Source organism: Hymenobacter aranciens, from assembly GCF_030580865.1.
GTDB classification, from domain to species: Bacteria; Bacteroidota; Bacteroidia; order Cytophagales; family Hymenobacteraceae; genus Hymenobacter; species Hymenobacter aranciens.
This window is the reverse complement of record NZ_JAUQSY010000012.1, coordinates 55,838-111,707: the sequence shown is the minus strand read 5'-3', so window position 1 is coordinate 111,707 and position 55,870 is coordinate 55,838. Positions and strand designations below refer to the sequence as shown.

Annotated in this window: 55 protein-coding genes (2 of these 55 cut by a window edge); 22 read left to right on the top strand and 33 right to left on the bottom strand. The window is 61.4% G+C overall.

The genetic code is table 11. The features are described 5' to 3' along the window. On the bottom strand, nt 1-2,309 hold the 5' portion of the coding sequence (locus Q5H93_RS17760) for a cadherin-like domain-containing protein (RefSeq protein WP_305007972.1). Its footprint begins 6,478 nt before the window's first position; only the first 2,309 of its 8,787 coding nucleotides appear in the window; its start codon is at nt 2,307-2,309; its stop codon lies beyond the left edge, outside the window. 477 nt (nt 2,310-2,786) lie between these two features. Between Q5H93_RS17760 and Q5H93_RS17755 the strand changes: the two genes are divergently transcribed. The 3 genes from Q5H93_RS17755 (at nt 2,787) to Q5H93_RS17745 (ending at nt 6,016) form a co-directional block, all read left to right on the top strand. After that, nucleotides 2,787-3,983: a 1-deoxy-D-xylulose-5-phosphate reductoisomerase gene (locus Q5H93_RS17755; protein WP_305007971.1), complete on the top strand. Its 1,197-nt coding sequence runs from the start codon at nt 2,787-2,789 to the stop codon at nt 3,981-3,983. 98 nt (nt 3,984-4,081) lie between these two features. Next, the gene (gene rseP, locus Q5H93_RS17750) at nt 4,082-5,422 is read left to right on the top strand and encodes an RIP metalloprotease RseP (protein WP_305007970.1); all 1,341 of its coding nucleotides are present in this window, start codon (nt 4,082-4,084) and stop codon (nt 5,420-5,422) included. 99 nt (nt 5,423-5,521) lie between these two features. Then, complete coding sequence (locus Q5H93_RS17745; RefSeq protein WP_305007969.1) at nt 5,522-6,016, top strand: DUF6702 family protein; 495 nt, start codon at nt 5,522-5,524, stop codon at nt 6,014-6,016. Between the two features lie 52 nt (nt 6,017-6,068). Here the strand turns inward: Q5H93_RS17745 and Q5H93_RS17740 are convergent, their stop codons facing one another. Next, nucleotides 6,069-6,734 (bottom strand): DUF2461 domain-containing protein, encoded by a 666-nt coding sequence (locus Q5H93_RS17740; RefSeq protein ID WP_305007968.1) that lies wholly within the window; start codon nt 6,732-6,734, stop codon nt 6,069-6,071. 152 nt (nt 6,735-6,886) lie between these two features. Between Q5H93_RS17740 and Q5H93_RS17735 the strand changes: the two genes are divergently transcribed. Further along, nucleotides 6,887-7,642, top strand: coding sequence for a L,D-transpeptidase family protein (locus Q5H93_RS17735; RefSeq protein WP_305007967.1), 756 nt, complete (start codon nt 6,887-6,889; stop codon nt 7,640-7,642). Nucleotides 7,643-7,782: 140 nt separating this feature from the next. After that, nucleotides 7,783-8,883, top strand: a complete 1,101-nt coding sequence (locus tag Q5H93_RS17730; RefSeq protein ID WP_305007966.1) for a WD40 repeat domain-containing protein — start codon at nt 7,783-7,785, stop codon at nt 8,881-8,883. Between the two features lie 192 nt (nt 8,884-9,075). Here the strand turns inward: Q5H93_RS17730 and Q5H93_RS17725 are convergent, their stop codons facing one another. Continuing rightward, complete coding sequence (locus Q5H93_RS17725) at nt 9,076-10,470, bottom strand: DUF5723 family protein (RefSeq protein ID WP_305007965.1); 1,395 nt, start codon at nt 10,468-10,470, stop codon at nt 9,076-9,078. Between the two features lie 177 nt (nt 10,471-10,647). Between Q5H93_RS17725 and meaB the strand changes: the two genes are divergently transcribed. After that, the gene (gene meaB / locus Q5H93_RS17720) at nt 10,648-11,628 is read left to right on the top strand and encodes a methylmalonyl Co-A mutase-associated GTPase MeaB (protein ID WP_305007964.1); all 981 of its coding nucleotides are present in this window, start codon (nt 10,648-10,650) and stop codon (nt 11,626-11,628) included. 87 nt (nt 11,629-11,715) lie between these two features. On the opposite strand, the gene Q5H93_RS17715 is transcribed toward meaB, so the two are convergent. From Q5H93_RS17715 to Q5H93_RS17685, 7 genes are all read right to left on the bottom strand, one after another. Beyond that, nucleotides 11,716-13,230, bottom strand: coding sequence for a DUF389 domain-containing protein (locus tag Q5H93_RS17715; RefSeq protein ID WP_305007963.1), 1,515 nt, complete (start codon nt 13,228-13,230; stop codon nt 11,716-11,718). 14 nt (nt 13,231-13,244) lie between these two features. Then, nucleotides 13,245-15,818 carry a DUF5916 domain-containing protein gene (locus Q5H93_RS17710; RefSeq protein WP_305007962.1) on the bottom strand — a complete coding sequence of 858 codons (2,574 nt, stop codon included), beginning with the start codon at nt 15,816-15,818 and terminating at the stop codon, nt 13,245-13,247. 125 nt (nt 15,819-15,943) lie between these two features. Next, nucleotides 15,944-18,541, bottom strand: a complete 2,598-nt coding sequence (locus tag Q5H93_RS17705) for a M56 family metallopeptidase (RefSeq protein ID WP_305007961.1) — start codon at nt 18,539-18,541, stop codon at nt 15,944-15,946. Further along, nucleotides 18,525-18,956, bottom strand: a complete 432-nt coding sequence (locus Q5H93_RS17700; protein WP_305007960.1) for a BlaI/MecI/CopY family transcriptional regulator — start codon at nt 18,954-18,956, stop codon at nt 18,525-18,527. Before Q5H93_RS17700 ends, Q5H93_RS17705 begins: the two co-directional genes overlap by 17 nt. A gap of 205 nt (nt 18,957-19,161) precedes the next feature. After that, nucleotides 19,162-19,518: a dihydroneopterin aldolase gene (folB, locus tag Q5H93_RS17695; protein ID WP_305007959.1), complete on the bottom strand. Its 357-nt coding sequence runs from the start codon at nt 19,516-19,518 to the stop codon at nt 19,162-19,164. 180 nt (nt 19,519-19,698) lie between these two features. Then, the gene (locus Q5H93_RS17690; protein WP_305007958.1) at nt 19,699-20,802 is read right to left on the bottom strand and encodes a DivIVA domain-containing protein; all 1,104 of its coding nucleotides are present in this window, start codon (nt 20,800-20,802) and stop codon (nt 19,699-19,701) included. 91 nt (nt 20,803-20,893) lie between these two features. Continuing rightward, nucleotides 20,894-21,826, bottom strand: coding sequence for a WD40 repeat domain-containing protein (locus Q5H93_RS17685; protein ID WP_305007957.1), 933 nt, complete (start codon nt 21,824-21,826; stop codon nt 20,894-20,896). Between the two features lie 69 nt (nt 21,827-21,895). On the opposite strand from Q5H93_RS17685, the gene Q5H93_RS17680 reads away from it, so the two are divergent. Continuing rightward, on the top strand, nt 21,896-22,594 hold the full coding sequence (locus Q5H93_RS17680; protein WP_305007956.1) for a 4'-phosphopantetheinyl transferase superfamily protein: 699 nt from the start codon (nt 21,896-21,898) through the stop codon (nt 22,592-22,594). A 43-nt stretch (nt 22,595-22,637) separates the two neighbouring features. Continuing rightward, on the top strand, nt 22,638-23,210 hold the full coding sequence (locus tag Q5H93_RS17675; RefSeq protein ID WP_305007955.1) for a redoxin domain-containing protein: 573 nt from the start codon (nt 22,638-22,640) through the stop codon (nt 23,208-23,210). 160 nt (nt 23,211-23,370) lie between these two features. Here the strand turns inward: Q5H93_RS17675 and Q5H93_RS17670 are convergent, their stop codons facing one another. From Q5H93_RS17670 to Q5H93_RS17590, 17 genes are all read right to left on the bottom strand, one after another. Next, nucleotides 23,371-24,204, bottom strand: a complete 834-nt coding sequence (locus tag Q5H93_RS17670; protein ID WP_305007954.1) for a transglutaminase-like domain-containing protein — start codon at nt 24,202-24,204, stop codon at nt 23,371-23,373. A 211-nt stretch (nt 24,205-24,415) separates the two neighbouring features. After that, a complete protein-coding gene (poxB, locus tag Q5H93_RS17665) occupies nt 24,416-26,143 on the bottom strand; it encodes a ubiquinone-dependent pyruvate dehydrogenase (protein ID WP_305007953.1) in 1,728 nt (575 codons plus the stop codon). An 89-nt stretch (nt 26,144-26,232) separates the two neighbouring features. Further along, nucleotides 26,233-27,024 (bottom strand): DUF2490 domain-containing protein, encoded by a 792-nt coding sequence (locus Q5H93_RS17660; protein WP_305007952.1) that lies wholly within the window; start codon nt 27,022-27,024, stop codon nt 26,233-26,235. Between the two features lie 212 nt (nt 27,025-27,236). Then, entirely contained in the window at nt 27,237-27,551 is a 315-nt protein-coding gene (locus Q5H93_RS17655) for a DUF3817 domain-containing protein (protein WP_305007950.1), read from the bottom strand. 1 nt (nt 27,552) lies between these two features. After that, complete coding sequence (locus Q5H93_RS17650) at nt 27,553-28,017, bottom strand: hypothetical protein (RefSeq protein WP_305007949.1); 465 nt, start codon at nt 28,015-28,017, stop codon at nt 27,553-27,555. Between the two features lie 76 nt (nt 28,018-28,093). After that, entirely contained in the window at nt 28,094-28,996 is a 903-nt protein-coding gene (locus tag Q5H93_RS17645; protein ID WP_305007948.1) for an AraC family transcriptional regulator, read from the bottom strand. A 248-nt stretch (nt 28,997-29,244) separates the two neighbouring features. After that, on the bottom strand, nt 29,245-29,958 hold the full coding sequence (locus tag Q5H93_RS17640; RefSeq protein ID WP_305007946.1) for a hypothetical protein: 714 nt from the start codon (nt 29,956-29,958) through the stop codon (nt 29,245-29,247). A gap of 338 nt (nt 29,959-30,296) precedes the next feature. Then, entirely contained in the window at nt 30,297-31,160 is an 864-nt protein-coding gene (locus tag Q5H93_RS17635) for a hypothetical protein (protein WP_305007945.1), read from the bottom strand. Between the two features lie 216 nt (nt 31,161-31,376). Next, nucleotides 31,377-31,559 (bottom strand): hypothetical protein, encoded by a 183-nt coding sequence (locus tag Q5H93_RS17630; RefSeq protein WP_305007944.1) that lies wholly within the window; start codon nt 31,557-31,559, stop codon nt 31,377-31,379. A gap of 4 nt (nt 31,560-31,563) precedes the next feature. Then, nucleotides 31,564-32,058 (bottom strand): hypothetical protein, encoded by a 495-nt coding sequence (locus Q5H93_RS17625; protein ID WP_305007943.1) that lies wholly within the window; start codon nt 32,056-32,058, stop codon nt 31,564-31,566. Nucleotides 32,059-32,061: 3 nt separating this feature from the next. Beyond that, the gene (locus Q5H93_RS17620; protein ID WP_305007942.1) at nt 32,062-32,517 is read right to left on the bottom strand and encodes a PIN domain-containing protein; all 456 of its coding nucleotides are present in this window, start codon (nt 32,515-32,517) and stop codon (nt 32,062-32,064) included. Continuing rightward, nucleotides 32,495-32,737 carry a UPF0175 family protein gene (locus tag Q5H93_RS17615; protein WP_305007941.1) on the bottom strand — a complete coding sequence of 81 codons (243 nt, stop codon included), beginning with the start codon at nt 32,735-32,737 and terminating at the stop codon, nt 32,495-32,497. Before Q5H93_RS17615 ends, Q5H93_RS17620 begins: the two co-directional genes overlap by 23 nt. Nucleotides 32,738-32,758: 21 nt before the next feature. Continuing rightward, nucleotides 32,759-32,884 (bottom strand): hypothetical protein, encoded by a 126-nt coding sequence (locus tag Q5H93_RS17610; protein ID WP_305007940.1) that lies wholly within the window; start codon nt 32,882-32,884, stop codon nt 32,759-32,761. Beyond that, the gene (locus tag Q5H93_RS17605; RefSeq protein ID WP_305007939.1) at nt 32,881-33,147 is read right to left on the bottom strand and encodes a hypothetical protein; all 267 of its coding nucleotides are present in this window, start codon (nt 33,145-33,147) and stop codon (nt 32,881-32,883) included. Before Q5H93_RS17605 ends, Q5H93_RS17610 begins: the two co-directional genes overlap by 4 nt. Nucleotides 33,148-33,224: 77 nt before the next feature. Continuing rightward, the gene (locus Q5H93_RS17600) at nt 33,225-34,853 is read right to left on the bottom strand and encodes an acyl-CoA carboxylase subunit beta (protein ID WP_305007938.1); all 1,629 of its coding nucleotides are present in this window, start codon (nt 34,851-34,853) and stop codon (nt 33,225-33,227) included. Between the two features lie 244 nt (nt 34,854-35,097). Beyond that, nucleotides 35,098-36,093, bottom strand: a complete 996-nt coding sequence (locus Q5H93_RS17595; protein ID WP_305007937.1) for an MlaD family protein — start codon at nt 36,091-36,093, stop codon at nt 35,098-35,100. Between the two features lie 142 nt (nt 36,094-36,235). Further along, nucleotides 36,236-36,994: an N-acetylmuramoyl-L-alanine amidase family protein gene (locus tag Q5H93_RS17590; RefSeq protein WP_369811058.1), complete on the bottom strand. Its 759-nt coding sequence runs from the start codon at nt 36,992-36,994 to the stop codon at nt 36,236-36,238. Between the two features lie 352 nt (nt 36,995-37,346). Here Q5H93_RS17590 and Q5H93_RS17585 point away from each other — a divergent pair, with 352 nt between their 5' ends. Beyond that, nucleotides 37,347-40,256, top strand: a complete 2,910-nt coding sequence (locus Q5H93_RS17585; RefSeq protein WP_305008027.1) for a putative LPS assembly protein LptD — start codon at nt 37,347-37,349, stop codon at nt 40,254-40,256. A 26-nt stretch (nt 40,257-40,282) separates the two neighbouring features. Here Q5H93_RS17585 and Q5H93_RS17580 read toward each other — a convergent pair whose 3' ends face one another. Together Q5H93_RS17580 and Q5H93_RS17575 are read right to left on the bottom strand one after the other, a co-directional pair. Then, nucleotides 40,283-40,726, bottom strand: coding sequence for a hypothetical protein (locus Q5H93_RS17580; protein WP_305007935.1), 444 nt, complete (start codon nt 40,724-40,726; stop codon nt 40,283-40,285). A 201-nt stretch (nt 40,727-40,927) separates the two neighbouring features. Next, nucleotides 40,928-42,406 carry a TlpA family protein disulfide reductase gene (locus Q5H93_RS17575; RefSeq protein ID WP_305007934.1) on the bottom strand — a complete coding sequence of 493 codons (1,479 nt, stop codon included), beginning with the start codon at nt 42,404-42,406 and terminating at the stop codon, nt 40,928-40,930. Nucleotides 42,407-42,774: 368 nt separating this feature from the next. Between Q5H93_RS17575 and Q5H93_RS17570 the strand changes: the two genes are divergently transcribed. The 9 genes from Q5H93_RS17570 to rplS all read left to right on the top strand — a co-directional run bounded on the left by Q5H93_RS17570 (nt 42,775) and on the right by rplS (nt 49,499). Then, nucleotides 42,775-43,158: a response regulator gene (locus Q5H93_RS17570; protein ID WP_305007933.1), complete on the top strand. Its 384-nt coding sequence runs from the start codon at nt 42,775-42,777 to the stop codon at nt 43,156-43,158. A gap of 507 nt (nt 43,159-43,665) precedes the next feature. Continuing rightward, the gene (gene panB, locus Q5H93_RS17565; protein WP_305007932.1) at nt 43,666-44,481 is read left to right on the top strand and encodes a 3-methyl-2-oxobutanoate hydroxymethyltransferase; all 816 of its coding nucleotides are present in this window, start codon (nt 43,666-43,668) and stop codon (nt 44,479-44,481) included. Nucleotides 44,482-44,489: 8 nt separating this feature from the next. Beyond that, entirely contained in the window at nt 44,490-44,897 is a 408-nt protein-coding gene (locus Q5H93_RS17560; protein ID WP_305007931.1) for a DUF6188 family protein, read from the top strand. Between the two features lie 192 nt (nt 44,898-45,089). Then, nucleotides 45,090-45,800, top strand: coding sequence for an RluA family pseudouridine synthase (locus Q5H93_RS17555; protein ID WP_305007930.1), 711 nt, complete (start codon nt 45,090-45,092; stop codon nt 45,798-45,800). A gap of 249 nt (nt 45,801-46,049) precedes the next feature. Further along, complete coding sequence (locus Q5H93_RS17550; RefSeq protein WP_305007929.1) at nt 46,050-46,835, top strand: acyl-CoA desaturase; 786 nt, start codon at nt 46,050-46,052, stop codon at nt 46,833-46,835. 241 nt (nt 46,836-47,076) lie between these two features. Next, complete coding sequence (locus tag Q5H93_RS17545; protein WP_305007928.1) at nt 47,077-47,625, top strand: 30S ribosomal protein S16; 549 nt, start codon at nt 47,077-47,079, stop codon at nt 47,623-47,625. Nucleotides 47,626-47,707: 82 nt separating this feature from the next. After that, on the top strand, nt 47,708-48,289 hold the full coding sequence (rimM, locus tag Q5H93_RS17540) for a ribosome maturation factor RimM (RefSeq protein WP_305007927.1): 582 nt from the start codon (nt 47,708-47,710) through the stop codon (nt 48,287-48,289). Nucleotides 48,290-48,291: 2 nt separating this feature from the next. Beyond that, the gene (gene trmD, locus Q5H93_RS17535; protein WP_305007926.1) at nt 48,292-48,966 is read left to right on the top strand and encodes a tRNA (guanosine(37)-N1)-methyltransferase TrmD; all 675 of its coding nucleotides are present in this window, start codon (nt 48,292-48,294) and stop codon (nt 48,964-48,966) included. Between the two features lie 158 nt (nt 48,967-49,124). After that, entirely contained in the window at nt 49,125-49,499 is a 375-nt protein-coding gene (gene rplS / locus Q5H93_RS17530) for a 50S ribosomal protein L19 (protein WP_305007925.1), read from the top strand. Between the two features lie 84 nt (nt 49,500-49,583). On the opposite strand, the gene Q5H93_RS17525 is transcribed toward rplS, so the two are convergent. Both Q5H93_RS17525 and Q5H93_RS17520 read right to left on the bottom strand, forming a co-directional pair. Beyond that, entirely contained in the window at nt 49,584-49,985 is a 402-nt protein-coding gene (locus tag Q5H93_RS17525; protein WP_305007924.1) for a hypothetical protein, read from the bottom strand. A 126-nt stretch (nt 49,986-50,111) separates the two neighbouring features. Beyond that, complete coding sequence (locus Q5H93_RS17520; protein WP_305007923.1) at nt 50,112-50,819, bottom strand: hypothetical protein; 708 nt, start codon at nt 50,817-50,819, stop codon at nt 50,112-50,114. Between the two features lie 264 nt (nt 50,820-51,083). Between Q5H93_RS17520 and Q5H93_RS17515 the strand changes: the two genes are divergently transcribed. The 3 genes from Q5H93_RS17515 (at nt 51,084) to Q5H93_RS17505 (ending at nt 53,170) form a co-directional block, all read left to right on the top strand. Next, the gene (locus Q5H93_RS17515) at nt 51,084-51,491 is read left to right on the top strand and encodes a 6-pyruvoyl trahydropterin synthase family protein (protein ID WP_305007922.1); all 408 of its coding nucleotides are present in this window, start codon (nt 51,084-51,086) and stop codon (nt 51,489-51,491) included. After that, a complete protein-coding gene (gene folE / locus Q5H93_RS17510) occupies nt 51,484-52,140 on the top strand; it encodes a GTP cyclohydrolase I FolE (protein ID WP_305007921.1) in 657 nt (218 codons plus the stop codon). Before Q5H93_RS17515 ends, folE begins: the two co-directional genes overlap by 8 nt. Nucleotides 52,141-52,246: 106 nt before the next feature. Then, entirely contained in the window at nt 52,247-53,170 is a 924-nt protein-coding gene (locus Q5H93_RS17505; RefSeq protein WP_305007920.1) for a TIGR01777 family oxidoreductase, read from the top strand. A 752-nt stretch (nt 53,171-53,922) separates the two neighbouring features. Here Q5H93_RS17505 and Q5H93_RS17500 read toward each other — a convergent pair. Next, complete coding sequence (locus tag Q5H93_RS17500; RefSeq protein ID WP_305007919.1) at nt 53,923-54,093, bottom strand: hypothetical protein; 171 nt, start codon at nt 54,091-54,093, stop codon at nt 53,923-53,925. A 373-nt stretch (nt 54,094-54,466) separates the two neighbouring features. Between Q5H93_RS17500 and Q5H93_RS17495 the strand changes: the two genes are divergently transcribed. Beyond that, nucleotides 54,467-55,084, top strand: coding sequence for a DUF4304 domain-containing protein (locus Q5H93_RS17495; protein WP_305007918.1), 618 nt, complete (start codon nt 54,467-54,469; stop codon nt 55,082-55,084). 8 nt (nt 55,085-55,092) lie between these two features. Here Q5H93_RS17495 and Q5H93_RS17490 read toward each other — a convergent pair whose 3' ends face one another. After that, nucleotides 55,093-55,870, bottom strand: the 3' end of a protein-coding gene (locus Q5H93_RS17490) for a penicillin-binding protein 1A (RefSeq protein ID WP_305007917.1). Its footprint extends 1,616 nt past the window's final position; only the last 778 of its 2,394 coding nucleotides appear in the window; its start codon lies beyond the right edge, outside the window — the gene reads right to left on this strand; it ends in the stop codon at nt 55,093-55,095.

The window sequence follows — 55,870 nt, the reverse complement described above, 5'->3', positions numbered from 1 at the left end:
TTGGCCAGCACATCCACGGCCACGCTGGTGTTGGGCAGGGTGTTGGCGGCATCGGCCAGGGCCCGCGGGCCCACCCGCACCGTAATGCTGGCCGGGTTCGAACTCACGCCGCTGTTGTCGAGCACGAGGTAGCTGATGGTGGCCGTGCCGGTATAGGTGGCGCTGGCCGGCGCCCACTGCACGTTGCCGGTGGTGCCGCTGGTCGTGAAAGTCCCCAGCGTCACGCCGCCCACGATGTACGTGAACGTGGTCTGCCGGCCGCTGGTGGCCGGGTCCAGGTCCACCGAGTTCAGGTTCAGGGTACCATCGGCGTCGGTATCGTTGGCCGTCACCGAGAAGATTAGCGTCTGGTTGGGGATGACGTTCACCACGTCGGCATTGGCCACCGGGGCGGTGTTGGTGGTCGTCACGCTCAGGCTCACCACGTTCGAGGGCGCCCCGAAGTTGTCGCGCACCAGGTAGCTGATGGTGGCCGTCAGCCCCGCCGTGTAGGGCGTCGAGGGCGTGAAGGTGATGAGGCCGGTGGCCGGGTCGAGCGAAAACGTGCCCCGGTTAACGACCGTGACGGCCGATTGCTGCCCAGCCGTAGCGGGGTCAAGGTCAATGGAATTCACCGCTAATCCGTCCACGTCGCTGTCATTGGCCAGCACGCTGAATGTCGTAGGCGCGCTCGACGACACGTTGGCCGCGTCGAGCACCGCCAGCGGCCCCACCCGCACCGCCAGCGTGGCCGTGTTCGAGGTGGTGCCCGACATATTCTGCACCGTGTAGCTCACGCTCCCCGTGCCGGTGAAGTTGCTAGCCGGCGTAAAGCGCACCGAGCCCGCCGGTTGCCCCACAGTGGTGAAAGCGCCCTGCCCGCTTACCGTAATCGAGGTTTGCACGCCGGCCGTACCGGGGTCCAGGTCCACGGTGCTGGCGTTGAGGTTGCCGCCGGGGTCCACGTCGTTGGCCGTCACGGCCGCTACTACGGTGGTGTTGGAGGCCGTCAGCACCACGTCGTTCACCGCAATCGGGGTCGAGTTGGAAGTCGTGACCGTGAAAGTCGTTGCGTTGGAAGTCGCGCCGGTCTGGTCCTGCACGGTGTAGCTGGTGGCCGTGCTGCCCACGTAGCCGCTGCTGGGCACGAAGGTGATATTGCCTGCATTATCCACCGTAAAAGTGCCCTGCCCGGTTACGGTGCGCGTCGTCTGGCGACCGGCGGTGCTGGGGTCCAGGTCCACCGTCGCCACATTGATGCCGTTCACGTCGGTATCGTTGGTGAGCACGTTCACCGTCACATTGGCGGTGGGGGTGGTAGCGGCGGCATCGCTCACGGCCAGCGGCCCCACGTGCACCGTCACCGTGGCCGAGTTCGACACGGTGTTGTCGTTATCCTGCACGTTGTAAGTCAATGACGACGAGCCCGTATAGTTGGTATTAGGCGTAAACGTCAGGTTGCCCGCGTTATCCACCGAGTACGAACCCTGGCCGCTCACCGTACGGGTCGTCTGCCGGCCCGCCGCAATGGGGTCCAGGTCCAGCGTCGTCAGCACCAGCGAGCCGTCCGAGTCGCTGTCGTTGGCTGATATCGAGAATGTAATGCTCGTGTTGGAAGGCGTGTAAGCCACGTCGGCCACGGCTGCGGGCGGCACGTTCACCGTCGTCACGGTGAAGGTCGTTACGTTCGAAGTAGCGCCGGTGGCGTCCTGCACCACGTAGCTCGCCACCGCCGTCAGCCCCACCGAGTAAGGCATCGAAGGCGTAAAGGTTACGTTGCCGGCATCGTCGCAGGCAAAGCTGCCGCCCGTCACGGCCAGGGTGGTCTGGCGGCCCGCCAGGCCGGGGTTGAGGTCGAGCGTGGCCGGCGCCAGGCCGTTCACGTCGGTGTCGTTGTCGAGCACGTTCACCGTAGCGGCCAGGTTGCGCGGGGTGGTCGCGGCATCCACCACGGCCAGCGGCCCCACGTTCACGGTCACCGTAGCGATATTGGAAACCAAGGCCGTATTATCCTGAATAGTATAGCTTAACGTGGACGTACCGGTGTAGTTGCTGCCCGGCGTGAAGGTCAGGTTGCCGGCGTCGTCTACCGAGTAAGTACCCTGGCCATTCACCACGCGGCTGGTCTGGCGCCCGCTGGTGGCGGGGTCCAGGTCCACGCTGGCTAAATTGATAGTGGCGTTACCGTCGGCATCGGTGTCGTTGGCCGTGATGGAAAACGTCACCGCCGCGTTCGAAGGCGTGTTGCGGGTATCATTGTTGGCCACCGGGGCGGCGGCGTAAGCGCTGGCACTAAGCAGTAGGCTTATAAAAAGTAGTATTGTTTTCATGTACAAAAAGATTAGCTTTAATCACGGTTTTATCACAAAAAAAGGCTCCCCAGAAAGCTGAGCGCCCTTTTCTAATTGCAAAAATCCTGTTTGGCGCAAGTTTTATCAGCCCGGCGGTGAAAACCCGCCTCAAATTCTCACCATTTCACAATCCGGCAGCAAATATCCGAAGGAAGCCAAGATATTGACTCATGTTTTTTCATACTACCTCATTACCATTGCGCTAATTATCGTCCACCCAGACAAATACTAATTCACAAATTAACGCGGGCCCCTTACTTGCTACAATACCCGTTTCCGGGTATTTTTTACGGCGCGCGGCACTTCTGCCCCCCTAACAGAGCCTTTGCGTTAAGCGCTTACCGCTCTTTGCGAAACTGATTTTTTAAGGATTTGAATTTATCCAAAAATAAGGCAGCCATTCAGCCCTTCTACATAAGCGCTACCTTTGCCCGGCTATTTATGGGTTACCCGGTTATGTCTGATTTTGCTTTTTCTACCACCACTATTGCCTTGCTGGGCGCCACTGGTTCCATCGGTACCCAGACGCTGGAGGTGCTGCGGGCCCACCCCGGTCGCTTTCGGGTGGCCGTGCTCACGGCGCAGCGGCAGTGGGAGCTGCTGGTGCAGCAGGCCCGCGAGTTTCGGCCCGCCGTGGTGGTTATCGGCGATGAAAGCTTGCTCGCCAACGTGCGCGACGCCCTCGCCAGCCAGTCCGAAACCAGCGTGCAGGCCGGCCCCGCCGCCCTCGCCGAGGCCGTGACCCGCCCCGAGGTGGACGTGGTGCTCACGGCCCTGGTGGGCTACGCCGGGCTGCTGCCCACGGTGGCGGCCATCCGGGCGGGCAAAACCATTGCCCTGGCCAACAAGGAAACCCTAGTAGTGGCCGGCCAGCTTATCACCGACCTGGCCCGGCAGCACAGCGTGCGCCTGCTGCCCGTCGATTCGGAGCACTCGGCCATTTTCCAGTGCCTGGTGGGCGAGGAGCAGAACCCGGTGGAGAAAATCATCCTCACGGCCTCGGGCGGGCCCTTCCGCGGCCGCTCGGCCCCGGAAATGGAGCGCGTCACCAAAGCCCAGGCCCTGAAACACCCCAACTGGGACATGGGCGCCAAAATCACCATCGACTCGGCTTCGCTGATGAACAAGGGCCTGGAGGTGATTGAGGCCAAATGGCTGTTTGGCCTCCGCGACGACCAGATTGACGTGGTGGTGCATCCGCAAAGCATCGTGCACTCGCTGGTGCAGTTCGAGGACGGCTCATTGAAAGCACAACTGGGCCTGCCGGATATGAAGCTGCCCATCCAGTACGCCCTGGGCTACCCGCAGCGGCTGGCGAATCAGTTTCCGCGCTTTTCCTTTCTCGACTACCCCACGCTTACCTTCGAGGCGCCCGACCGGGTGGCTTTCCCCAACCTGGAGCTGGCCTTCGGGGCCATGCGCCGAGGCGGCAACGCTGCCTGCATCCTCAACGCGGCCAATGAAATAGCCGTGGCCGCATTTTTGCGGGAACAAATTGGCTTCCGCCAGATGTCGGACCTCGTGGCCGACTGCCTGGCGCGGGTGTCGTACCTTGCAACCCCGCTACTGGACGATTTGGTGGCCACTGATGCGGAGGCGCGCCGCGAAGCTAGTGGGTTAATTAAAAATTATGAATTAAAATTTAAAAATTGATGCTGAAGGGTTTCCCAGCCCCTCTGCCCCATTTTTTGATTGTCGATTCCGCTAATTTTTAATTTTTAATTTTTAATTCTTAATTCAATTCCATTTCCTTGGAAATTCTGACCATGATAGGCCAGCTGCTGCTGGGTCTGTCGCTGCTCGTGGGCTTACACGAATTCGGGCACTTCTTCTTTGCCAAGCTTTTCAAGATTCGCGTCGATAAGTTTTACATCTTTTTCGACTTCCTTTTCCCACTGCCTAACGTCGCCAACTTCGCCCTGTTCAAAAAGAAAGTGGGCGAGACTGAATACGGCATCGGCTGGTTTCCGCTGGGCGGCTACGTGCAGATTCACGGCATGGTGGACGAAACGCAAGACGCCGAGGCCCTGGCCGGCCCCCCGCAGCCCGACGAGTTCCGGGCCAAACCGGCCTGGCAGCGCCTGCTGGTGATGCTGGGCGGCATCATCATGAATATCATCACGGGCATCATCATTTTTGCGGCCCTCACTTTCAAGTACGGCGAGAGTTACCTGCCGGCCTCGGAGGCCCGCTTCGGCGTGCTGCCCAACGGGCTGGGCCGCGAAATTGGCTTCCGCACCGGCGACAAGATTGTGAAGATTAACGGCCGACCGTTTGACGAGTTCAACCAAGTGATGAGCCCGGATGTCATCCTGGGCTCGAATGGCTACTACACTGTAGAGCGTAACGGTCAGCTCATTGACCTCAATATCCCCAACAACCTCATGGACCGGCTGGCTAAGCAGGGCGACAGCCTGTTTGTGCTGCCGCGCGCGCCCTTCTCGGTGGGCCGGGTGGTGGCGGGCTCGCCCGCCTTAAAGGCCGGCCTGCAGCCCGGCGACCGCATCACGGCCGTGGGCAGCACGCCCATTCAGTATTTTGATGAGCTGCAAAAGGCGCTGCAGGTGTACAAGGGCAAAACCACGCCCTTGAGCGTGCAGCGCGGCGGCCAGACGCTCACACTGCCGGTGGCCATTAGCAGCGGCGGCAAAATCGGCTTCGAGCAGAAGCCCGATTTGAAATTCAGCACCCGGCAGTTCAGCTTGGCGGGCGCTATTCCGGCGGGCACCAAGCAGGCATTTGGCATCATCACGGCGCAGGGCAAGGCCATTGGCAAGATTATCACCGGCCAGGCCTCAGCCTCCGAAAGCCTCGGCGGCCCCGTCGAAATTGCCCAGCAGTACGGCGGGCAGTGGGACTGGCTGCGCTTCTGGACCCTCACGGGCTCGCTGAGCATGGTGCTGGCGTTTATGAACCTGCTGCCGGTGCCGGCGCTCGATGGCGGTCACGTCGTGTTCCTGCTCTACGAGATGATTCTGCGCCGCAAGCCCTCGGATAAGTTCATGGAGGGCGCCCAACGCGTGGGTACGTTCCTGATTCTGGGTTTGATGGCCTACGTACTTATCTTTAAGCAGATAATGAAGCTGTTTTAATTCCTTCTTCGGGTAATGGAGTGAGGGGGTGATGAAGCGAAGAGGTTTGTGGCCTTTTCACTTCATCACCCCCTCCCCTCTTCACTTCATCACGTCCCTATGCGTTTTCTCTCACTCGCCGCCGCGCTGGTGCTGCTGGCCTTCACGGCCCGCGCCTGGCACGCCTACCACGCCACCCTGACGGAGCTGCGCTACAACCCTGGCCAGAAACAGCTGGAGCTGGCTATCAAGGTCTTCACCGACGACTTTGAGCTGGCCCTCTCCAAGGGCCAGGCCACGCCGGTGTCGCTGGCTGAGCCGGGGCCACGCCCCCAAATCCTCACTGCCGCTTACCTCAACCGCACGCTACAGTTGAAGACGCCCGGGGGCCAGGCGCTGCCGCTGAAATACATCGGCATGGAAAAGGAAAAGGATGCCTACTGGCTGTATTGCAAAGCGACGCTGCCCCGCACCATGGGCGGCGTGCAGATTAAGCAAACCATGCTGCTGGAAACCTTTGCCGACCAGAGCAACATTGTGAACATTGCGGCGGGCAGCAAAGCCAGCAGCGCCATTTTCCGGCGCGGACACGAGGAGGAAATGGTAACGTGGTAATTTGTAGCGCGAACTACAACCGAAGGTCAGCGAAGCTAAAGTTTGCGCTACATCACGCCACCGCGTTGCGCAAATACTCGCAGAAAGGCACCAGCTCCTTGAAAGCCGCCAGCACGTAGGCCCGGAAATCGGGCTGGGTGAGGGCTTCCTGGTCGCTGAGCTGGTGGCTGACGATGTAGTTTTTAAACTTCAGCAGGTCGATATCGGGGTGATTTTTGGGGTAGCCCCGGGGCGGGCGCTTGAGGGGCTCGCCGCTGAGGTCGGGGAAGAAATACTGGAAGTTGACGTCGGCCAGCAGGTCGCGGAAAGCGTCGGCATCGTAGTCGATTTCCTGGCGGATGGCGGCTATCTGGGCTTTGTCGGGCTGGTAGAAGCCGCCGGCAATCAGAGTCTGACCCTGAGGGCCGAGTTGGACGTAGTACGCCGGCGCGTCCACGTCTTTGCCGGGGCTGGCGGTGAAATAGGCCGAGAAGTGCGTTTTGTAGGGCGCCTTGTTGTGGCTGAACCGCACGTCGCGGTGCAGGCGAAAGATGCTTTTGCGGCCCTCGGGGCCAGCCAGCACGGGGTCGAGCCGGCGGAGCTCCTCAAACCAGTAATCGACATCGGCTTCGAACTGCGTGCGCAGCTGCTGGTAGCTGGCTTTGTGGTCGTTGAACCAGTCGCGCTGGTTGTGGTCGGCCAGGTCGGCAAGGAAGGAATAGAGCGGCTTGAGCTGCATGCGGGAAACGACAATGGGATGAAAAGACGTGGGGACAGACTGGTTGGTTGAGCGCCGGTCACTTTTTTTTACCTGAAAGATGGTTGCGCTAAAATAGAACACTATCTTGCACCGTTAGGAGAGCCTCATCTTTTATTCGCGCTCTTTTTCGCATGTTACTTCGTTTCGTTTGTGGAGTGCTTCTGGGTCTGTCGGCCTGCTCCTCCGCGTCTCCGGCTCAGGATACGCCGCCGCCCACGCTGCGGATTTCGCCCTCCTCTACCTTCTGGCAGGAGCAGCTGCGCTTCGAGCGGGTGCGCAATGCCCGGAAGGTGGCCGGCCCCCGGGTGGCCGCGCTGCTGCAGCGCCACTACCTGAACCCCGAGAAGCTGGAAATCTTTCTGCGCCACATCAAAACCGACTCGACGCTGGAGGTGTGGGGCCGCAACCAGGGCGCGGGCCCGTTTGAACTGCTGAAGAAGTACCCACTGGCGGCCATGTCGGGCACGCTGGGGCCCAAGCGCCAGTCGGGCGACTACCAGGTGCCCGAGGGATTCTACCACATCGACCGGTTTAATCCGCAGAGCCTGTTTCATATGTCGTTGGGGCTGAACTACCCGAATGAAGCCGACCGCGCCCTGGGCGAGCCCAACCCCGGCGGCGACATCTTCATTCACGGCTCCGACGTGACCATCGGCTGCCTGCCCATCACCGACCCCTGCATCCGGGAGCTGTACCTGCTGGCGGTGGCGGCGCGGGCCTCAGGGCAACTGAGTATTCCGGTGCATATTTTTCCGTTTCCGCTTACCCAGAAGGAATTGGCGCGCCATCCTGGACCGCACCAGGCCTTCTGGCGCGGGCTGCTGCCGGGCTACACCTACTTTGAGCAGCACCACGAGCTGACGCCGGAGCTGCTGGCGGGACGGTAGGGAGTTATGAGTTTTGAATTATGAGTTACGGGTTGTCTTTCTGAGAATTCACAACTCATAATTCAAAACTCATAACTCCCGGCCTCGTCGTCGGCACGGTTTTTTCGTTTAGCCGAGCAAAACCTGACTTCCGGCTTTCCATGAAACGCTTCTTTTTCCTTTTTCTCCTGCTGCCGCTGAGCTTCCTCGGCCGCGCCCAGCGGCCCAACGACCTGTGGTACTTCGGCCAGCAGGCCGGCCTGCGCTTCGACTCGACGGGCACGCCCAGCCCGCTCAACGACGGCAAGATGAGCACCTACGAGGGCTGCGCCGTGGCCACCACCAGCCGCGGCGAGCTGCTCTTCTACACCAACGGCGAAACCGTGTGGAACCGCGCCCACCGCCCCATGCCCAACGGCACCAAGCTGATGGGCGCGGGCAGCAGCACGCAGTCGGCCCTCATCGTGCCCGACCCTGGCTCGGGCAACATCTTCTACATCTTCACGGTGGCGCCGCAGGGCACCGGCAACGGCCTGCGCTACTCCATCGTGGACATGACCCGCCAGGACGGCCTCGGCGACCTGCCCCGCGTGAACGCCCTGCTGATGACGCCCGTGGCCGAAAAGCTGGCCGCCGTGCGCCACGCCAACGGCCGCGACGTGTGGGTGCTGGCCCACCGCTGGAACTCCAACGCCTTCGTGGCCTACCTTGTGACGGCCGACGGCGTGAGCTCGGGCAAGCCCGTGAGTAGCAACGTGGGCAGCATGAATGCCGGCCCTGGCCGCAACGCCATCGGGGCCCTCAAGTTCTCGCCTGACGGCACCAAAGTAGCCGCCGCCCTCTGGAAAGAAACCAACCGTTTTGAAGTCTACGACTTCGACCGGGCCACCGGCAAGGTGAGCAAGCCGCGCGGCTTCGGTCCCTACCCCGAGGCCTACGGCGTCGAGTTTTCGCCCGACAGCCGCCTGCTCTACGGCTCCTGCAACGGCCTGGGCGGCGGCGAAACGCAGGTCTGGCAGTTCGACCTGAGCAAGAAAGACGGCGCCCCGGTGCTGGTAGGCAAGTCGAAAAACCGCAAAATCGGCGCCATCCAGCGCGGGCCCAACGGCCGCCTCTACGTGGCCCGCGAAGACAATGCCAACCTGGGCGTTATCGAGCAGCCCAACGAGCTGGGCAAGGCGTGTAAGTATGTGGACGAGGGCGTGAAGCTGGGCGGCCGCCGCAGCAAGCTGGGCCTGCCGGCGTTTGTGGTGCTGCCGTAAGTAACGCCAAACAAGAACGTCATCCTGAGCTGACCGAAGGGAAGCGAAAGGACCTCGTCCGCGCCGCTGTGGCAGTAATTTCTAACCGTTTGCACGATTGGAGTTACTACCACAACGGCGCGGACGAGGTCCTTTCGCTGCGCTCAGGATGACGTTCTTTTTAGTGACGTTCTGGTTGCGCCAAACGAGTACCTACTTATCCGAACCAAACTTAAACCGCAGCAGGCCAAAGGCCACCGAGGTGTAAGGCGAGCTTTCGCTGAACAGGCCCACCATATCGCGCGAGCTGATGCCGGCCTCCCAGCTGCTGGTGACGAAGGTGACGCCTAGCGGCAGGCTGGCGCCGTAGCCGGCGCCGCCGGTGACGCCCGAGCTCAGGCGCAGCCAGCTCACGGGCTTGTAATCGACGCCCAGGCCCACGAAGGAGCTGGTGAGGTTGCCGGCCACTTTGTTGAGCGGCACGGTCACGTCGACGCCAGCCTCGAACAGCTCGCTGATGCGGATGCCGGCGCCGGTGCGCAGCTTGGTGGGCAGGGCGCCGTTGCGCTCCTTATTGGGTTCGTAGGTGAAGGAGTTGTCGTCGCGGTCAAACTGGTTGGCTAGTTCCTCAAACACGTTGTAGCTGTCCACGCCGTTTGATTTGGTCTCTTTCAAGTCTTGGTCGTAGGCCGTCAGCACGTTGCCGTCCCAGGTCATCTTGCCCATGTCCACTACCGACACGCCCAGGCGCAGCATTTTGCCTACCTCGGCCGCTAGGCCGATATCCACGCCGTGGCCGCTGCCCACGGTGCTCAGGCCCGAGCCGCTTTTGTAATTGAAGTCGGTGGCCGTGCTCAAGTCGCCGTAATTGACTTTAAAGGCTGGCGACAGGGCATTGTAGCCGTAAAACGTGCCGTCTTCGATACGAATATCGGCGATGCCCAGGCCCTGAATGTAGCGGTAGCCTAAGCCGGCCGACAGCTTCAGGCCCTCTTTGTCGAGCACTTGAATGCCGTAGGCAATGTTGAATTCGCTGGTAATGGTGCCCTGCATGTTGGTGCCCGCCAGCGCCACCGATACCTTTGGCGCATTGCCGACGCTGTAGTTTTCGTAGATGTCGGCGTCTTTGCCGTTCACGATGATGTCGGCCGCCGTGCGGTTGAGGGCCACGTGTACGCCCGAGCGCATGCGGTGGCTCACGGCCACGCCGCCCAAGCCGTTGGGCAGGGCAATGGCGAAGCCCAGCGTGGTCACGTCCACGTTGGCGTTGAGGGTATTTTCGCTGGTGAGGGCGTCTACCAACTCCACGCGGCCAGCGGGCGTAATGGGGTCTTCGGACTGGTAAATGAGCTTCTTGAACAGCGTCTTGTTCAACGACTGCGAGGCCACGCCGATACCGGTTTCGCCGATGGTGAGGGCGCCCTTGTGGTTGGTTTTGCGGCCCAGGTTGGCAGGGTTGATGCCGATAACCTGATAGTCGGTGGCGAAGGTGTTGATGACGCCGCCCCGGCCGGTGGCCGAGAAGTTGCTCAGCTCATTCTGAGCGCGTGAAACGAACGGCACGGCCAGCAGGGCAGCCACCGGCAGCAAACGTAAGGATGTGTTCATGAAAAACGAAAAAGGTGATTGGCGCACTAGACCGCAAAGAAAACCGCCCGCCGAGGCTGGGCCGAACTGGGTCGGCCAGCCGCTCGTTTTCAACGACCAGTTGGCGTCATTTCCGCCTTCGCGGCAATTACGCCCGTTCTTTGCTCCCGCAAGCTAGCGCCAAAAACTCTATATCCCGTGCCGCCGACCCGATTTTCTGCCGCCGAATACGCCGCCGGAGTGCTGGCCGGCAACCGCGTAGCCCTGAGCCGGGCCATCACGCTGGTCGAAAGCACCCTGCCCAGCGACCAGGCCCTGGCCCAGCAGGTGCTGCAAACCGTGCTGCCCCACACCGGCCGCGCCCTGCGCCTGGGCATCACTGGTGTGCCCGGCGTGGGCAAAAGCACCTTCATCGAAGCGCTGGGCCTACACGTAGTGGAGCAGCTAGGTAAGAAGCTGGCCGTATTGGCCGTGGACCCCAGCAGCCCCCGTGGCGGCGGCAGTATTCTGGGCGACAAAACCCGCATGCCGCAGCTGGCCGCGCACGCCCACGCCTTCATCCGTCCCTCCCCTTCCAGCGGCAGCCTGGGCGGAGTGGCGCGGGCTACGCGGGAGGCGTTGCTGCTGTGCGAAGCGGCCGGCCACGAGGTTATTTTCGTCGAAACCGTGGGCGTGGGCCAGTCCGAAACCACCGTCCACGGCCTGGTCGATTTTTTCCTGCTGCTCATGCTGGCCGGGGCCGGCGACGAGCTGCAGGGCCTCAAGCGCGGCATCATGGAAATGGCCGACGCCCTGCTCATCACCAAAGCCGACCAGGGCAACGAAACCGCCGCCCGCCGCGCCCGCCGCGAGTACCAGAATGCCCTGCACCTCTTTCCGCCCGCCGCCTCGGGCTGGTACCCGCCGGTGCTGCTCACCTCCGCCGTGGCGGGCACCGGCATCGCGGAGGTGTGGGAAATGCTGGAAAATTATCAAGCACAAACCCAGGCCAACGGCTTCTGGCAGGAGCGCCGCCGCCAGCAGCAGCTGCAGTGGCTGCACCAGAGCATCCGGCAGGCGCTGGAAAGCCGCTTCTACGGCGAGCCCGGGGTGCGGGAGCGGCTGCCGGCCATTCAGCAGGCCGTGGCAGCGGGCGAGATGACGCCCTTTGCAGCGGCGCAGGAGCTGCTCGGGTTGTAGCGCGAAGTTCCAGCTTCGCGCATCGTTGAACGAAATTGTTGAATCGGCCCAGCCGGCGCGACCGAAACGCGAAGTTGGGACTTCGCGCTACTCCGCTATCACCTGCACCGCCCGCCGGCCGCCGGCCCGCACCCGCAGCCACTGCTGCAGCCGCTGCTGCTCGGCGGCCGGCAGCGGCTGCGCCACGCGCAGGCTCACTACCACCGTGGTATCGGCCTGGAGCGAGTCGGTGGCGGGGCGCAGCAGCTGGCTCAGGCCCAGCTGGCGCACGCTGGGGTGCTCGGCCTGCACTTCGCGCAGCAGCTGCGGGGCGGCGGGCAGGCCGGTGGCGGCGGGGTTGTCGGCGGCGGCCAGGGTTTGCTGCAGCTCAGTGAGGCGGGCATCGTAGCCGGCCAGGGTCTGGGCGTTGCGGTCGCGCAGGTCGGCCAGCAGGCCGCTGCGCAGGTCGCGCATATCGGCCGAATCGAGCTGGCCCAGGCCTTGGCGGATGGTCAGCTGCGTGTCGTCGGGCAGGCGGTAGCGCGGCAGGCGGGCCCGCACGGTGCGCAGCTGCGCGGCCGACAGCGGCCGGCCGGCCAGCAGGATGTTAATGCGGTGCGGGTCGGGCTCGATGCGGCGCGTGACCACGTAGCTGCCCGGCTGGCGCAGCTCGGCATCCAGAAACTGCTCGGCATTGTGCGTAAACAACGTGCGCCGCACAATGCGCGCCGCCAGCCACACGCTGGGCACCGCCGTAAGCAAGGCCACCACCCAGATGAGCAGCCGCACCCGCCGCGCCCGCACGGCATCGGCAAACTCGAAGCTGGGCAGCGGCAGAATGCGCGCCACCAGAAACGTGGACAGGATGATAAACACGCAGTTGATGCTAAACAGGTAGAACGCGCCCAGCACAAACTTCCAGTTGCCGGTGGCCAGGCCGTAGCCCGCCGTGCACAGCGGCGGCAGCAGCGCCGTGGCAATGGCTACGCCCGGCACCACGTTGCCGCGCTCGCGCCGGGTGAAGCCGATGGCCCCCGCCGCCCCGCCAAACAAGGCAATGAGCACGTCCCACACCGTAGGCGTGGTGCGAGCCAGCAGCTCCGAGCCGGTGTCGGCCAGCGGCGTGAGTAGAAAATACCCGGCCGAGGCCAGCAAACTGATGCCCGCCGCCACCGCCAGGTTTTTCAGCCCCCGCCACATCAGCCCCACGTTCACCGTGGCCACCCCAAAGCCGATGCCCACAATCGGCCCCATGAGCGGCGAAATCAGCATGGCCCCGGTAATGGCGGCCGTGGAGTTGATATTCAGCCCCACCGAGGCAATCAGAATCGCAAACAGCAGCACCCAGGCGTTGGTCCCGCGAAACGTGATGCCCTCCTCCACATCGGCCAGAATTTCGGCCGGCTCAGCCATGTCGCGGGTCAGGTCAAAGCGCCACCGCAGCCCGCGCCAGATTGGATTTTCCATGGCCGGGCTTACGCCCCGGCCCGCCCCGGCGTTGTCCCGCCTCACCGACATGCTGTCCGGCATCATCGACACGTCGTCCCGCCTCACCGACACGTCGTCCCGCCTCACCGACACGCTGTCCACGGCTTCTGACACGTCGTCCCGCCTCACCGACACGTTTGCCAGCCCCGCTACGCCCGCCGATGCGGCCGCAGCGTCAGGTAATCGAGATAGTAGAGCACCTTCACCGACAGCGAATTATTGTGTGGCGTCACCAGCGTACCGCTCAGGTTGTCGAAGTACAATGGGGTGGCCCGGTCGGCCGCATCCTCCGTAGCGGCGGCGTTTTTCCACACCACGCTCACCTGCGAGCCGGGCGCAAACCACCAGCTGAACACCGCATCCACGTTAAAGGCGTTGTAGGCCGTGTCGCGGTTGCGGCCGTAGGCGGCCGGAGTTTCGCGCCCGCCCGGCTGCAGGGTGCTGAAATCGCGGTAATGCACGTGGCTGGTGTAGTGCCGCGTGCGAATGCTGAACGACATCCGGTTCGTGAACACGTAGCTCATGCTCACCGTGTTTTCTATCGTCGTCACCCGCCGCCGCCCCAGCAGAATCTGGTCCAGAAACGGCTCATCCAGCGGCTCGCTGCTATCCAGCCCCCCGTTCACGTAGCCAATCTGGTTGATGGAGCGGTTATACGACAGATTATAGCGGAACGTCAACTGGTTGCTCACCCGGTAGCGCGGCGAAAAGCCCAGCCCGATACCACGCCGCCCGCTCCGGTCGCCGTCGGCAGCGTACTCCCGAATACCCGCATTGACATCAAAAGCCAGCTTCTTGCGGTAGTCGCTCGACACGAAACCGCCGATATTAAACGAGCCCGGCACATCCACGAAATATTCCCCCAGCTTCTCGGTGCGCGGCTCAAAATAATCGTGCCGCCCCGGCACCGCGTCAAAGTTGAAGCCTGTCGTAATAAAGCTCTTGGTGAAGGTCGTATTAGCTCCGCCGTAGAGGCTGGCATCGGAGTAGCGCGTGGGCCGGAACAAGCTACGCTCATTCACCCCCAACCAGGTATACAGGTTGTTCACCTTCCAGAACGGCTGGTACTTATTATAACTAACCTGCGCGCTCTGGCTGATTTCGTTGTTGTTAAACAGCAGCCCCAAATCGTTCGGATTGTAGGTATCCGACACCAAACTGTGGCTCACGTTCCAGGTCAGGTTGCCGCTGATTTTGCCCACGCTGACGCTGTATTTCATGCCGTCGCGCTCCTGCACTGGCCCCGTCTCCTCGAAGCCCTGCCCGCGCCGCCGCGAGTACACGATGGAGCCGTCCACGGCGTAGGCGTTGGCCTTGTTGGCGAAGCGGAAGAGCCCGCCGGTCACGTTGGCGTCGAAGGTGCTGCCGGCGCGGGTCACGTTGGTGTTTACGAGGCTCACGTAGGAGTTATTTTTTAGGCTCTGGTCGAGCACTACGATGTTGTAATTGGTCAGCGGCTGGGTGATGATTTCGCGCTCCCGCCCGCTGGTCGAGTCGCGCAGCGTGGCGTACATCTCCCGGCTCAGGGCGTTGAAGACGCCCACGCCCAGGCCCTTGCTGGTACGGCCCGATACTTTGGTGGCATTCACCAGCAAGCTCACGTCCGGGTTTTTGGTGATATACTCGCCTGGTTTTCGGCGGTTGTCCACGCCGTAGTAGCCGATGGGCGTGGCCCCCACCCGGCGCGAGTAAAACAAATTACCCTTGTTAAACAGCTCGGTACCTTCGGTAAAAAACGCCCGGTTTTCATTGTACTGCACCTCGAAAGGCGTCAGGTTCAGCACCCGGTTGTCGCTCTGCGTCTGGCCGAAGTCGGGCACCAGGGTGGCATCGAGCGTGAAGCTTTCGTTGATGCCCCACTTCACGTCGGCCCCGCCGTTGAAGCGGCGGGTGGTGTTGGGCACGCCCTCCACGTTGTAGGGATAGTGGTCGAGGTAGGCACTCACGTAAGGCGTGAGCGAGAGGCGCAGCGGCGGCTTCACGTTGCGCAGGCCGGTCAGCTCACCCCACTGGTTCACGAAGCCATCCACCGCCGGCCGCACCTCGTTCCAGAAGAAGCCCTGGTTGTCGCGCTTGCGCTGCCGCATGAAGTTCAGCCCCCACAGCTGCTCGTCCTTCTGACTGAAGCGCAGGGCCGAATACGGAATGCGCAGCTCGGCCACCCAGTCGGTGCCGCGCAGGGCGGTGCGCGAGTCCCACACCGCGTTCCAGCTGAAATCCTCGCCCCCGGCGGGCGAGTAGCGGGCATCCATCTGCACCCCGGCCGGCGTGATGAAGAAGCCGTAGCCATTCAGCTTGTCGCGGTAAGTATCGAAGAACACGCCGAAGAAATCGGTGTTGCCGAAGCCGTCCCGCTCGCCCATCTCGCGCAGGATGGAGTCGGGGCTCACGTCGTGCATCACGGCGCCAATGTACAGGTTGGCATCATCATACAGCACCCGCACTTCCGTGGGGTGCGTCTCGTGGGGCCCGGGGTTGGGGCGGTTCTGAATGAAGTCGGTGGCCACCGGCGCCTGCTGCCAGCTGGCCTCGTCGAGTGCCCCGTCCAGCTTGATAGCCTCGGTGATGCGCAAAGCCGCCAGCTGCCGCTTGGGCGCGGGCACGGCCGCCGGCGCGGCCTGCCCATTGGCCCGCAGCATTGCTCCCGCATGCAGGAGCAGCAAAATCAACAGGCACTTCGATAGGTGGATGATAGAAGGCACGCGGGTGAGAGAAAAAGCCATAAGAAAAGGTGCCGTGAATGATGAAGAAAGCGGGGGGCTAGTTGCCCGCCTGGGCGAAAAAAAAGCGGGCCGCAAACCCGGTTTCGGTTTGCGGCCCGCCGAGGCGCGGGCGGAGGCCGGCGCGGCTAGTCGTTTTCCGAAAAGTTGATATCGATGCGCGACTTGCTGCCTTTGCCGTCTCTCGGGATACCCAGCAGCTTGCGGTATTTATCGGCCGTAGCAGCGGGTTGCTTCTTGCCGTTCACGGTCATGCCATCGGCACTCAGCGAGAAGCGCATGGCCTTGTCGTTCTTGCCAATCAGGCCGTCGGCACGCAGGGCCTCCCGCACTTTGCCCGAGTTGTCGCGCGGGGGCGTGGGTGGCATGGGCGGCGCCACGGGAGCCACCGGCGCTACCGGAACCTGCCCCACCCGAGGGGCCCGCGGCGCGCGGGGCGGACGGGGTGCCCGGGGCGGCGTGGGCATATTGTCAGCACCATTCCGTTCCAGCTCCTGCAGCTCGCGCTGCGCTTCCTGGATGCGTTCCTGAATTTCGCGGCGGCGCTCGCGCACTTCTTCGGCGCGCTCGCGAGCTTCCTCGGCGCGGTCATCGGCGTCCTGCCGGGCGTCTTCCAGAATGAGGTCACGGCCATCGTTAGCCTGGCGGCGGGCATCCTCAGCGCGGCGACGAGCATCTTCAACCCGCACGCGGGCATCTTCGGTACGAACGCGAGCATCCTCAATCCGGACGCGGGCATCTTCAGCACGGACGCGGGCGTCCTCAGCTTCAGTACGGTTTAAGTTGCGCAGGCCGCGCTGAATTTCCCGGCGTTCCGTCGTGCTGAGGTTGGGATTCCGCAGGGCCGATTCCAGGCCTCGCCGGGCTTCCTCCAGACCCTGGTTAGCGGCTTGCAAACCCAGGTTCAGGCTCAGGCCGCCTAAGGTTACAGCATTGTCGGCCAGCCGGTTTAGGGAGGCTTCGTCAAATTCGAAGTGGAAGTTGCGCGGGCCGTTGTAGGTAGCGGCGTCGGGCGTCACATACACGTAGGAGCGGTTCGACTTCTCCAGTTTCTTGCCAGCCTTTTCCAGCTTGCGCTCCAGCTTTTCATTGAAGGTATCAGAGAAGTTGAACGAGAACTCACGGCGGCCGGCGGGCGTGGGTGGCACGGTCAGCACCGTCACCTGCGGCTGCTTTTTCAAGCCTTTGCCCGGCTTGCCCACTTCCACCGGCTGGCCGTTCACCGTCAGGTTGGTAACGCGGCCCTTCTTGTCCTTCTCGATAACTACGGTGCCAGGCGCCGGGTGCGGCCCGCGCTGAATAACCACCTGCCGCTGCTTGCGCCGCCGGGGCGGGTCCTGGTCGTCTTTCGAGTTGTCGCTTTGGTTGTTCACAACCTCATTGGCGCCAACCGGGGCCGCCGCTTGCTGCCCCTGCAACTCCGCCATATCTTCATCGCTGAAAGCCAGGTCCGCCTTGATTTCCGGGGTATTGAGGCCGCCGGCCATCGTGCGGGCCGTAGTCGTGGCCGAAGTCGAAGTTGTCGTTTTCACGAGCTTCGTCGTGTCGCCAGGCATCCCTGATTTGCTGGCCGAGCTTAGCCCGTACAGCCGCAGCGGGTTCGACTTGGCCAGCACGGCGCTGCCGCCCAGCATGCCCAAGCCAGCCAGCACCAGCACGGCGGCCATCAGGCCCTCGCCCCAGGTGGGCGCGGCGGGGCGGCGCTGCACCAGGCGGCGCACCCGGCCCAGCAGCGAGCCCCGGCCGCCCACGGCTGCCAGCGCCAGGCGCGGGGCCGTCGGGATTACTGCGCTTTGGCTCCACTCGGCCAGGGCGGTGAGGGCGCGGGCCAGCCGCAGCGGGTCGCCGCCCACGAGGGCCGTGGCGGTGTCATCGCAGCAGTTTTCGCGCTCGGCCCGCAGGCAGTTGGCCATAAACCACACCGCCGGATGGTAGAAAAACAGGGCCTCGGCCACCGTTTGTAGCAGGTTCACGAGGTAGTCGCGGCGCAAAACGTGCGCCAGCTCATGGGCCAGAATAGCTTCCAGGCAAGCCGGCGACAGGCCCGCCACCGCGCCCAGCGGCAGCAGAATCACGGGCCGCACGTGGCCCACCACCAGCGGCACCTGCACCAGCGCCGATTCCAGCAGCGCCACCGGCCGCTTCAGGCCGCCGCGCTCGGCCAGCGCCGCCAGCTTGGCCTGCCAGGCTTCGCCCAGCGGGCGCACCCGGTAACGCTTCAGGCGCTGCACGTAGAGCAGGCCGCCCACCATCCGTAAGCTCATGGCCAGCAAGCCCAATAGCCAGGCCAGCACCAGCAGCGGCATATTGCGCTCGAAGTAGCGCACGGTGGCCGTCAGCCAGGCCGGCACGCGGGTTGGCGCGCTGGCGGCCTGCGCGGTTGCAGCAGTTGCAGCAGCTGCAACCACGGCGTAGTGGCTTTTCGCCGCTACTGTGGCACGGGGCGCGGCAGCCGAGGCCACCGTGGCCACTTCATTAACTGGCAACAAGGTAGTGGTAGCAGGCACAAAATAGTACCGGCCAAACGTGAGCCCGGCCGCCAGCACCATGCCGCCCAGCGCCAGGGCCGAAGCCAGGTAGCGCAGTTCGGCGCGGTGGCGGCGCAGTAGCAGCAGGGCGCCGCCCAGCACGGCGGCCAGCAGCGCACCCTGCCACAGCGAGTGCAATAAGGTCCAGCCCAGGGCCCGCGTCAGCACGGGCGAAAAGAAATTATCCAGCGTGCTCATCGTCTTCGGCGGGGTTAGAGGTGGAGTTTTGGATTTCAATGTCGTTCAGCAGCCGGCGAATCTGGGCCAGCTCGTCGTCCGAGGTTTTGCGGCTGCCCAGGGCCTGCATCACCAGCTTCAGGGCCGAGCCGCCGAAGGTGGCATCCACGAACTTATCGAGCAGCAGCCCTTGTGTTTCCTGCTCGCGCACGGCGGCCCGGTACACATGGCTACGGTCGGCGTCGTCGCGCCGCACGAGGCCTTTCTCCAGCATCAGCTGCAGAATCTTGAGCGTGGTGGTGTAGCCGACTTCGGCCTGCCGACGCTGCCCAAGCAGGTCGTTGATGGCCCGCACGGTGGCCGGCCCGTGCTGCCAGAGCACGTGTAGGATTTCCAATTCGGAATCCGTAGGTTTGGGGGACGGAGCTTTACTCATAGCGAATGCGCTGCGGTTGGTACGAATGATTTCGTAGTACAACGCAAAGGTGCTACGAACAGATTCGTAGTTGCAAGACTTATCTACGAAATAATTCGTAACAAAGCCTAACAGACTGTTTTTCTGAAAAATAATTTTCAGAAAAATTTCTGTCTGCTTTATCCAGAGCCGGCTAAATACTGATTTGGGCGGCTGTTCATGTCAGCTAGCGCCGCCGCTTCAGCGTCACCCGCGAGCGCTGGCAGATGCCGCCCAGCGGCGGCTGAAATTTCGAAACGCTGATTTTGACCTTGCTCACGTGCGGCATCTCGGCCATAATCCGGTTGAGAATGCGGTTGGCCACGTGCTCCAGCAGCCGGGCCGGGATGGCCATTTCCTCGGCCACTAGGCGGTAGAGCACTACGTAATTCACCGTTTTGGGCAGGGCATCCGACTGCCCAGCTTCCTGTAAATCAGCCTTCACGTACAGGTCCACGCCGTACTTGTTGCCCAGCTTCTGCTCTTCATCATAATAGCCGTGAAAAGCGAAAAATTCCATGCCTTCGAGTGCAACCTGGTCCATGTGGTGAGGTGGTAAAGTGGTGAGATAGTGAGTTTGCCCAGGAAATTCGACAGCGCTTTATTCCGCAAGCCGTACCACGTAGGCGCACAAAAAAAGCCTGCCCCAAAGGACAGGCTTTTTCAGCAAACTGAAGCCATTCACAAAATCCGACGAATCCGAAAAATCCGCTTAATCCGTGGTCTAGATTTCGTCAAAGAATGATTTCTCAGTCGCGGCTACCGGCTCGACGGCCGGCGCGGCAGCAACAGGGGCTACCGGCTCAACTACCGGCGCGGCAGCCACTTCAGCTGCCATAGCCGGGCCGCTGGGCTGGCCGGGGTGCGTGGGCGGCACGGGCGGCGCAATCTCGGGGTGGTCGGGCATAATTGGCCGAATGTCCGGCGCGGGCGGCTCCACGCGGGGCGGGGCGGGGTCGGGCACCTGCGAGGGTGCGGGCGGGTCGATGTGCGGGGCGGGCGAGATGCCGGGGTTTTCGGCCGGGGCTTCGGGGCGCTCGATTTCGGGCTCGGGCGTCTGGGCCGGGGCGCCGGGGTCGGGCTGCTGGCCGGGCTTGGGGTTGTAGGCCGTAGGAACTTCGGGTTGCGGCTTCAATTCAGTAGCGCGCAACGGAGCTTCTGGCAGCGGAGTGGGCACTACCACGGGGGCCGGGGTGGGGCGGGCGGGAGCGGTGAGGGTGGGCATGGGCTCAGTAATTTCAGGGGCCGATTCCTTCGGCCGCTCCACCTTTACGCTGGCGGCCCGCGAAAGGATGGCTGCCGTGCCGCCACCGGGGCGCGAGCGGGCTTTATCTACCTTTTCCAACGCATCGGAAGCCAGGTTGTGCAGGTCGCGCACGAGGCTGTCGAGGTGCTGCTCGAGGCGCTGGCACTCCTGGCCCAGGCCGCCTACTTCGCGCTGCATGTCGGCCACGGCTTTTTCGGCCTGCTGGTAGGCTTCGTCCACGATGCCGCGGGCGCGCTGACGGGCCTCATTCACCAGCTGCTCGGCCTGAAACTGGGCTTCGCGCACGCGCAGGTCGGCGTCGCGCTGGGCCTGCTCGGTGATGCTGGTGCTGGTGTCCTCGGCCGTTTTGAGGGTGCGGTAGAGGCTGCTTTCCACTTCGCGCATTTTCTGCACGTCGTGCTGGGCGTGCTCCAGCTTGAGGCGCAGCTCGCGGTTTTCGTCGCTCATGCGCTCCCAGTGCTGCGACACAGTGGTCAGGAAGGCCTGCACTTCGTCTTTGTCGACCCCACGAAAGGATTTCTCAAAGGTTTTCTGGCGAATATCTAAAGCAGTCAGCTTCATGGTTTTTTAGCTGTTAGCTAATAGCTGCTAGCTGTTAGCTTTTTTGTTATTTAGTCAGGAGCTCAGAAAGAAAGCTAACAGCTAGCAGCTATTAGCTAACAGCTCCTATTTGCCATACGGCCAGGCTGCGGTCGTCGCTACACGAAACTAAGCGGTTTTCGACGCCCGGCCAAACCAATTTGTTCACCGACGTGCCGTGGCCGGCGTGGCGCACGCGGTCGAGCACCTTCAGCAGCTCCAGCGTAGCGGCGTCCCAGAGCTTGATGTTTTTATCGAGGCTGCACGAGGCCAGGTAACGGCCATCGGGACTAAAGGCCAGGTGGTTGATGGTGTACATGTGGGCCGGCACCGTTTGCGTCAGCTGGTAGCCAGCGGCCACGTCCCAGCTCCGAATCTGGGCATCGCGGCCGGCCGTGAGCAGGCGTTGGCCACTCACGTCATACGCCACCGAGAACACCGAGTTGGTGCTTTCGCCCAGCGTGTATTTCACCGCCAGCGAATCGAGGTCGAGAATGCGGGTGAAGGTGTCGGAGCTGCCCACGGCCAGTTCGCTCCGGCTTTCGTGCAGGGCCAGGGTGCGCAGGCTTTTGGTGGCGAGGCGCAGCAGGTTTTCAATCTGGAAATCCGGCAGCCGCAGCACGGCCAGCGTTCCATCGCCCAGCGCCACGTACAGCCGCTGCCGGCTGGCCGAATGCACCATATCGAAAATAGCCACCGGCGGCAGGGCCGTAGCGTGCGCCAGCTGCTTGTTCTGTAAATCAAGCGCCTGGATGCCCTGGAAGTTATGGCCCAGCACCAGCAATTCCAGCTCGGGCAAGTGGCGCAGGGCGTACACCGAATTCTCGACGCGGGCCAGCAGCTCGCCGTCGCGGGTGGGGTCGGCGGCATCCCAGGCCACCACCATTCCATCCGCGCTGCTCGAATAAATGGTACTCCCCGCGCCCAGTGTGAGGCCGTACACGGCATCGCGGTGGCCGGTGAGGGCGGCAATTTTAGTAACAGTGGGGCGGGCAGCGGCAGACATAATGCGGGCGCAAAGGTAGCTTCGCACCAGCGCCGGTGGTTAGTTTTTCATCGCGCGGCCCGTGGTTTCATGCCCCTGCACTCCGTTCAGCACCTCTCCCCCACCGCCATATTGGGCCTCTGGCACCTCACCGAGCCTCCCGAAGCACTGTGGCCGCTGCTGCCGCCCGCCTACCGGGCGCTGATTCCGCCCACGGCGGGTCCCACGCGGCAGGCGCACTGGCTGGGCGTGCGGGCGCTGGCCCACGCGCTGGTGGAGCAGTTACTGCCTTCTTCTGAATCGAATAACCTTATCATTCAGAACGATGCCGAAGGCCGCCCGTGGCTGACGGGCACGCCACAGCCGCTGGAAATCTCACTGTCGCACTCCGGCGAGTGGGCGGCGGCGATAATCAGCACCAGCGGCCGGGCGGGTATCGACATCGAAATAGTGCGCGACAAAGCCCGACGGCTGGCCAGCATGTTTTTATCCGATGACGAAATGGCCGCCGCGGCCGCCCTGCCCGAGGCCAGCGCCACCCAGCGCTACAGCCTGCTCTGGAGCGCCAAGGAAACGCTTTACAAGCTGGCGGCCCGGCCCGGCCTCATCTTCGCTGAGCAGCTGTTGCTGGACGTGGCCGCTGTCCAAACGCCCTTGCCCGATACTTCCGCCGCGCCTTTGCAACTATCTGCTACGCTGTGGGTATCCGACGAAGATATACGGCACTGCATTTGCTATTCCGAACCGGCCCCAGGGTATGTGCTCACGTACTGCCACGCGGCTGAATAGCCGCTCCCGCCGGTTTCCTGATTTTTTGCCCTACCTTCCCCTCATGTCCGCTCGCCGCCTCTCCATTATTGCCGCCGTTGCCCTGCTTGCCGCCGTGTGGGCAGGCGGTAGCGCCCGCGCCCAGTCCATCGCCGATTTCACCCTCAAAACCGCCGCCAACGCCGACGTCAGCCTGAAAAGCTACAACGGCAGTAAGGCCATAGTTGTGGTTTTCCTGAACCCGGCCTGCGCCTTTTCGCGGCTCTATCAGCAGCGGCTGGCCTCCATCAGCAATACCTACCGCAGTCAGGGCGTGCAGTTCCTGTTCGTCAACGTGCCCATCAACCTCGACGCGCCCGGCACCGCCACGCCCGGCGAGGTCGAACTGCCTACCCTCACCGATGCCACCTCGCAGGTGAGCACGCTGCTGGGCGTGAGCAAAACGGCCGAGGCCGTGGTACTGCAACCCGCGGGCGGCAGCTTTGCCGTGCGCTACCGCGGGGCCATCGACGACAACCCGCAGGTGCCCGGCAATGTGCAACAGCGCTACCTCCAGCAGGTGCTCGATAACGTGCTGGCCGGCCGCCCCGCTGGCGTGGAGGGCAAGCGCGCCGCCGGGTGTCTGATTAAGCGGTAGGGTTTAATAAAAGCACGTCATCCTGAGCCGCAGGCGAAAGGACCTCGCCCGCTTCTCTGTAGGAGTAATTTCTTCTCGTTTGAACGATTAGAGTTACCACCACAACGAAGCGGGCGAGGTCCTTTCGCTGCGCTCAGGATGACGTGCTTTTTTGTCTGCTCTACTCCAGAATATTCAGCAACACGCCCACCTCCGCCGCCTTACTCGGCTCCTGCAGCTTCTCGAAGCTGAGCTGCAGGTTGCGCATGGCCCGGCGCACGATGTCGATATTCTCGCAGGGCTCGAAGAAAATGGGGTTTGGGCTGAGGTTGAGCTGGCTGATGTAGTGCTCGATATCGGTGCGCGAGAGCACCAGCCCCCGGTTGTAGCAGTTGATGTAGAACGGCTCGGCGCCCGGCAGCTCGGGCCGGAAGGTGAGCACGAACAGGTTGGGCAGATTGACACCGAACACGGGCAAATGCAGCCGCTGCGCCACCAGCAGGTAAATGACGCACAAAGCCAACGGGTTGCCTCGCTTGGTTTCAATCACGCGCTGCAGCATCGAATTGGCCGGCGAGTGAAAATGTTGGGTGTTGGCAGCAAACTTGTGCGCCCGAAACAGCACGTGGTTGAGTGCCTGCACTTGGTCGGCGGGGTGCATTTCGGGGCGCAGCAGCGTCCACACCTCGAAGCGGAGCTGCTCGATGGCGCGGTTCAGGGCCTGCAGGTCGGCGTCGGGGTATTGGTAGGTATTGAGCAGCCACATGCCTTCGAGCAGGTCGGTGCCGCCGGCCTCGCGCCATACGCGCAGGCGCTGCTGCAGGCCCTCAAACTGCAGGTGGTGAATCAAATCCTCTAGGCGCTGCTGCTGCTGGGCATCCAGGGTTTCCTCCCAGCTTTCCTCCAGAAATGGAATGATGCTCTCGCCCAGGTTCTGGATTTCGCCCTGAATCTGGGGCGCGATTTCCGGGTCGTCGAGCAGCGAGATGAGGGCTTTTATTTCTTTGTTGGTCATTCTGAAAATCGGCGCCCGCACAGGTTGCGGGGCCGAATTTAACACGCGAAGGGGGCGTTTGGGTTTCGGGGCTGGCTTTATTATGGCTTTAAATGGAACGTCATCCTGAGCGTAGCGAAAGGACCTCGCCCACGCCGTTGGAATAGTAATTGATTACTACCACAGAGAGGCGGGCGAGGTCCTTTCGGCTGCGCCTCAGGATGACATTATGCTACCGAAACAAATTCGTCTTTGCCACTTCCAGCAGCTCGCTGCCGCGGCCGTTCATTAAGGCCTTCAGCGCATACAGCCCAAACCCGGCCGCCTGCTTGGCCTCAATGGTAGGCGGCATGCTCAACTCCTGCCGCTTCACTACGGCATCGACCACCACGGGCCCGGGGTGCGCCAGCGCCTCGCGCAACACGCTTTCCAATTGCGCCGGGTCGCCCACCCGGAGCCCCTTAATACCCGCTGCCTCGGCCAATTGCCCAAAGTCGGGATTATCCAGCTCGGTGCCGTATTCCAGCGTGGCGACGGCTTTCATTTCCAGCTCCACGAAGCTCAGGGCCGAGTTGTTGAAGATGATGATTTTGACGGGAATTTTATGCTGGCGCAAAGTCAATAACTCGCTCAGCAGCATGGCAAAGCCGCCATCGCCACACATGGCAATGACTTGCCGGCCCGGATAAGCCAGCGCCGCGCCGTAGCCCTGCGACAGCGCATTGGCCATGCTGCCGTGCACAAAGGAGCCTATCAGGCGGCGGCGCCCGTTCATCTGCAGATAGCGGGCGGCCCAGATGGTGGGCGTGCCCACGTCGCAGGTGAAAATGGCATCTTCGGCGGCCAGCTCGTTGAGCAGGCGGGCCACGTGCTGCGGGTGCAGGCTGGTGTCGCCGGCCTCGCCGGTGGCCAGCTCGGCGAGGTGCTGGTCGTCGGCGCGGTGGCGCTGCTGGGCCGCTTGCAGGTGCTCGTCGTCGGTGCGGGGCGTGAGCTGCGGTAGCAGCAGGCGTAGGGTGGCCGCCACGTCGCCCCCGAGGCCGATTTCGACGCGAGTGCGGCGGCCGATGTTCTGCGGGCGGTTATCGACCTGCACCACACGGGCGTTTTCGGGGTAAAACTGGCGGTACGGAAAGTCGGTGCCCAGCATCAGGATGGCGTCGGCATCCATCAGGGCGTGGTAGCCGGCGGGCATGCCCAGCAGGCCGCTCAGACCCACGTCGTAAGGGTTTTGCGGCTCCACGAATTCCTTGCCGCGCAGGGCGTGCACCACGGGCGCCTGCAGCTTCCCGGCCACTTGCAGCAGCTCGGCGTGCGCTTCGGCGCAGCCGATGCCGGCCAGGATGGTCACCTTTTCGCAGCTGTTGAGCAGCTGCGCGGCCTGGCGCACGTCGGCTTCGGCGGGCACCAGCTGGCTGCGGCGCCGGAGGATAGGCAGGCGCACTTCGGGCGCCTCAGTTTTGAGGTGCGAAACGTCGCCGGGAATGACGACGACGGCCACGCCGCCCTGCCCCAGCGCCGCCGCCACGGCGCTTTCCATCACCCGCACGGCCTGGGCAGGCACTGAAATCACTTCGCAATAATGGCTGCATTCCTGAAACAGCCGCTCGGGGTGGGTTTCCTGAAAGTAGCTCGTTCCAATTTCCTCGCTCGGAATCTGGGCGGCGATGGCCAGCACCGGCACGCGCGAGCGGTGGCAGTCGTACAAACCGTTAATAAGATGCGTATTGCCCGGCCCGCAGGAGCCGGCGCACACGGCCAAATCGCCGGTGAGGTGGGCCTCGGCGCCGGCGGCAAAGGCGCCGCCTTCCTCGTGCCGCACGGCAATGAATTCGATGCCCTCGGTGGTACGGATGGCGTCGGTGACGCCGTTGAGCGAGTCGCCCACGACGCCGAAGACGCGCTTGACGCCAGCGGCCACGAGGGTGTTGACGATGATTTCGGAAACGGATTTTTGGGACATACGGCCGCGGAATAGTTTTCGGGGCTGTACGCAGGAATGCCCGGCGGGGGCCAGCCGCCGGGCATTCCTTCACTTGCGGTTCACGCCGCTTAGTCCTGCTGCGAGGGCAGCCGCTCCTGGCCCGGCGGCACGGCGCGGTGCGAGAACTTATAGGTCACCGCCAGCACCAGATTGTTCTTGGCAGCCGTGTTTTGCAGGATAAACTGGCCGTCGGCGGTCTTGTAGTTGTAGTTGGCCTGGTTGACGTAGCCCAACTGCGCGATGAGGTGCTTCGTGAACTGGTAGCCGACGCCGCCATACACGCGGTTACGCTCAAACACTGGGCCGCGGGGGTTGAGAAAAATCTCGTCGTAGGCCGAGAGGAAGAGCGTGCCGGTGGTGATGGTCTTTTTATTGAGCGGAAAAAAGGCGTTGAGCCGGTAGCGGAAGCGCTGGCGGAAGCTGCTGCTGTCGTCGCGGAAGCTGAACCAGCGCTGCTCGATGCGGTAGCGGTGCTCCAGCTTGAGGCGTTTCGAGTACTGGGTGAGCACGAGCTGCTCCCAGAGGCGCTTTTCGGTATTGAGCGGACCGGCGTCGAGGTCTTTGTAGTCGGAGGTGGAGTAGCGGCCGCCGCCCACTAGGAAGGTGAAGTTGGGGTCGATGTCGAAGCTGACGCCGCCCTTGAGCTCGTAGTAGAAAAACTGTCGGGCCAGGGCGTTGGAGCGGCCCTGGGCTTCGACGTAGCCGCCCCAGCGGTGCTCGGTGCTGCCCGGCAGCTGGGCCGTCAGGATGACCCAGCTGCCCCAGGGCTGCACAGGGTTGAGGGGGGCCTGAGCGCGGGCCGACGGGGCCGCGCCCACCAAAGCCAGCAGCAGGGCGCCAGCCAAAATGGTCTTGTTCATCCTTGACAATCAGGTGGCCGGGCAACTCAGCCGGCCGGGAGTGCAAAGATACCAGCCCGGCCAGCGCGTAACATTGAGTTAACACAATGATAACACGGCGCCCCTGCTAATAACTGTCATCCTGAGCGCAGCGAAGGACCTTCTCACGTTGAAACGATGCAGTAGATTCAGCCATGAGAAGGTCCTTCGCTGCGCTCAGAATGACAGGTCTTTTAATCTGCTGCCTCCGGCAGCTTGCGCAGGATTTTATAATCGATATAAAACGTGCCAAACGGCACTAGACACGCCAGCAGCACCTTCCAGGTAGTTTCCGAGAATTTCCAGCGCTGCTCTACTCCTACGCTCAGCGTTTTGATGATGAACAGCAGGAACAGCAGCCCGTGAATCGGCCCCAGGCTCCGCACCAGGGCGGGGTTGCCGTAGAGGTGCTTCAGGGGCACGGCCACGCCGAGCAGCAGCAACAGCGACAGGCCTTCCAGCAGGCCGATGAGGCGCAGTTGGCGGACGTTGGAAGTGAGCAAGCTCATATCAAAAAGCACGGAAGAGGGCCCGCCCCGCCAGCGGCGAAAACGGCCAGGGAATAAACAACAGGATGAGCAGCAGGGCCGCGCCGTACCACCGCAGCAGCGTGCCAAACTGCGCCCGCGCCGTAGCCCGCCGCCGGGCCAGCGCCGAGCCGATGGTGACCACCACAATGGCCCCCAGCATCAGCAGCGGGTGCAGGACGCTGAAAAAGGCCGCGTCGAGCGCAAAGCCGCTTTGCCGGAGCACGGCGAAATTGGCCCGCACCACGGGGCTGCTGAGGTAGAGGGCCATGCCCAGCAGCAGCTGGAGGTGCGCCAGGGTAGCCGTCCAGTGCCGCACGGCGTTGTCGGCGGGGCTAAAGGGGGCGCCGCTGGTGTAGCCGCGCCAGGCGCGCCACAGGGCGTAGAGCAAGCTCAGCAGCACCAGCCAGCGGACGGCCGAGTGCAGCGAGAGGATGGTAGCGTACATGAAAACCGGGGCGTTGAGAAGTCCCGCAAAGGTCCGGCCCCGCCCCCGCTACCGGCTAGGACGCAGGCGGCCGGTTTCAGGACGTTTCAATCCGCCGCCGGAATTCCAGCGGGGTGAGGCCTTCGTATTTCCTGAACAGTCGGCTGAAGTAGGAGGCGTCGACCAAACCCACGTCGGCGGCCACGTCGGCCACCGAGCGGTGGCTGTGGTGCAGCAGCACTTTTGCTTCCAGAATGATGGTTTCGTCAATCCAGCGGCCGGGCGACTTGCCGGTGCTGGCTTTCACGGCCTTGTTCAAATGATTAGGTGAGACGTGCAGCTGGGCGGCGTAGGCGGCCACGCGGTGCTCCTGCCGGAACTGCGCCAGCAGCCGCTCCCGAAACTGGTTGGCCAGCTGCGCGGCCCGGCCCCCGGCGGCCGGGGCGGGCTGGTAAGCGCGGTTCAGCTCACACAGGAGCGCCGCCAGATAGGCTTGCAGCAAGCCCACGGCGGCCAGCCCGCCGGCGGCGTACTCGGCGCGCAGCTTTTCCAGCAGGGGCCGGACGGATGCGGCCACGCCGCTGCTGGCCGGGAAGTACGGCGCGCCCCACACCCGCAGAAAATCAAACTCCCCCGGCAGCGCTCCATGCGTGATGCGGCCCTGGAAAAAATCGGGGTGGAAGCTGCACAGGTAGCCCGCGTGCGGGGCCACCTCCCCAAAGGCCAGCACCTGCCCGGCGGGCACCAGCAGGCAGTCGCCGGGGCTCAGCACGTAGGTTTCGTGGCCCACGCTCATGCGGCCAGCGCCCGCGGTGAGCAGCAGCAGCAGGTGGGCGCTGGTGCGGGTGGGCGGCACGGGCAGGCGCATCAGCTGGTACATTTCCTCCAATCGCACGGCGAAAAAGCGCTCGAAGCCGGGGTGCAGCAGCGCCGGCGCGGCGGCCGGCTGCACGTAGGCGCGGTGGAAGGCAGCCGTGTCGTGGGTGAGGATGGGGGGCATGGTGTAAAGATGAGCAAACCGCCCATTATCCAAGCTGTTTTGTTTGGGTTCCCATCAGCCGCTATATAGCCTGCGCTAGCAGCGAACCGCCGAGCAGTGTATTTTTTATCCGCATAATGGGGGCGAAGTAACAAGGTTTATACTCTTCGAAAAGGCCACGTCGCAAACGTCACTCAAAAAACCGGCCCCGCCCCCCGGCAGTACCAATCTGCGGGAGCGGGGCCGGTTTTCGAGCCAGTCAAAAAGGCTTAGTAGCTTTCCTTGAGCACCCCAAACTTGCGGCGCTCGGCCTTATACGTCTTGGGATAGTTGGCCTGCAGCAGCAGCAGGATGGCCACGAAAATAGCTTCGGCTTCCTGGCGGTACTGGTTTTTGTCGCCTACTTCCGTCGCACGGATGCCCTTGTCCTTTTCCAGTTGCCCTTGCAGTTGATTGTACTCGTCCGAAATCTGCTTCCAGAAAGCGTGGCCGTATTTGCCTTCCTTGAGGCCGTGTTCGGGCCGGGCCAGGGCCTTCACCAGCTTGAGCAGGGCCTTGGCGCGCTTGCCCCGGTCGTGGGGCAGGGTGTATTCGCTGCCAATTTTCTCAATACCGAACTCGCCATAATACGGCTTGCCATCGTTCTCCTCGTCGTAGCGCAGAGCCAAGGCCTTGCGCACGTATTTCAGCTTCCCCTCTTCTTTGCTCCCGTCAATCATCTTGTCCAACTCGCCCAGACGGCGCGACTGCGGGGTGATACTGTCGCCGGCTTCGCCGGTAGAGCGCAGGCTTTCGCGCAGTTGGGTAGCTAAGGTGCTGGCTTTGCTCTGCGTAGTCCACTCCAGCGTAAGCTGGGGGCGCAGGCCCCACTCGGCCGTCATCAGGTCAAATGCTTCGGAGAATTCCTGGTCCCCCTCGGGTATATTGCGGCTTTTGGCGCGCGTGGGCTGGGTTGAGTCGCTGGTCGGCTTAGTTGGCTCCATGTAGTTGATGTGGTTAAGGTTAAAGGAACGGTACTGCGCCGCCAAAGTAAAAAGAAAATTTCACATTTCCGTTGCCTTATTCGCCTGCCACCCAGCCCTTCTCCGGCCCCTGAACCGCTCATTTCCCGAAAGCCCCGGTCGCGCACAGCGGCCGCCCTGTTCGGAGAATGAAAACGCCCGCCGCCGTGCGCGGCCGCCCCTTCGGGAAATGAAAACGCCCGCCGCCATGCGCGGCGGGCGTTTTCGGAAAATGAAAAGGGCTGCCGCAGTGCGCGGCAGCCCTTTTCATTTTCCAAACGCATGGCCGGCCCCCGGGCAGCCCGGGCGCCACCTGCCGCCTAGTTGGTCGAGATTTCCTCGCCAATCTCATCGCGCAGCACTTTCTTGGCCTGGGGTAGCGTCACGGCGTTGCTGGGCAGGGCGCAGTTCTCGTTCTGCAGCTCGGGCAGGGGCTTTTCCTTCACGGCGTTGGCCACCACGCCCACCAGCGGCACAAAGGCCAGGCCCTTCTTGGTAGCCGAGGCCTTCAGGCCGATGCTGGCCGTGCTGACGCGGCCGGTGAGCGGAATTTTGGGCGACGTGTACACTAGGCTGCCGCGAAACTGCGGGTCGCCCTGGTCGGAGTAGGTGCCCGCAAACACCGATGTGATGATTTCGAAGAAGATGACGCTCTTGCCCACCTTCGCCGGGTCCATTTCCAGGTACTTCAGCATGCCCGGCGAGCCCTTCTCGCTGTTGCCTTCGTAGAGCTCGCCGGGGCGGGTGCCCCGGTCCTGGTTAAACTTCTCAATCAGCCCCGTGCGCGTGATGGTGCCGTAGCCTTTGCCGGCAAACTTGGCCCGGATGTTTTCCACATCGGCCCGGCTGTACTCGGTGCGGTCCACGTATTCCAGCTGCAGCTTGTTTTTCAGGTCGTAGCTGCCCGCAATGATGTTGACCCGGAAATGGTCGCACATGTCGAGCGAGTTGAAAAACGGGTACACCAGCGTCATCTCATCAAAGCCGTAGCAGTTGATCTCCTTCACCTGCTTGCCGTTGATGTAAAAGCCGGCGTAATGGGGGGCTTCCTCGTCGGCCGGCGCGGCGGCCGCTACGGGCACGGCGGCCGACGCCGTGAGGGTTTGGGGGACCGGGGTGGTTTGGGCGCACACCGGCGTCAGTACGGCGGCCGCGAGCGCGGCCGTAAGGTAAAATTGCTTCATGTAAGCAGGATGGGTGGGTGGTTGATAAAGCTCTCTACTTTCAGAAAAAAGACGGCCGCTGTTTCGAGAATAAGTCCGGCACTACGGCGCACAAAGCGCCACGCGGCAAAGCTACTAGCTTTCTGCGCATCACCAAAAAAAGTTTTTCACGGGTGGTGCCCGCCCCGCTGCGGGCCACCGCCGGCCGCCGCTTGCTTTGTCGGGGGCTGGCGGGGTTTAGCCGGCCGGCGGCATGTCTTCGGGCGGCACGGCCACTATCTGCCCGCCGCGCGAGATGATGACCGGGCTCTGCTTGTATTTCTTGAAGGCCAGCAGGGCGCGGTAGGCCTCGGCGAGGCCCTGCTGCACCTGCTGGCTGAATCTGGCCGTTTCGGCCTGCGCTTGTTCTTGCTTAGACATAATTCTACTGATAGGATTGCAACATATCGTCAGGAGTTCGCACAACTCTTCCGGTTGGAAATGCTTCCAGAAACTGACGCCCCACGGTTTCATCCCGAAACTTCAGCAGCGTAAAGGTGCCATCAAAGGCTACTATTTCGATTTCAGAACCAGCGAGCTGAAACGCCTCCGGTTCGGACCAGATGCGGCGGTTGCCATCGGCATACGGCACCTCTTCGGGCGGTACAGCCGGAATATCACCCACGACTCCACAGAAAACACCCCACACTACTTGCATGTCCCAGCCCACAAAGGCTTCGTAAAACGTTTTACCCGGCACCACACTATAATACGGCGCCGCATCGTAGGACTGTGCCTGCCAGGTTTCAATCAGGGGCGAATACTTCCCCCAGCATCGCAGGTCAGTTACCAGCCAGTTTAGCTGTTCCACCTGCTGCCGGAGTGGCGGCAGCAGTTCGCTCAAGTAGCTCTGGTAGCCTTCTTGCAAAATGATGGTCATGGGCTATTCGCCGGCTTGCTTCAGAACGGTTTGCATCAGGGCCGCACTCAGCCGAAAGTTAGTAGCCGCAATTGCCTCCAGTAGCGGCCGGAGGGCCGCCACGTGCCCTTTTTGTTTTGCCCGCAGCAAGATACCCAGCGTGCCCGTGGTGTCCAGTTGTAGCTGTTGCGCCACCGCGCGGCCACGCCGTTCGTCAATGATAAGCAGGCTGTCGGGCTGCTCCAGAGCCAGCGCAATGGCGCTGGCTTCGCCCCGGTCCAGCGTCAGGGCCAGCAGCTGCACCTGGCGCGGGTTCTGCACCGCCGTCACTCGTAGCCAGGCCGGCAGGGGTAAGCCGTACTCTTTGGCCACCACGTCCGTCACCATCACTTGGCCAAACAGCTGCCGCAAAAGGTCTAGCGCCCCGATATTCTGTAGCAGAATCAGGCAGCTGGCATCAGCTATTACGACGGGCGGCATTCTCTACGTCTTTTAATAGCTCCTCTTCCGTCAGGTCGAACAGCGCCACGCCGTAGTTGCCCAGCAGCTCCATAAAGGTGCGCTTGCTATAGCCCGCCAGCTCCGCCGCCTGCCCCAGTGAGAGGTCGCCCCGCTCGTAGAGGCGCGTGGCTAGCAGCATGGCCGCCTCCTTCGGGTCGAGGGTCAGCGAATCGGGCACCTCTAAGGTTAGCGTTTTCATACAGGAAAGCGTTGGTGACTTTTAAAAGTACGGGGCGGGGGCTAAAAGTTCGAACTCGCGGCAGTCGAGCAGGCCCGGCAGCAGGGCGTAGGCGGCGGTGGTTTTGCCCGCGCCATTGCAGCCGGCCAGGAGGTAGAGGGTGGTCATGGGTAAAACCAATAATCAGCGAGCTTATCCCCCTGAAAAACTTTTTGCCATTCGGCTAAAGAAATGGCTGTCTCTTCAGTTTCATCATCAAATATTATCCAGCCGCCAGTAAGCTCTGACAACTCTTTTAGTTGCTGAATCTGCTGCTCATCGACGAAGGTGCGTCCATACTTAGCCGGTCCCGTCTGCACAATATGCCATAGTACATGCTCTAACCCATCCAGCCATTCAGCGCACCATCCCTCTTCCGAGATGTCGCTCATCAGGTCACGTAGTCTTTGTTGGTCGGGAGTTAGCCACATAGCTCAACACTGCTTTAGAAGATGACCAATTTTAGTCCTCACACCTGAATAACCCCCACATTATACGCCTTCTCAATGGGCGCATGGTTGGCCGCCGCAATGCCCTCCGATAGCACTTTGCGCGTTTCCAGCGGGTCAATCACGGCATCGACCCAGAGGCGGGCCGCCGCGTAGTAGGGCGAGAGCTGCTCGTCGTAGCGGGCCTTGATGCGGTCGAGGAGTTCCTTTTCGGCCTCGGGGGTGATGACTTCGCCTTTGGCCTTGAGCGAGGCCACCTGAATTTGCAGCAGCGTGTTGGCCGCCGCCGCGCCGCTCATCACGGCCAGCTGGGCGGTGGGCCAGGCCACTATCAGGCGCGGGTCGTAGGCCTTGCCGCACATGGCGTAGTTGCCGGCCCCGTAGCTGTTGCCCACTATCACCGTGAACTTAGGTACCACCGAATTACTCATGGCATTCACCATCTTGGCGCCGTCTTTGATGATGCCGCCTTGCTCGCTCTGGCTGCCCACCATGAAGCCCGACACGTCGTGCAGAAACACCAGCGGGATGCGCTTCTGGTTGCAGTTCATGATGAAGCGGGCCGCCTTGTCGGCCGAGTCGGAGTAGATGACGCCGCCCATCTGCATGCCGGTTTTCTTGCTCTTCACGATTTTGCGCTGGTTGGCCACGATACCCACCGCCCAGCCGTCGATGCGCGCCAGCCCGCAAATCAGCGTCTGGCCGTAGAGGTCCTTGTAGGGCTCAAACTCGGAGTTGTCCACCAGCCGGTTGATGATGTCCATCATGTCGTAGGGCTTCACCCGGTCCGACGGGAGCAGGCCGTAGATTTCCTGCTCATTCAGCTTCGGCGCGGCCGGTGCGGCGCGGTGAAAGCCGGCGGTGGGGTGCCCGCCCATCTTGTCGAAGATGTTGCGGATGTGCGTCAGGCACTCCTCGTCGGTGTCGAACTTATAATCAGTAACGCCCGAGATTTCGGAGTGCATGCTCGCCCCGCCCAGCGCCTCGTTGTCGATGCTCTCGCCGATGGCCGACTTCACCAGGTACGAGCCCGCCAGAAACACCGAGCCCGTGCCGTTCACAATCATCGCCTCGTCGCTCATGATGGGCAGGTAGGCCCCACCCGCCACGCACGGCCCCATGATGGCCGAAATCTGCACGATGCCCATGCTGCTCATCACCGCATTGTTGCGGAAGATGCGTCCGAAGTGCTCCTTGTCGGGGAAAATCTCGTCCTGCATGGGCAGGTACACCCCCGCCGAATCGACGAGGTAGATGATGGGCAGCTTGTTTTCGATGCTGATTTCCTGGGCCCGCAGGTTTTTCTTGGCCGTGATGGGAAACCAGGCCCCCGCCTTCACGGTGGCGTCATTGGCCACCACGATGCATTGCCGCCCCTGCACGTAACCGATAACGACGACCACGCCGCCGCCCGGGCAGCCGCCCTCGCTGGCGTACATCCCCTCCCCCGCAAAGGCCCCGATTTCGACTTGGCCTGCTCCTTTATCCAGCAAGAAGTCAATCCGCTCGCGGGCCGTCAGCTTGCCCTTGGCCTTGTGGGCTTCGATGCGCTTGGGGCCACCGCCGAGGGCCACTTTGGCGAGTTTCTGGCGCAGGTTAAAGCTGAGTTGCTTGAGTTGGTCTTCGTTGCGGTTGAATTCGAGGTTCATGGGTGGGAAATGGGTGGGGTGGGGAAATGGAAGCGTAAAAATAGAACGTCATCCTGAGCGCAGCGAAAGGACCTCGCCCGCTTCGTTGGGGGAGTAATCAATTACTGCTGCACGCGGCGCGGGCGAGGTCCTTTCGGCGCTCCGCGCCTCAGGATGACGTTCTGGTTTAGTCGTTCAAACCAACAAAAAAATCCGCCCGGAGGCGGATTTCAAAGGTAAGAACAAGCCCGCCAAGCGGCGCGGGCTAGCGCTTTTCTACTTTCTTTTCTTCTTTGATGACCGTGCCATCCGGCTTCTTGGTGACTTCGGTTTTCTCCTTATCCTTGGTGCCGCCGAACACCGAGAAGTGCACGTAGCGCCGGGGGTTATCGTTGATGTCGGTAAAGAGCGAGTTAGCCGTAGTCACGGTCGTGTTCAGGTTCACGTAGAGCGAGCTGTCGTTGAGTAGCTTGTTGAGGGAGCCATTGGGGTCGTTCAATGACTTATTCAGCCCCGCCATGGCGCCCTGGGTTTCGGCCAGGGTCGAGTTGAGGCGGCGCAGGGCCGGGCCCACCGGCGCGCTTTTCAGCGAGTCCGACAACTCATCAAAGTTCACCACAATCTTATCGAGCTTGGCGCTGGTGTTGTTGAGGCTGCGCGTGAGCTTGGCCATATTGCCGGTGATGGCGGCAATGTTGGCCTGGTTGGCCACAATGAGGGCCTGCAGGGCCTCGGCACTCTGGCGGGCACCCAGCAGCGTGCCCGCAATGTTGGTCTGGGCATCCTTGTTGAGCATGGCGTTGAGGTTGCCCAGCGTAGCGCCCACGGTATCGAGCACCGGCAGGGCCCGAGCCTGAAAGATATCGGCGATGTTCACGTCCGACACCGCTTTCAGCTCCTCGCCGCCCGTGTAGAGCTTCGTGCTTTTGCCCAGCTTCAGCGAGATGGTTTTAGAGCCCAGCAGCGAGCCCACGATGGTAGCCACCGAAGAGTCGCCCACGGCTATATCCTTGCGGATTTCGAGGCCGATGTGCACCATGTTGTTCTTCTCGGGCTGCAGCTTCACGCTGTTTACCTGGCCCACGGGCACGCCATTCAATACGACCACCGTGCCGGCGGTGAGGCCGGTCGCACTCGGGTAAGTAGCGTAAAAGGTGCGGTCGGACGAGAAAATATTGCTGCCTTTCAGAAAATTATAGCCGAAAATGAGCAACGCAATGGCCACAATGGCCAGCAGGGCTACTTTTATTTCTTTAGACACGGTCGGTGTTGGGTAAGAGGGTAAGTGGTATGCGGGCAGGAGGGGAAAGTCGGATGAGGCGTTAAAGGTTAGGCGAAAAAGGAAGCCGAATGTTTTATTTTCATTCATCTCCCGCCCGCGCATCCCTCCTACCCTCTTGAATCTACCCCCCTTCCAGCTCGCGCTTGTAGTCGCGGAAGGCGCGGTAGATGCCTGCCGCCATATACGATTGATTGGTCTTATCGTTCAGATAGCGCTCCTCGGCCGCATTGGTGAGGAAGCCTGCCTCGATGAGCACCGAGGGCATGGTCGATTTCCAGAGCACGATGAAGCCGGCCTGTTTCACACCGCGGCTGCTGCGCCCCACGGTGGTCCGAAACTGCTTGTCGATGCGCTGGGCCAGGCGCAGGCTGTTGGTGACGTAGGCCGACTGGAACAGCGAAAACAGGATGTGGCTCTGGGGCGAGTGCGGGTCGAAGCCATTGTAGCGCTTCTTGTAGTCATCTTCCTGGAGGATAACGGCATTTTCGCGCTTGGCCACGTTCAGGTTGGCGTCGGTTTTGTGCGGGCCCATGGTCCACACCTCAGTGCCGTGGCCGCCGCCGCTGGCCGCGTTGCAATGCACCGAGATGAACAGGTCGGCGTGGTTGCGGTTGGCAATGGCCGAGCGCTCGTCGAGCTTCACAAACACGTCGGTTTTGCGGGTGTACACCACTTTCACGCCGGGCATGTTCTGCTGAATCTGCTTGCCCAGGGCCAGCACGATGCCCAGGGCCACGTCGGCCTCGTGGGCTTTCGCGCCCGAGCAGCCAATGTCTTTGCCGCCATGGCCGGCATCGAGCACCACGGTGCGCAGGCGGTATTTGGTGGGCGAGGCGCGGCTGGCGGGGGCTTCGTCGTCGGCGTCGTTGGTTTGGCGCAGCAGCTCGTCCACGGCGGCGGTGTCGGGCACGGCGGGTTTGGCCTGGCGGCCCGAGTCGGGCAGAGGCGTCTGGCTGCCGCCTAATAAAAAGCTGAGCGCAAGCAACCAACTGCCCATTATGCGGCTCCTGCATGCAGCAGTTCGCCGCTGACCCGTACCCAAGGCAATAATCCGCACGATGTTCGTTGAAGGGGCGGCAGCGACCTGCTACCTTTGTATAAGCCCCAAAATTAGAAAGAAAATTAACCGTTACCTTACCTTGCCTATTCTGATAGCTACCCTTCAGCGAATCGGCGAAAAGCTATTATTGGTGAAAAAGATGCGTGGGACCGGGCTTTTGCTGCTAGTGCTGATGCTGTTGGCCGGCGCCGCGCGGGCCCAGACCACCCCGCGCGCCGATACTACCTACACCCCGGCCAACGCTCCGGCCGTGAAGCCCGCGCCGGCCCGCGACGCCCAGCGCGCCGGCAGCGCCCCTACCCCACCGGTGCGCTACATGTCGCCCGACCCGCGCGACCCCATGGGGCCGCCCCCGCCCGGTGCCATCAACCCCGGTCAGCCGCGCGTGCCCGGCACTTCGCACAAGCCCGTGCCCGACACGCTGGCCAAAGCCCTGCCCGGCGATACCCTGGGCGTGGTGCGCGGCACCGGCGACTCGCTCAACGTGACGGCCCGCCGTAAAGGCCAGATTGAGAGCACAGTAAAATACGTGGCCAAGGACTCCATTCAGTTTGACGTGACGGCGAAAGTGGCCCGGCTGTTCAGCAAGGCCAAGGTCGATTACGGCGACATTAATCTGACCGCCGCCCTCATCACCGTGAACTACGGCCTCAACACCGTATTTGCGGAGGGCCAGCTCGATACGCTAAAAAACCGGGTGGTGGACAAACCCGTGTTCAAGCAAAGCGCCGACACCTACACGGCCGGCAAAATTGCCTATAACTTCAAAACCAAGAAGGGTAAAATCACCGAGGCCGTGACCCAGCAGGGCGAGGGCTACGTGAGTGCCGAAACCATCAAACGCCTGCCCAGCAACGAGCTCTACGGCCAGAACGGCCGATACACCACCTGCAACCTGGAGCACCCGCACTTCTACATTCAGGCCAGCAAAATGAAGGTGATACCCGGCGAGAAAGTCGTGACCGGGCCTTTCAACCTAGTCATCGGCGACGTGCCGACGCCGCTGGGCTTCCTGTTCGGCTTTTTCCCCACGCCCAAGAAAGGCCGGGGCTCGGGGCTGCTGATTCCGACCTTCGGGCAGGCGGCCGACCGGGGCTATTTCCTGACCAACGGGGGCTATTACTTCGCGCCCAACGACTACATCGGGGTGCGCCTGACGGGTGACGTATACGCCGGCAACGGCCAGGACTTTGGCGGCTGGGGCGGCACGGCCGACATCCAGTACCTGAAGCGCTACACTTACAATGGCAACTTCAACTTCCGCTTCACCGACCGGCCCAGCACCCAGCTGATACAGCAAACCGGCGTGTCGACCGGCACTGAGTACGTGCGCCCGGCCTCGGCCCAGACCTTCTGGCTGGGCTGGAACCACACGCCGGTGCCCAAGCCGGGCGGCGGGCGCTTCTCGGCCAGCGTGAACGCGGGCAGCACCAGCTACAACCGCCAGAACAGCATCGACGCCCGGCGCTACCTCACGCCGTCGTTCACGTCCAATATCAGCTACTCGAAGCAGTTGCGCAACCTGCCCATCAACTACAGCGTGCGCCTGGGCCAGACGCAGAACACCCTGACGGGGGCCATGAACTTCACCCTGCCCGACATTGCCGTGCAGGTGGCCCGCCAATACCCCTACCAGTGGCTGGGCATCGAGCCGAAAGGCCGCTTCTACGAGCAGTTCTCCATCACCTACAGTCTGGCAGCTCAGAACCAGATAAGTAATATTGTAACGGCGCGGCAGCTGGACGGCGGCAGCTTGCCGCTGCTGGGCGGCACCACCACCGAGCGCCGCATTCCCATCAGCTTTGCCACGCTGGGCGAGCTGATGCGCAATGCCCAGAACGGCGCCCAGCACCAGTTTGGCATCGTGCTGGGCTCTTACACGGTGGCTAAGCACTTCAAGCTGAATCCCAGCGTGAACTACGGCGAAACCTGGTATGCCCAAAGCTTGGTCTACGACTTTAAAAAAGAGGCGCAGGCCTTTCGCATCGATACGGTGCGGGGCTTCAACCGGGCTTACAGCTACTCGGCGGGCCTGAGCATAAATACCGCCATTTATGGTACGTTGGTGCGCAAGGGGACGCGTAAGATTCAGGCCATCCGGCATAAGCTCACCCCCAGCCTTAACTACAGCTACTCGCCCAACCTTAGCAATGTCCCCAACACTTACACTAACCTGAATTTCAGCGACCGGCGGGCCGCGCAGTATATCACCAACGACCGCTACCTGAGCAACTACACCGGTTTCGTATATGGCACACCGGGTGGCAATGAGGTCAGCTCACTGTCGTTTTCACTGCAAAACGCGGTGGAAATGAAGGTCCGCAACCAGAACGATACCACCGGCACTAATCCCTTCAAAAAGGTCAGCCTCATTGACGGCTTTGATTTCAGCATCGGCTACAACCTGGCGGCCGACTCGCTGCGCCTATCGCCGCTCTCCGTAACGTTCCGCAACCAGCTGCTGCAGAAGCTCAACATCCAGGCCAGCGCCAGCTTCGAGCCTTATCAGCGCGACAGCCTCGGCCGCACCATCAACCGCTACCTCTTCGAGCAGGACCGCCGCCGCATCGCGCGCCTGGCCTCGGCCAACCTGGGCCTCTCGTACGCTTTCAACCCTACCACCGGCAACAAGAAAAGCACTATCCCGCGCCAGGTGGCCCCCACCAACGACCCTACGCTGGGCACGCCCGGCCCGCAGGCCTTCTATGCCGATTACGTGGATTTCGAAATTCCCTGGGAGCTGTCGGCCACCTTCAACGCCTCGTACTCAACAAATACTGCTCCGTTACGTCGTAACCAAGAAGCAATTACCCCGCTGCTGCGCACAGCGTCGATGGGCCTCACGGGTTCCATCAAGCTGACGCCCAACCTGCGCCTGAGCTCGCAGCTGAACTACGATTTCGTCTCGAAAAACATTGTGTATCCCACCATCACCTTCTTCCGCGACCTGCACTGCTGGCAGATTTCGGGGATGTGGATTCCGCTGGGCCAGACGCGCGGCTACAACTTCACCATCGCCGCCAAGAGCAGCCTGCTGCAAGACCTGAAGCTCAACCGCAACCGCCTACAACAGTATCAGTAGCAAGCAGGTAAAGGCCTAAATTTCACCTACAAAGGGGCTGGCCCTTCGCCGGGCGCGGGGTCGTGCTCCTGCTGATGCTGGAGCCAGGCTAACCCGGCATCGCGGGTTTCAAAAAACGCCAGATGCAGGTCGTAGGCGGCACAAATTTGCTGCAACTGCTCAATCGCCGGGTCGTGCGCGTAGTCGTTCTGCGCCGCCATGATGTAGGCAATGAAGAGCGGATGCCCCAGCGAACGCACGGCGTGCGGCGCAAAAGTGTGCGCGTACCACTGGTAAATGTCGTCGGAATAACGCACTCGGTGGCTCAAATCGACCAGCCAGAAGCGGCAGCGGTTCTGCACGCGGGCCACTGCCAGCAAGTCGCCGTAGTCATTACGGGCGCTTTCGTTTGTCGCCGTTTGCAGCCACTGAGCCGTCAAAATGCTTTCGCCGGGCTCGTGCAGGATTTGAAAGGATGACTTGTTGAACACTGAAGACGCGTACGAAAGGGGCCGCGGTAATTATAGTTTACAAAGAAATCTTCTAACCATTGGATTTACAGAATTTTACTAAGCAAACAAGTATTTACCACGTTGAAACACGTATTTTTTACATGTACGTACACGCTCGGGGCTAAGGTTTGGAAGCTGAACAATTATTAAGGTTCATGCCAAAATGTTTTGTAGCCGGCTTCAGGGTTTGGGCAGGCGCACGGCCCGGTAGGCGGCCGCTTTGCCGAAAGCGGCCTTCAAATCGTCGAGCAAGGCGCGGCTGCTGAGACGTTTGGGATTAGGGTCAAGCACGGTGCCGTCTTCGGCAATGAGCACGAAGGAGGGCAAGGTTTCGATGTCGTAAGACTGGCGCACTTTGGGCCGGGCCTTGGCGGGCACTACGGCGGGCTCTACCGAGGGCGCGGTGGCGGTGCCGGCGGGCAGCTTCTTGTTGGCGCCTTCATCGAAAGCCGCGCTCACGAATACAATAGGCTTACCGGCAAACTGTTTCACCACTTCCTTGAGGTAGGGCAGTTCGCGCTGGCTGAGCGGCAGGCGGCTGTCCCAGAACATGACGTACACCAGCCGGCCGCGGTACACGGCCAGCCGCAGGCTGTCGCCCTCGGCGGTGCGCAGCGGCAGCGGCGGCGCGGGCGTACCAATGGCCATTTCCTTGTGCGCCTCAAGGTCGCGGCGCAATAGGGCCAGCCAGGCGGGCGGGGCCTGAGCGCTGGCAGCATAGTCAGCCAGCATGGCTGTGGCGTGGTCGTAGTGCCCGAAACGGAAGGTTTCGAGCAGCACCCGTCCCAGGATAATGGGCCGCATGGCCCCTTTGAACGTGCGGGCCGCCAGCTGATAACACGCCGGGTAGTAGCCGGGGTCGCTGAGCGGCTTGCCCTCGGCGCGCACCTGGTAGTGCACGTAATTGAGCATAAATTCCTGAGCTTCGGGGCTGGTGGGGGCATTTTCGGGACCGGGCACGATGGCCGCGTCACGAGTGAAATCGTAGAAACCGGGCGTGAGCTGCAGGCGGCTGCCAGTGCTTACCACCTGCTCACGCAGGTCAGGATAGGTTAGTCGGTCGTTGGCATACAGGCAGTTGATTTCGGCCTCGGCGAAAGCCGCGAACGTGGATGTGAAGGCTTCGGGGCCGCCAGCCGATTTATACTCCTTGAGCTGCTGCTTGCGCCGGTAGTCCAGAAAGGATATGAATGGGGCTTCGTAGAGCTCGATGTTTTCGGGCAATACCTGAAAGCCTTCGTTGTTGGCGAATTTGTTCTCGGCCTCGGTGAGATAGTTGTTGGCATTGGCGGCGGCCTTGTGCGCAGCACCGTCGGCCGACTGGAATTTCAGGCTCGTATTCAGCTCCTCGCCTTTGAATTTGAGTTGCAGCGCATCGCCCGGCTCCAGGAAGACGGACGTTTCGGCGTCGCCGTAGCTGAGCTCGGTCAGCACGGGTGCCGTCACCGGCACCTGCAGCTGGAAATCGCCCTTGGGACTAAGGCGGGCGCTGATGGTCTGCTCCTTGTAATCGAGCGGCTGCGGGTGCCAGCGCAGGTGAATGGAATCGGCCGTGGGCTTGCTGACGCGCCCGCTGAGGGTGGCCCCCCCTTGTGCCGTAGCCGGTTCGGCTGTCAGCAGGCCCACCGCCCCAATAATATAGAATAGAAGCCCGCGCATGGTAATTATCGGAAAAAGAAGTAACCGGCTATACCCGGCAGGTGGCGCAGGGGTTGCGCCCTGCGGGCGCTGTTAAGGAGGCTATTTACCTTCGGGGCGGTCTGGCGCGGCCCGGGCTACTGCGTGCGCACCGCTCTTTTACCCTCACTCTGAGCCATTTGAGGACCTACGACGAGTTGCGCGCCATCATGGCGGGCCACGAGGCACTCATTGCTGCGCCACCTCCCCACGCTACAGCAGAGAAAATGCAGTTTGTCATTCAAGCAGGGAATACACTCGTTGAACGGCTCAAAAACGTCGTTCATCCTAATTTGGCTTTTCCATGCTGCGGCAGGCTGCAATTTCGGGCAACTTTTCTCCGCCCCGCTATGGAAACCAGCTCACTTCGCATTCTCCTGGTCGAAGACGACCGCAACGTGGCCGCAGCGCTGGAAACCTGCCTACGCGAGGCTGGCCACGAAGTGCTGGCCGTAGAAGCCCGCGGCGACATTACTCTCACCGCCACGCGGTTATTGCAGCCCGACGTGGTAGTGCTCAACGTGCAGCTGCGCGGGCCCCTCGACGGCCACGCCGTGGTCACGGCCCTGCGTCAATCAGTGCCCACGCCGGTGCCAGTGGTGTTCGTAGCCACCTCGGCCGAGCTGCCGGCCGCGCGCGACCTGCAGCAGCTGGCGCCACTGGCCATTCTGGCCGGGCAGGGTACCGGCGTCAACCTACAGCGCGCCCTGGCCTCGGCCCTGAGCTTCGCCTAGTCTATGCACCAAGGCGCTGCTTCAAGCGCGCTAGCAGCTGTTCGGCAGTAGCTTGCGGCGCATTCATCCAGAAAACCGGCAGTTTTCAGCGTGGGTATCGGCACCACGGTACCCAGCCCGACTATCCTGCTTGCCCTCACCGCCACCGCCAATGGTCTGCTCCCATTCCGCTTGAGCCAGACGCAGCAAACGACGCTCACCTCAACCCAGAATCTGGGCGCGGCCCAGGCGGCCCGGCTCATCTTCCACACGCGCTCCGATGCGAACCGAGCGGCACCGTCCAGATGCTGGTCTTGCGCGCGGCATCATGGTAGCCAATGCCTATGCGTCGGCCGCCAACTAGGCGAAGGTGCGCCTGGCAACTACCGCGCCTACAGTCTCATCGCCGGCCCCACAACCTTCTATATCAGCGCAATCCAGTAGATAAGCTAAGGTGGGGCGGGCGCGTTTCAACATTTATTGCCAGCTTTGCCGCCGCATTCCGCCCCGAACCTACGCCGCCCGGCCATGTCTCAGCACAAAGAAGTAAAGCTCGTCACCACCCACCAGCTGCTGGCTATGAAGCAGCGGCAGGAAAAAATCTCCATGCTCACGGCCTACGATTTTTCGATGGCCCAGATTCTGGACGGCGCGGGCGTGGACGTGCTGCTCGTCGGCGACTCGGCCTCCAACGTGATGGCCGGCCACGAAACCACCCTGCCCATCACCCTCGACCAGATGATATACCACGCCCAGAGCGTGGTACGCGCCGTGAAGCGCGCCTTCGTGGTGGTTGATTTGCCCTTCGGTTCCTACCAGGGCAACTCCTCCGAGGCCCTGCGCTCAGCCATCCGCATCATGAAGGAAAGCGGCGGCCACGGCATCAAAGTAGAAGGTGGCGCCGAGATTAAAGACAGCATCATCCGCATTCTCACGGCTGGCATTCCGGTGATGGGCCACCTCGGCCTCACCCCGCAAAGCATCTATAAATTTGGCACTTACACCGTACGCGCCAAAGAAGAGGCCGAGGCCCAGAAGCTCATCGAAGACGCCCGTCTGCTGGAGGAAATCGGCTGCTTCGCCATCGTGCTGGAGAAGATTCCGGCCGCCCTGGCCAAGCGCGTCGCCGAGGAGCTGACGATTCCCGTCATCGGCATCGGCGCCGGGCCGGGCGTGGATGGCCAGGTGCTGGTAGTGCATGATTTGCTGGGTATCACCAAAGAGTTCAAGCCGCGCTTCCTGCGCCGCTACGCTGATTTACACACCATCATGACGGAAGCGGTGCAGCACTACGTGGCCGATGTGAAGAGCCGCGATTTCCCGACTGATGCTGAAGGATATTAGGCGTTACTATGCCAGAGCAAAGGGGGAAATATTACGTCTTACCGTGTGAAGGCGCGCAAATTCAGCAAATTCGCTTCGGCGGAATCATCCGTCTGGATTTTGATTTCTCAGGTAGAAATCATCTGACCCTGATTGGAAAATTTCAAATCAGAAATTACACGGAGACATTCGAACTGCAGCCGGATTCCAAAGAAGCGCTGCTTTTCTTTTATAACTTGTATGCCACCGGCATTCTTATTGAGGAAGCTAAGGCGGATAAGGACGGCCGGTTGTTTCTCACCTTCAGCAACAAAATTGAATTGGTAATGGAGGAAGCCTCTGAATGCTGGGAATTTTCCGGACCTAGCAAACAAAAGCCTTATCATGTTGCCTCTATCAGTGGCGGCTTGGGTTATTTAGATTCTTGGGTTATTTAGATTTCTGATAATGACAAGGCTGCTACTATAGTTTCTACCAGTTCAACTCTCGCCTCAACACATTTCTACCCCGTGCGTACCTTTGCCCCATTACGCAGGGGCGCCGGCTGAGTGTGGTCCTTTAGCGACGTACGGCAGCCCAACGGGCGCCGGCTCGCCCCTGCCATCGTTTATTCCGCCCGATTCCGCCGCGTGAACCGCCCCAATCTTTGGTCGGAACAGAAGGAAATTCTGTTCGAAGACAACCACTTGCTCGTCATTAACAAGCCCGCCGGCATTCTGGTGCAGGGCGATGCCACCGGCGACGAGCCGCTCTCCAAGAAAGCCGCCGAGTACCTGCGCTTCAAGTATAAGAAACCCGGCGAGGCCTTCGTGGGCGTGTGCCACCGCATCGACCGGCCGGTGAGCGGCGTGGTCATTCTGGCCAAAACCAGCAAGGCCCTGAGCCGCCTGAACGAGATGTTCCGGGACGATAAAATCCAGAAAACCTACCTCGCCCTCACCGGCAAGCCGCCGGTGCCGGAAAGCGGCACGCTGGTGCACTGGCTGGTGAAAGACACGGTGCGCAACGTCACCAAAGCCTACTCTGAAAAGCACAGCCAGGGCCTGCGCTCGGAGCTAAAATACGAGTTGTTGGGCCCTGCCGGCAATCGTTACCTAGTGCAAGTGAACCCGGTAACGGGCCGCCCGCACCAGATTCGGGTGCAGCTGGCGACGGGCCTGAACACGCCCATCGTGGGCGACGTGAAGTACGGTTTCATTGCCCCGCTGCCCGACGTGAGCATTGCCCTGCACGCCCGGCAACTGCAGCTGCAACACCCCGTGACGAAGGAACTGATGACCTTCGTGGCCCCTCTGCCCGACGCCCCGCACTGGGACGCGGCGCGGGCCATCGTTGGTTGATATTCATCAGGCGGCCAAAGTTCTGAGAGTTGACTAGTGTCGTCTTTCGGGTATTTAATATGCTGACCTGGTGACTACTGCTCGGCACCAGCAACAGTTTGAGCCGTATCAACTGCCTTGATAGCAGTGTACAACATTTTGGCCTTGCCTTCCGGCCGCCTGCTGCGGTCCGTAATTTTGTGACGCCCCGCCGTTGAACCATCCTCGCGGCATTTCGCTTTTGCGGGCAATTCACTTAGTTACCGCCTCATGGCCATTCTCGTTTTCTTCGTTGCGCACTACTACTTGTCGCTGTTTACGCAGACGTTCTATCTGCACCGCTACGCCGCGCACAAGATGTTCACGATGAACAAGTTTTGGGAGAAGTTCTTCTTCCTTTTCACTTACATCTGCCAGGGCAGCTCGTTCCTGTCGCCGCGGGCCTACGCGCTGCTGCACCGCATGCACCACGCCTTCTCCGACACGGAGCTGGACCCGCACTCGCCGCTCTTTTCGAACAATGCGTTCGATATGATGTGGAAAACCAAGACTATCTACAACGATGTGCTCAATCACAAGCACGAGCTGTCCAAGCGCTTTGAGGGCGATATTCCAGAGTGGTCACTCATTGAGAACATCGGCGACAAATGGTACTCCCGCCTGGGCTGGGGGGCCGCTTACGTGATTTTCTACATCAATTTCGCCACGGCCTGGTGGCAGTATCTGCTGCTACCCATTCACTTCCTGATGGGTCCTATTCACGGCGCCATTGTAAACTGGGGCGGCCACAAATACGGCTACCAGAACTTTGACAACAAAGACCATAGCAAGAACACGCTGGCGCTGGATTTCCTGGCTTTCGGTGAGCTGTTCCAGAACAATCACCACAAGCTGCCGATGCGCGTGAATTTCGGCGTGAAGTGGTGGGAGTTTGACCCGACCTACGTGGCTATCTGGACCTTGGACAAGGCGCGGATTATCAAAATCAAGCGCAAGACCATGAACCTGAATAAGGTGGCCAAGCCCAAGCAGCAAAAAGAAGCCATTGCGGCGTAAGCTCTGCCTGTCATCCTGAGCATGCCGCGCATCAAGCGGCGACGAAGGACCTTCTCACCCTCGAACAGTTTCGTTCAGGCGTGAGAAGGTCCTTCGCTTTACCCAGGATGACAGTTCTGAATACCAGTTTTATTTTGTGAACGGCATTTCCGAACTAACTGAAATTCCCGTACCTTTGCACTCCCAAATTTTTGGGAACTAACCAGACGCACGAGCTGCGTCGCTCAACCAACCCCGGTTTATGGCAGTTAAAATCCGCCTCGCCCGCCGTGGCCGCAAGAAGGCCGCAATGTACGACATCGTAGTAGCCGACAGCCGCTCGCCCCGCGACGGCCGCTTCATCGAGAAGCTCGGTACCTACAACCCCAACACCAACCCCGCCACCATCAACTACGACGCCGACCGCGCGTTCCACTGGATGATGACCGGCGCCCAGCCCACCGACACGGTGCGCGCCATGCTCAGCTACCGCGGCGTGCTCATGCGCCGTCACCTGCAGCTGGGTGTTGACAAAGGTGCCATCACGCAAGAAGTTGCCGACCAGCGCTTCAACGACTGGAAAGCCGAGAAAGACGCCAAAATCGAAGGCAAGCGCACTGGCTTGGTTGACGCCAAAGCCGATGCCCGCAAAGCTGCGCTGGCCGCCGAAACCAAGGTGAAAGAAGCCCGCGCCGAGGCCATCCGTCAGCGCGAAGCTGCTGCCCTGGCCGCTGCTACGCCGGCTCCGGCCGCTGAGGAGGCTGCTACCGAGGAAGCCGCTCCGGCTACCGAAGAAGCTGCTGCCGAGTAGTTCGCTGGCACTTCCTAACCATATTGTTTGGGAGCTGTGGGCCGCGGGCCGGCAGCTCCCAAACTTTTTTTAGCCCCTTCTTATGCTGCTCGACGAAACCTACCAACTCGGCTACATCGTGAAAACCCACGGCCTGCGCGGCCACGTGGCCGCCGAGTTCGACGTGGACGACCCCACGGCCTACAAAAAGCTCAAAACGGTGTACCTGTCTTTCCCCGCCGCGCCTGCCAAGCTGCAGGCCCACGCGGTGGAAAAACTCCAGTTTCAGCACGGTACCCGCGTGCTGCTCAAGCTCAAAGGCATCGACCGCATCGAAGAAGCAGAGCCCCTGCGCGGCGCCCAACTCTACCTGCCCCTAGCCGAACTGCCCGAGCTGGAAGACGACCAGTTCTATTTCCACGACGTTATGGGCTTTACCGTAGTGGATGAAAAAATGGGCGAGCTGGGCGTAGTCGAAAACTTCTACGAGCTGCCGCAGCAGGACGTGCTGGCCATGCGCTACCAGGGTCAGGAAGTGCTTATCCCCGTAGTAGATGAGTTGGTAACCCACGCCGACATGGCCGAGCGCAAAGTGTTCGTCAACCTCCCCGAGGGCCTGCTTGACGTGTACCTGAAGCCGTCTTCGCGCGATAAAGACGAGCCCGACGAATTCGACGAGCCGTAAGCATGCGTATAGACATCCTCACCTGCCTGCCCGAGCTGCTGGTCAGCCCTTTCGCCCATTCCATTGTGAAGCGGGCGCAGGACAAAGGCCTGGTCGAAATCCACGTGCACCAGCTGCGCGAGCGAGCCATCAACAAGCACGGGCAGATTGACGACTACGTGTTTGGCGGTGGCGCGGGCATGGTGTTGCGCGTCGAGCCCATCGCGGCCTGGCTGGATGAGTTGCAGGCCCAGCGTACCTACGACGCCGTCATCTACCTTACGCCCGACGGCGAAACCCTGCGCCAGCCGCTGGCCAACCGGCTGTCACTGAAGCAAAATATTATCATGCTCTGCGGCCACTACAAGGGCATCGACGAGCGTATTCGCCAAACGTACATCACCCACGAAATCAGCGTGGGCGACTACGTGCTGAGTGGCGGCGAGCTGGGCGCGGCCATCCTCACCGATGCCGTGGTGCGGCTGCTGCCCGGCGTGCTGGGCAACGAGGAATCGGCGCTAAGCGACTCATTCCAGGATGATTTGCTGGCCCCGCCGGTGTACACCCGCCCGGCCGAATGGCGCGGGCTGCCGGTACCCGAAATCCTGCTTTCCGGCAATACGCCGCTGATTGAGGAATGGCGGCACGAGCAGGCGCTGGAGCGCACCCGCACCCGCCGGCCCGATTTGCTGACGTAAAGTAAACTTTAGCTTATGCAGCTTAGCCCGCTGGCTACATAAGCTAAAGTATGTGTTACAAACCACTTGCTATCCTGCCCGCAATTCCCTATCTTTGCGGTCCGTTTCGTAAAATAAAATCTCTGGCGGCGGCGCCGCCTTTCGTAATTTCCCTAGTCATGAGCGTACTACTCGACTTTATCAACGCTGAAGGCCAAGAGCGCCGCGCCAGCTTCCCGGACTTCGCCGCTGGCGATACGGTGAACGTACACGTTAAAATCCGCGAAGGCAACAAGGAGCGTATCCAGCAGTTCCAGGGCGTGGTGCTGCAGCGCCGCAACCCTTCGAGCAACGGCGAAACCTTCACCGTGCGCAAGATTTCGAACCAGATTGGTACCGAGCGTATCTTCCCCCTGCTGTCGCCCAACATCGAGAAAATCGAGGTAGTGCGTCGCGGTAAAGTACGTCGCGCCCGTCTGTTCTACCTGCGCGGCCTGTCGGGCAAACAAGCTCGTATCAAAGAGCGTCGTTTGAACGCTGTGAAAGCTGCCTAAGCTTTCGCTTCAAGCAAATAAAAAAGCCGGCTCTTCCTCGCGGAAGAGCCGGCTTTTTTTGTGGTAGCCGCTAACGGCTACGCCTTAGTGCGACGACATATCCTGCGGCAGGTTGCCACTGGGGGCCGCGCTGCCGTGGCGCAGCTGTTGGGCCACGCCAGTCAGCACTTCGCCCAGCTTTTCGACGCGGGAGGCGGTGTTGCCTTCGGCGAAATTGGCGGCCTGGGTGGTGTTCTGGCCCATACGGGTGAGCAGGTCGGCGATGGTGCTCAGGTCGAGGGTGCCGCTGCCGAAGTGGGCTTTCAGGGCCTGCAGGTCTACCACGAGCTCGTGGAAGGCCGGATTGTTGGCCGCTTTCAACTCTTCAATCCAGCGCTGAAACTGGTTGTCGAGGCCGGCGCGGCTGGCGGCTTCGCCGAGGTCGCCGGTGAGGAGCTTGATGGTGCCGTCGAGGTGGGTTTGGTGATGAACTTCTTTGGTTTCCATAGGAATGGGTGGGTAAGCGGATGATTTATCAGCCAACGCAGGAACCACACCCGAGGTTGGCGCAGAAAGCAAAAAGCCCCGGCAGCGCAATGCTGCCGGGGCTTTTCAGTGGTCTGCTTTTGCAGACTACTCAATCTTATTCATGCGCTCCTTCACAGCTTCCAGGGCCACGCGCATGTTCACAATGTCGGCGCGGGCTGCTTCCTGCTCCTTGAGGTTCAGGTCAATCTGGTTGTTGTATTGCAGGAGTTCGGCGGCGTTGGCGGCCAGCATCTGCTGGATTTCAATTTTGCGGGCCTTGTTCTTCTCGATGTCCTTCTTGATGTTGTTGGCTTTCTCGATAACGGCCATGTGGTTGTTCTGCGAGGCCACCAGGGCGCGCTCCGATTCCGAAATCTGGGCCACGAGGTCTTCGCGGTACATCATGCGAGAGAAATCTTTCAGGTATTTCTCGGCCGATTTCCACTGCACAGGGGTGGCATCTTTGCCCAGGTAGGCGTTGCCAAGGTCGATGCTCCACCATACGGTGGTGCCGGTGGTGGAGGCATCCACCTTGCTGATGATTTTGATGGGCGTGGGCGCGATGTCCTCAATCACGACGCCGTCGACGGTGATAACGCCCTTGTTGTTTTTGACTTTGCTGCCAAATTTCTCGTTCAGCTGTTTCAGCCAGGAGGCTTCGACACGCTTGTTATCAAGCTGGATGCTAACGCGCTGACCTTTGCGGGGCACACCGTTGATGGTCAGGTCAGCCTCGTCCACCGGGGACTTCTGGGCGTAGCCACTAAAGGCGGCCAGGCAAAAAAGGAGGAGCAGGAGTAGGCTTCGTTTCATTACGGGAACTGATGGGGAGAGCATGCAAAAAGGGGGGCGGGAAAATACGGAGGCAAAAGTACCTCTTTCCGGCTTTTCAAATTTAGGCCCTTTCTGGGGCGCGGGACAATAGAAAACTGTTTTTTTTTGCTGAAAGCCCGTTTTTGTTGGTTAATTCATACTACAACCGGCTTACTTACCACTAAATAGCGGGCTTGAATATTTTCTCCTGCAATTTCATACGTGGTGCAACAAAGGCCCGGCCGGAGGAGTTGTAGCAACCCTATGCCAGTTACCGTCTGTCGCTCCGAGCATTTCAACGCCGCCCACCGCCTGCACAACCCGGCCTGGACCGATGAGCAGAACCAACGCGTGTTTGGCCTTTGCAACAGCCCCAACTACCACGGCCATAATTACAACCTGACCGTGCGCCTGACCGGCGAAGTGGATGCGGAAACGGGCTACGTATATGATATGAAGCGTCTGAGCACGCTCATCAAGCGCGAGGTGCTCGACCGCTTCGACCACCGCAACCTGAACCTGGACACGGACGATTTCCGCGCCCTCAACCCCACGGCCGAGAATATTGCCGTCGTCATCTGGCGGCGGCTGCGTCCGCATCTGGATGCCGGGCTGGCCCTTTCCGTCACGCTCCACGAGACGGACCGTAATTTTGTGGAATATCATGGATAATTCTTTGCCCGGCGCGGGCACCGACGGGCACCTGCCCGCCGGCCTGCGCACTCCCCTGCGCCCCGACGCTTTTGTTAAAACCGACGCCGAAAAGATTGCGGCCATCGCGCCACACTTCGCCGCCATCATGCAGGAGCTGGGACTCGACCTGACGGACGACAGCCTGGCGGGCACCCCGCAGCGGGTGGCCAAAATGTACGTGCAGGAGTGGTTTAAGGGGCTTAATCCGGAGCACCGGCCCGAAGTGAAGCTGTTTGAGAACCGCTACCAGTACCAGCAGCTGCTGGTGGAGCGCGACATCACGCTGTTTTCGTGCTGCGAGCATCATTTTGTGCCCATCGTGGGCAAGGCGCACGTGGCCTACCTACCGGCCGGGCACGTGGTGGGCCTCAGCAAGCTCAACCGGGTGGTGCAGCACTACGCCCGCCGCCCGCAGGTGCAGGAGCGCCTCACGCGGCAGATTTCAGAAGAGCTGAAGCAAAGTTTGGGGACGGAGGATGTGGCGGTGCTCATCGAAGCCGACCACTTGTGCGTGATGAGCCGCGGCGTGAATGACACGAGCAGTTCGACGCTGACGAGTGAGTACAGCGGGCGCTTTGCGACAGATGCGGCGCTGCGGGGGGAGTTTTTAAGACAAATTGGGAAGTAGCGTGGACTTTGTAGTCCGCGAGTCAGAACGTTATCACTCGCGGACTGCAAAGTCCGCGCTACTGTGCGGCTGACTTACCTTTGCGGGCTTTCTTCATCTTCTTCGCATGTCCCGCAAAGTCCTCATCACCGGTGGCACCGGCCTCATCGGTACCCGCCTGGCCGAAATGCTTATCGATAGTGGCTACGAAGTGGCTTTGCTGAGCCGCGAGCCGGCCAAGAGCAGCCACTTCCGCAGCTTCCGCTGGGACCCCTCGGGCGGCGGCATCGACCCCTTGGCGGTGCCGTATGCTGACTATATCGTGAACCTGGCCGGCAGCAGCGTGAGCGACGGCAAATGGACCGACGAGCGCAAGAAGGAAATCATGACCAGCCGCCTGGGCGGGCTGGCGCTGCTGCGCCGCGAGCTGGCCAAGCCCGGCCACCACGTGCGGGCGGTGATTTCGGCCTCGGCCATCGGGGTGTATGGCGACGCGGGCGACGCGCTGGTGACCGAGGAAACCCCGCCCGGCGTGCCTACCGACGACTTCCTGGCCGACGTGGCCCATCAGTGGGAGCTGGCGGCCGAGCCTATTGCCACGGAGCTGGGCATCCGACTGGTGATTCCGCGCATTGGCGTCGTATTGAGCACGGAGGGCGGCGCGCTGCCGCAGATGGCGCGGCCGGTGAAGCTGGGCGCGGGCGCGGCGCTAGGCAGCGGCAAGCAGTACATGTCCTGGATTCACCTCGATGATATTTGCCGCCTGTTCATTGCCATGCTGGAGGATGAGCACTGGCGCGGCACCTACAACGCCGTGGCCCCGAACCCGGTGACGAATGCCGACTTTACGAAGGTGCTGGCCGAGGTGCTGCACCGGCCGCTGCTGCTGCCCAAGGTGCCGGCCTTCGGCCTGAAGCTGGCGCTGGGCGAGATGAGCGACATCGTGCTGGCCTCGCAGCGGGTGAGCGCGGCCAAGGTGCTGGCGCGGGGCTTCCGGTTTGAGTTTCCGGAGCTAAGCGGGGCGCTGGAATCTTTTTATGAGAAGGAGTAGGTAATGCGGTACTTCGCCGCTACTGCGCGCCTAGCGCCCGTCCAGCTGCTATCGGGAGGGGAGCGGGGGGCTGTTTGCGCGAATATGCTAATGGCTAGCGCAGAAGGGATGGTCATGTTTTTTTCGACCGCGTTGCCCAGGCAAACAGCCAAGCTTAAATCGGTTGTTTGCCCGCCTTGCAATCGAAGAACGCAGCTATGCGGCGGCTTGGGAGAGCACGCTTTGTCATTCGGCAATTTATTGTCATAAAAATTGGTTATGTTTGGCAAAATTTTACCATACAACCCAAACTCATGGCTCAACACTTACGCTTCCTTACGGTCCTTTTAGTTCTCAGCGGCTTGTGGCTGGCTGGTTGTGGCAGCTCCGATAAAGACGATATTCCGGCGCCAAACACTACATTAACTGAGCGTACGGCCTTTCTGACCCAGGCTACCTGGATACAAACCGGCTCGACAACTACGGATATCAAAGATGGGGTTCCGACGCGTTACAACTTATTTCCATATGCTCCGCTGTGTTTGCGCGATAACACGATGATGTTCCATCCGGACAAGACGTATGATTCTGATGAGGGCCAGACTCGCTGCGACTCAACTGCTTCACAAACCATAAACACGGGCACCTGGGCATTTAAACCTGATGGCTCCGAGCTTATCATCACGAGCAAACAAGGTAATGTAGCGCACTGGAAAGTCGTAAAGTTTACTGCTACGCAGCACGTGTTAACTCGTACGGCCCCGGTACCCAGCTTAGGGATAACCCGGATTGATACCGTGTCCTATCGTGCATTGTAACAGAGGCAGCGTGAGGCCGCGCTGGGTGTCGGTGGTGGGGTGGCGCAGGCAGGCATCGGGCAACAGCTGGCCGAGGCGGGCGGCTTCGTGGCCCTGGGCAAAGAGGGTGTCGTAGGGCTGACGCAAGGGGGAGGTACTGCGCTGGGGTTGCTTAAAGCCCCTGACAAACAACCGAATATTGGCAACAAGTCGTGAAAAAGCGCCGGCAAGCCGTGGATTGCCGGCGGCAAGGCATGAGGAAGCCTTGGCAAGCCGTGGATAAACGCCAATGAGGGGTGAATCATCGGTGGCAAGGGGGGCGGAAGCCGACGCAAGGCGTGGAATGAAGCCGGCAAGGGGTGCGGAGGCGACGGCAAGGTGTGAGTCGGCGGCGGCAAGGGCCAGGGAAGCGAGCGCAAGGCGTGCGAAGCTGCCGGCAGGGGTGGGAGGTGGTGGGTAAGGCAGCGTAAACCAGCAGTCAACTGTATTTTGCGTTGGCTTACCTAATTCTTGTCAGCACATGACCAACCTGCACGCCGCCTTTGCCGCTTATGTAAAGCAAAATATTTGGCCGGAATTTAAGCAACTAGGCTATAAGAAGTCTGGCAATAATTTCCGCTTTTACAACTCGTCAGGGTGGGGCAAGATGCTGCAATTCCAGTTTTCTCATTGGAACTCGGAGCAGGAAGCAAGATTCACCGTCAATGTGAGCTTTTACTTACCAGAAGTAGCTCAGTACCTGTTAAAGCGTGAGCCTGGAGCCACATTTTCAGAGCATATCTGCATTGTGCGTAAGCGACTAGGCAACCTAAAACCCGCAAAACGGGATGAGTGGTATACCATTCAGGAAGGCGTAGACCCTACGCCAGTATTTGCACAGTTAAGCGCAGATATTACGCAGTATGCCCTGCCTTTTCTGGCAACCGTTGATAGCCAGGAGGACATATTTTCCATTCTGGCAGGCGGCTATAAGTCATACTACATTCCGGCCCAAATCAACGCTATGTACCGAGCGGGCTACCACGAAGCTGCTATTCGAATGTTAGCTGACGATTTAGCCAGAACTAACCTGAACGAACACTATCAAGCTACTCTACTGAAACTAGCACAGGAGCTAGGGATTCAACTTGCGGCCTGAGTTGGTTACTACCGCCCCTTGAGGCTATCCGGCACCCCGCCCCCATTGTTCATGCGCTCCAGCAGGTCGTCGGCGGCCACAGTATCGATGTCGCGGCGGCGGGGGCGGTAGTCGGCGGTGAGGCAGTTGGTTTTCTTGCTGATTTTGCCGGGGGCCTTGGGGAAGTGGCCGTAGGTGTAGCCCAGCTTTTTATCTAAATAAACCTTCTCCATGTAGCGGCCGAAGATGGGCAGGGCCATGCGGCCGCCCTCGCCCTGCTGCGAGCGGAAGAAGTGGATGCTGCGGTCTTCGCCGCCCACCCACACGCCGGTCATGAGGTCTTTGGTCATGCCCATGTACCAGCCGTCGGAGTAGTTGGAGGTGGTGCCGGTTTTGCCGCCGATTTGGTTGTCGTTGTGCCAGAGGTCGGGATAATCCCAGAGGCCTTGGGAGGTACCGCCGGGCTCCTCCATGCCGCCGCGCAGCATGTAGGTCATCAGCCAGGCGGTTTCGGGCGAGATGGCGCGGTGCTGCTTGGGGTCGAACTGGGCGATGACGTTGCCGTTGCGGTCTTCGATGCGGGTGATGATGCGCGGCTCGGAGCGGAAGCCGTTGTTGAGGAAGGTGCCGTAGGCGTTGACCATCTCGTACACGCTCACGTCGCCGGCCGAGCCCAGGCCGATGCTGGGCACCGGCAGCAAGGGGCTGGTGATGCCGACTTTGTGGGCGTACTTGGCCACGTTTTCCCAGCCTACTTTCTCGGTGAGCTGGGCCGTCACGGAGTTCACCGAGCGGGCCATAGCGTGG

Coding starts and splice junctions, on each gene's coding strand:
- Q5H93_RS17640 (WP_305007946.1), bottom strand. CDS start 29,958: ATGGAGCCAACTAAGCCGACCAGCGACTCAACCCAGCCCACGCGCGCC.
- folE (WP_305007921.1), top strand. CDS start 51,484: ATGGATAATTCTTTGCCCGGCGCGGGCACCGACGGGCACCTGCCCGCC.
- Q5H93_RS17560 (WP_305007931.1), top strand. CDS start 44,490: ATGCCAGAGCAAAGGGGGAAATATTACGTCTTACCGTGTGAAGGCGCG.
- Q5H93_RS17755 (WP_305007971.1), top strand. CDS start 2,787: ATGTCTGATTTTGCTTTTTCTACCACCACTATTGCCTTGCTGGGCGCC.
- folB (WP_305007959.1), bottom strand. CDS start 19,518: ATGGACCAGGTTGCACTCGAAGGCATGGAATTTTTCGCTTTTCACGGC.
- rimM (WP_305007927.1), top strand. CDS start 47,708: ATGCTGCTCGACGAAACCTACCAACTCGGCTACATCGTGAAAACCCAC.
- poxB (WP_305007953.1), bottom strand. CDS start 26,143: ATGTCCCAAAAATCCGTTTCCGAAATCATCGTCAACACCCTCGTGGCC.
- Q5H93_RS17495 (WP_305007918.1), top strand. CDS start 54,467: ATGACCAACCTGCACGCCGCCTTTGCCGCTTATGTAAAGCAAAATATT.
- Q5H93_RS17680 (WP_305007956.1), top strand. CDS start 21,896: ATGCCCCTGCACTCCGTTCAGCACCTCTCCCCCACCGCCATATTGGGC.
- Q5H93_RS17660 (WP_305007952.1), bottom strand. CDS start 27,024: ATGAACAAGACCATTTTGGCTGGCGCCCTGCTGCTGGCTTTGGTGGGC.
- Q5H93_RS17675 (WP_305007955.1), top strand. CDS start 22,638: ATGTCCGCTCGCCGCCTCTCCATTATTGCCGCCGTTGCCCTGCTTGCC.
- Q5H93_RS17685 (WP_305007957.1), bottom strand. CDS start 21,826: ATGTCTGCCGCTGCCCGCCCCACTGTTACTAAAATTGCCGCCCTCACC.
- Q5H93_RS17700 (WP_305007960.1), bottom strand. CDS start 18,956: ATGAGTAAAGCTCCGTCCCCCAAACCTACGGATTCCGAATTGGAAATC.
- Q5H93_RS17730 (WP_305007966.1), top strand. CDS start 7,783: ATGAAACGCTTCTTTTTCCTTTTTCTCCTGCTGCCGCTGAGCTTCCTC.
- Q5H93_RS17735 (WP_305007967.1), top strand. CDS start 6,887: ATGTTACTTCGTTTCGTTTGTGGAGTGCTTCTGGGTCTGTCGGCCTGC.
- Q5H93_RS17635 (WP_305007945.1), bottom strand. CDS start 31,160: ATGAAGCAATTTTACCTTACGGCCGCGCTCGCGGCCGCCGTACTGACG.
- Q5H93_RS17620 (WP_305007942.1), bottom strand. CDS start 32,517: ATGCCGCCCGTCGTAATAGCTGATGCCAGCTGCCTGATTCTGCTACAG.
- Q5H93_RS17740 (WP_305007968.1), bottom strand. CDS start 6,734: ATGCAGCTCAAGCCGCTCTATTCCTTCCTTGCCGACCTGGCCGACCAC.
- Q5H93_RS17570 (WP_305007933.1), top strand. CDS start 42,775: ATGGAAACCAGCTCACTTCGCATTCTCCTGGTCGAAGACGACCGCAAC.
- Q5H93_RS17655 (WP_305007950.1), bottom strand. CDS start 27,551: ATGAGCTTGCTCACTTCCAACGTCCGCCAACTGCGCCTCATCGGCCTG.
- Q5H93_RS17710 (WP_305007962.1), bottom strand. CDS start 15,818: ATGGCTTTTTCTCTCACCCGCGTGCCTTCTATCATCCACCTATCGAAG.
- Q5H93_RS17550 (WP_305007929.1), top strand. CDS start 46,050: ATGGCCATTCTCGTTTTCTTCGTTGCGCACTACTACTTGTCGCTGTTT.
- Q5H93_RS17600 (WP_305007938.1), bottom strand. CDS start 34,853: ATGAACCTCGAATTCAACCGCAACGAAGACCAACTCAAGCAACTCAGC.
- Q5H93_RS17520 (WP_305007923.1), bottom strand. CDS start 50,819: ATGAAACGAAGCCTACTCCTGCTCCTCCTTTTTTGCCTGGCCGCCTTT.
- panB (WP_305007932.1), top strand. CDS start 43,666: ATGTCTCAGCACAAAGAAGTAAAGCTCGTCACCACCCACCAGCTGCTG.
- Q5H93_RS17645 (WP_305007948.1), bottom strand. CDS start 28,996: ATGCCCCCCATCCTCACCCACGACACGGCTGCCTTCCACCGCGCCTAC.
- Q5H93_RS17525 (WP_305007924.1), bottom strand. CDS start 49,985: ATGGAAACCAAAGAAGTTCATCACCAAACCCACCTCGACGGCACCATC.
- trmD (WP_305007926.1), top strand. CDS start 48,292: ATGCGTATAGACATCCTCACCTGCCTGCCCGAGCTGCTGGTCAGCCCT.
- Q5H93_RS17610 (WP_305007940.1), bottom strand. CDS start 32,884: ATGACCACCCTCTACCTCCTGGCCGGCTGCAATGGCGCGGGCAAAACC.
- Q5H93_RS17725 (WP_305007965.1), bottom strand. CDS start 10,470: ATGAACACATCCTTACGTTTGCTGCCGGTGGCTGCCCTGCTGGCCGTG.
- Q5H93_RS17575 (WP_305007934.1), bottom strand. CDS start 42,406: ATGCGCGGGCTTCTATTCTATATTATTGGGGCGGTGGGCCTGCTGACA.
- Q5H93_RS17670 (WP_305007954.1), bottom strand. CDS start 24,204: ATGACCAACAAAGAAATAAAAGCCCTCATCTCGCTGCTCGACGACCCG.
- Q5H93_RS17615 (WP_305007941.1), bottom strand. CDS start 32,737: ATGAAAACGCTAACCTTAGAGGTGCCCGATTCGCTGACCCTCGACCCG.
- Q5H93_RS17630 (WP_305007944.1), bottom strand. CDS start 31,559: ATGTCTAAGCAAGAACAAGCGCAGGCCGAAACGGCCAGATTCAGCCAG.
- Q5H93_RS17705 (WP_305007961.1), bottom strand. CDS start 18,541: ATGAGCACGCTGGATAATTTCTTTTCGCCCGTGCTGACGCGGGCCCTG.
- Q5H93_RS17690 (WP_305007958.1), bottom strand. CDS start 20,802: ATGAAGCTGACTGCTTTAGATATTCGCCAGAAAACCTTTGAGAAATCC.
- rplS (WP_305007925.1), top strand. CDS start 49,125: ATGAGCGTACTACTCGACTTTATCAACGCTGAAGGCCAAGAGCGCCGC.
- Q5H93_RS17585 (WP_305008027.1), top strand. CDS start 37,347: ATGCTGTTGGCCGGCGCCGCGCGGGCCCAGACCACCCCGCGCGCCGAT.
- Q5H93_RS17515 (WP_305007922.1), top strand. CDS start 51,084: ATGCCAGTTACCGTCTGTCGCTCCGAGCATTTCAACGCCGCCCACCGC.
- Q5H93_RS17745 (WP_305007969.1), top strand. CDS start 5,522: ATGCGTTTTCTCTCACTCGCCGCCGCGCTGGTGCTGCTGGCCTTCACG.
- Q5H93_RS17650 (WP_305007949.1), bottom strand. CDS start 28,017: ATGTACGCTACCATCCTCTCGCTGCACTCGGCCGTCCGCTGGCTGGTG.
- Q5H93_RS17505 (WP_305007920.1), top strand. CDS start 52,247: ATGTCCCGCAAAGTCCTCATCACCGGTGGCACCGGCCTCATCGGTACC.
- Q5H93_RS17605 (WP_305007939.1), bottom strand. CDS start 33,147: ATGAGCGACATCTCGGAAGAGGGATGGTGCGCTGAATGGCTGGATGGG.
- Q5H93_RS17625 (WP_305007943.1), bottom strand. CDS start 32,058: ATGACCATCATTTTGCAAGAAGGCTACCAGAGCTACTTGAGCGAACTG.
- Q5H93_RS17545 (WP_305007928.1), top strand. CDS start 47,077: ATGGCAGTTAAAATCCGCCTCGCCCGCCGTGGCCGCAAGAAGGCCGCA.